At 62.4% G+C, this 55,802-nt stretch carries 53 protein-coding genes (1 of these 53 running past the window's edge); 25 read left to right on the top strand and 28 right to left on the bottom strand.

Features of this window, described 5'->3' with window-relative positions; translation table 11 throughout:
- From NFR87_RS05110 to NFR87_RS05090, 5 genes are all read left to right on the top strand, one after another.
- Positions 1-779 carry the 3' portion of a 2-hydroxyacyl-CoA dehydratase subunit D gene (locus tag NFR87_RS05110; RefSeq protein ID WP_251447270.1) on the top strand. Its footprint begins 358 nt before the window's first position, so 779 of the gene's 1,137 nt are visible here — the last part of the coding sequence; the start codon falls outside the window, past its left edge; it ends in the stop codon at positions 777-779.
- A 24-nt stretch (positions 780-803) separates the two neighbouring features.
- Positions 804-1,577 (top strand): acyl-CoA dehydratase activase, encoded by a 774-nt coding sequence (locus NFR87_RS05105; protein WP_251447268.1) that lies wholly within the window; start codon positions 804-806, stop codon positions 1,575-1,577.
- An 88-nt stretch (positions 1,578-1,665) separates the two neighbouring features.
- Positions 1,666-2,826: an acyl-CoA dehydrogenase family protein gene (locus NFR87_RS05100; RefSeq protein WP_251447266.1), complete on the top strand. Its 1,161-nt coding sequence runs from the start codon at positions 1,666-1,668 to the stop codon at positions 2,824-2,826.
- A 20-nt stretch (positions 2,827-2,846) separates the two neighbouring features.
- Positions 2,847-3,989, top strand: coding sequence for an acyl-CoA dehydrogenase family protein (locus tag NFR87_RS05095; protein WP_251447264.1), 1,143 nt, complete (start codon positions 2,847-2,849; stop codon positions 3,987-3,989).
- A 24-nt stretch (positions 3,990-4,013) separates the two neighbouring features.
- Positions 4,014-4,889 (top strand): enoyl-CoA hydratase-related protein, encoded by an 876-nt coding sequence (locus NFR87_RS05090; RefSeq protein ID WP_251447261.1) that lies wholly within the window; start codon positions 4,014-4,016, stop codon positions 4,887-4,889.
- 87 nt (positions 4,890-4,976) lie between these two features.
- Here the strand turns inward: NFR87_RS05090 and NFR87_RS05085 are convergent, their stop codons facing one another.
- Entirely contained in the window at positions 4,977-6,476 is a 1,500-nt protein-coding gene (locus NFR87_RS05085; protein ID WP_251447311.1) for an oligosaccharide flippase family protein, read from the bottom strand.
- Between the two features lie 137 nt (positions 6,477-6,613).
- On the opposite strand from NFR87_RS05085, the gene NFR87_RS05080 reads away from it, so the two are divergent.
- Both NFR87_RS05080 and NFR87_RS05075 read left to right on the top strand, forming a co-directional pair.
- Positions 6,614-7,321 (top strand): DUF554 domain-containing protein, encoded by a 708-nt coding sequence (locus tag NFR87_RS05080; protein ID WP_251447259.1) that lies wholly within the window; start codon positions 6,614-6,616, stop codon positions 7,319-7,321.
- Between the two features lie 330 nt (positions 7,322-7,651).
- Positions 7,652-7,897 carry a winged helix-turn-helix transcriptional regulator gene (locus NFR87_RS05075; protein ID WP_251447308.1) on the top strand — a complete coding sequence of 82 codons (246 nt, stop codon included), beginning with the start codon at positions 7,652-7,654 and terminating at the stop codon, positions 7,895-7,897.
- 150 nt (positions 7,898-8,047) lie between these two features.
- Here the strand turns inward: NFR87_RS05075 and NFR87_RS05070 are convergent, their stop codons facing one another.
- On the bottom strand, positions 8,048-8,551 hold the full coding sequence (locus NFR87_RS05070; RefSeq protein WP_251447257.1) for a flavodoxin family protein: 504 nt from the start codon (positions 8,549-8,551) through the stop codon (positions 8,048-8,050).
- Between the two features lie 107 nt (positions 8,552-8,658).
- On the bottom strand, positions 8,659-9,735 hold the full coding sequence (locus NFR87_RS05065; protein WP_251447255.1) for a P-loop domain-containing protein: 1,077 nt from the start codon (positions 9,733-9,735) through the stop codon (positions 8,659-8,661).
- A gap of 216 nt (positions 9,736-9,951) precedes the next feature.
- On the opposite strand from NFR87_RS05065, the gene NFR87_RS05060 reads away from it, so the two are divergent.
- A complete protein-coding gene (locus NFR87_RS05060; RefSeq protein ID WP_251447253.1) occupies positions 9,952-11,433 on the top strand; it encodes a monomeric [FeFe] hydrogenase in 1,482 nt (493 codons plus the stop codon).
- A gap of 71 nt (positions 11,434-11,504) precedes the next feature.
- On the opposite strand, the gene NFR87_RS05055 is transcribed toward NFR87_RS05060, so the two are convergent.
- From NFR87_RS05055 to NFR87_RS05045, 3 genes are all read right to left on the bottom strand, one after another.
- A complete protein-coding gene (locus NFR87_RS05055; protein WP_251447251.1) occupies positions 11,505-11,717 on the bottom strand; it encodes a hypothetical protein in 213 nt (70 codons plus the stop codon).
- 32 nt (positions 11,718-11,749) lie between these two features.
- Positions 11,750-12,943: a nucleoside recognition domain-containing protein gene (locus NFR87_RS05050; protein ID WP_251447249.1), complete on the bottom strand. Its 1,194-nt coding sequence runs from the start codon at positions 12,941-12,943 to the stop codon at positions 11,750-11,752.
- Between the two features lie 64 nt (positions 12,944-13,007).
- Entirely contained in the window at positions 13,008-13,598 is a 591-nt protein-coding gene (locus NFR87_RS05045) for a TetR/AcrR family transcriptional regulator (RefSeq protein WP_251447247.1), read from the bottom strand.
- A gap of 120 nt (positions 13,599-13,718) precedes the next feature.
- Here NFR87_RS05045 and NFR87_RS05040 point away from each other — a divergent pair, with 120 nt between their 5' ends.
- The gene (locus NFR87_RS05040) at positions 13,719-14,588 is read left to right on the top strand and encodes a DegV family protein (RefSeq protein WP_251447244.1); all 870 of its coding nucleotides are present in this window, start codon (positions 13,719-13,721) and stop codon (positions 14,586-14,588) included.
- A gap of 126 nt (positions 14,589-14,714) precedes the next feature.
- Here NFR87_RS05040 and NFR87_RS05035 read toward each other — a convergent pair whose 3' ends face one another.
- Together NFR87_RS05035 and NFR87_RS05030 are read right to left on the bottom strand one after the other, a co-directional pair.
- Positions 14,715-16,763, bottom strand: coding sequence for a sensor histidine kinase (locus tag NFR87_RS05035; protein WP_251447242.1), 2,049 nt, complete (start codon positions 16,761-16,763; stop codon positions 14,715-14,717).
- A gap of 2 nt (positions 16,764-16,765) precedes the next feature.
- Positions 16,766-17,470, bottom strand: a complete 705-nt coding sequence (locus tag NFR87_RS05030) for a response regulator transcription factor (RefSeq protein ID WP_251447239.1) — start codon at positions 17,468-17,470, stop codon at positions 16,766-16,768.
- A 156-nt stretch (positions 17,471-17,626) separates the two neighbouring features.
- On the opposite strand from NFR87_RS05030, the gene NFR87_RS05025 reads away from it, so the two are divergent.
- Positions 17,627-18,115, top strand: a complete 489-nt coding sequence (locus tag NFR87_RS05025; RefSeq protein ID WP_251447236.1) for a 4'-phosphopantetheinyl transferase family protein — start codon at positions 17,627-17,629, stop codon at positions 18,113-18,115.
- Positions 18,116-18,277: 162 nt separating this feature from the next.
- Here the strand turns inward: NFR87_RS05025 and spo0A are convergent, their stop codons facing one another.
- The 4 genes from spo0A to NFR87_RS05005 all read right to left on the bottom strand — a co-directional run bounded on the left by spo0A (position 18,278) and on the right by NFR87_RS05005 (position 23,795).
- Positions 18,278-19,033 (bottom strand): sporulation transcription factor Spo0A, encoded by a 756-nt coding sequence (gene spo0A / locus NFR87_RS05020; protein WP_251447234.1) that lies wholly within the window; start codon positions 19,031-19,033, stop codon positions 18,278-18,280.
- Positions 19,034-19,184: 151 nt separating this feature from the next.
- Positions 19,185-20,261: a SpoIVB peptidase gene (gene spoIVB / locus NFR87_RS05015; protein WP_251447232.1), complete on the bottom strand. Its 1,077-nt coding sequence runs from the start codon at positions 20,259-20,261 to the stop codon at positions 19,185-19,187.
- Between the two features lie 265 nt (positions 20,262-20,526).
- Positions 20,527-21,258, bottom strand: coding sequence for a Bax inhibitor-1/YccA family protein (locus NFR87_RS05010; protein WP_251447230.1), 732 nt, complete (start codon positions 21,256-21,258; stop codon positions 20,527-20,529).
- Between the two features lie 95 nt (positions 21,259-21,353).
- Positions 21,354-23,795 carry a cation-translocating P-type ATPase gene (locus tag NFR87_RS05005; protein ID WP_251447228.1) on the bottom strand — a complete coding sequence of 814 codons (2,442 nt, stop codon included), beginning with the start codon at positions 23,793-23,795 and terminating at the stop codon, positions 21,354-21,356.
- 65 nt (positions 23,796-23,860) lie between these two features.
- Between NFR87_RS05005 and NFR87_RS05000 the strand changes: the two genes are divergently transcribed.
- Positions 23,861-24,130: a hypothetical protein gene (locus NFR87_RS05000; protein ID WP_251447226.1), complete on the top strand. Its 270-nt coding sequence runs from the start codon at positions 23,861-23,863 to the stop codon at positions 24,128-24,130.
- Positions 24,131-24,133: 3 nt separating this feature from the next.
- Here the strand turns inward: NFR87_RS05000 and NFR87_RS04995 are convergent, their stop codons facing one another.
- Entirely contained in the window at positions 24,134-25,078 is a 945-nt protein-coding gene (locus NFR87_RS04995; RefSeq protein WP_251447224.1) for an ROK family protein, read from the bottom strand.
- 170 nt (positions 25,079-25,248) lie between these two features.
- Between NFR87_RS04995 and NFR87_RS04990 the strand changes: the two genes are divergently transcribed.
- Positions 25,249-25,491: a TIGR03905 family TSCPD domain-containing protein gene (locus NFR87_RS04990; protein WP_251447222.1), complete on the top strand. Its 243-nt coding sequence runs from the start codon at positions 25,249-25,251 to the stop codon at positions 25,489-25,491.
- A gap of 45 nt (positions 25,492-25,536) precedes the next feature.
- Here the strand turns inward: NFR87_RS04990 and NFR87_RS04985 are convergent, their stop codons facing one another.
- Positions 25,537-26,886: a D-alanyl-D-alanine carboxypeptidase family protein gene (locus NFR87_RS04985; protein WP_251447220.1), complete on the bottom strand. Its 1,350-nt coding sequence runs from the start codon at positions 26,884-26,886 to the stop codon at positions 25,537-25,539.
- Between the two features lie 95 nt (positions 26,887-26,981).
- Here NFR87_RS04985 and NFR87_RS04980 point away from each other — a divergent pair, with 95 nt between their 5' ends.
- Genes NFR87_RS04980 through NFR87_RS04940 form a run of 9 tightly spaced genes read left to right on the top strand, consistent with a single transcriptional unit; the run spans position 26,982 to position 34,944 of the window.
- Complete coding sequence (locus NFR87_RS04980) at positions 26,982-27,362, top strand: ComEA family DNA-binding protein (protein ID WP_251447218.1); 381 nt, start codon at positions 26,982-26,984, stop codon at positions 27,360-27,362.
- Entirely contained in the window at positions 27,359-28,045 is a 687-nt protein-coding gene (locus NFR87_RS04975) for a response regulator transcription factor (RefSeq protein WP_251447216.1), read from the top strand. The genes NFR87_RS04980 and NFR87_RS04975 overlap by 4 nt, the downstream gene beginning before the upstream one ends.
- A gap of 29 nt (positions 28,046-28,074) precedes the next feature.
- Positions 28,075-29,508: a sensor histidine kinase gene (locus NFR87_RS04970; protein ID WP_251447214.1), complete on the top strand. Its 1,434-nt coding sequence runs from the start codon at positions 28,075-28,077 to the stop codon at positions 29,506-29,508.
- Entirely contained in the window at positions 29,505-30,014 is a 510-nt protein-coding gene (locus NFR87_RS04965; protein WP_251447212.1) for a GerMN domain-containing protein, read from the top strand. The genes NFR87_RS04970 and NFR87_RS04965 overlap by 4 nt, the downstream gene beginning before the upstream one ends.
- Entirely contained in the window at positions 30,011-30,805 is a 795-nt protein-coding gene (locus NFR87_RS04960) for an HAD family hydrolase (RefSeq protein ID WP_251447210.1), read from the top strand. Before NFR87_RS04965 ends, NFR87_RS04960 begins: the two co-directional genes overlap by 4 nt.
- Entirely contained in the window at positions 30,802-31,437 is a 636-nt protein-coding gene (gene pgmB, locus NFR87_RS04955; RefSeq protein ID WP_251447208.1) for a beta-phosphoglucomutase, read from the top strand. Before NFR87_RS04960 ends, pgmB begins: the two co-directional genes overlap by 4 nt.
- 50 nt (positions 31,438-31,487) lie before the next feature.
- Entirely contained in the window at positions 31,488-32,498 is a 1,011-nt protein-coding gene (locus tag NFR87_RS04950) for an ABC transporter substrate-binding protein (protein ID WP_251447206.1), read from the top strand.
- Positions 32,495-34,207, top strand: coding sequence for a cache domain-containing sensor histidine kinase (locus NFR87_RS04945; protein WP_251447204.1), 1,713 nt, complete (start codon positions 32,495-32,497; stop codon positions 34,205-34,207). Before NFR87_RS04950 ends, NFR87_RS04945 begins: the two co-directional genes overlap by 4 nt.
- The gene (locus NFR87_RS04940) at positions 34,204-34,944 is read left to right on the top strand and encodes a response regulator (protein ID WP_251447202.1); all 741 of its coding nucleotides are present in this window, start codon (positions 34,204-34,206) and stop codon (positions 34,942-34,944) included. Before NFR87_RS04945 ends, NFR87_RS04940 begins: the two co-directional genes overlap by 4 nt.
- 54 nt (positions 34,945-34,998) lie before the next feature.
- On the opposite strand, the gene NFR87_RS04935 is transcribed toward NFR87_RS04940, so the two are convergent.
- From NFR87_RS04935 to NFR87_RS04890, 10 genes are all read right to left on the bottom strand, one after another.
- Complete coding sequence (locus NFR87_RS04935) at positions 34,999-35,484, bottom strand: GNAT family N-acetyltransferase (protein ID WP_251447200.1); 486 nt, start codon at positions 35,482-35,484, stop codon at positions 34,999-35,001.
- 10 nt (positions 35,485-35,494) lie between these two features.
- Positions 35,495-35,926, bottom strand: coding sequence for a ribose 5-phosphate isomerase B (gene rpiB, locus NFR87_RS04930; RefSeq protein WP_251447198.1), 432 nt, complete (start codon positions 35,924-35,926; stop codon positions 35,495-35,497).
- A 13-nt stretch (positions 35,927-35,939) separates the two neighbouring features.
- Positions 35,940-36,737: a histidinol-phosphatase HisJ family protein gene (locus NFR87_RS04925; protein WP_251447196.1), complete on the bottom strand. Its 798-nt coding sequence runs from the start codon at positions 36,735-36,737 to the stop codon at positions 35,940-35,942.
- Between the two features lie 27 nt (positions 36,738-36,764).
- Positions 36,765-39,152, bottom strand: coding sequence for a phospholipid carrier-dependent glycosyltransferase (locus NFR87_RS04920; protein ID WP_251447194.1), 2,388 nt, complete (start codon positions 39,150-39,152; stop codon positions 36,765-36,767).
- A gap of 56 nt (positions 39,153-39,208) precedes the next feature.
- A complete protein-coding gene (dnaJ, locus tag NFR87_RS04915) occupies positions 39,209-40,351 on the bottom strand; it encodes a molecular chaperone DnaJ (RefSeq protein ID WP_251447193.1) in 1,143 nt (380 codons plus the stop codon).
- Between the two features lie 135 nt (positions 40,352-40,486).
- Entirely contained in the window at positions 40,487-42,340 is a 1,854-nt protein-coding gene (gene dnaK, locus NFR87_RS04910) for a molecular chaperone DnaK (RefSeq protein WP_251447191.1), read from the bottom strand.
- A gap of 43 nt (positions 42,341-42,383) precedes the next feature.
- Entirely contained in the window at positions 42,384-42,944 is a 561-nt protein-coding gene (grpE, locus tag NFR87_RS04905) for a nucleotide exchange factor GrpE (protein ID WP_251447189.1), read from the bottom strand.
- A 28-nt stretch (positions 42,945-42,972) separates the two neighbouring features.
- Positions 42,973-44,034 carry a heat-inducible transcriptional repressor HrcA gene (gene hrcA / locus NFR87_RS04900; protein WP_420910704.1) on the bottom strand — a complete coding sequence of 354 codons (1,062 nt, stop codon included), beginning with the start codon at positions 44,032-44,034 and terminating at the stop codon, positions 42,973-42,975.
- Between the two features lie 195 nt (positions 44,035-44,229).
- Positions 44,230-45,606, bottom strand: coding sequence for an MATE family efflux transporter (locus NFR87_RS04895; RefSeq protein ID WP_251447185.1), 1,377 nt, complete (start codon positions 45,604-45,606; stop codon positions 44,230-44,232).
- Positions 45,607-45,652: 46 nt separating this feature from the next.
- Entirely contained in the window at positions 45,653-46,786 is a 1,134-nt protein-coding gene (locus tag NFR87_RS04890) for a cysteine desulfurase family protein (protein ID WP_251447184.1), read from the bottom strand.
- Positions 46,787-46,935: 149 nt separating this feature from the next.
- Here NFR87_RS04890 and NFR87_RS04885 point away from each other — a divergent pair, with 149 nt between their 5' ends.
- The gene (locus NFR87_RS04885; protein WP_251447182.1) at positions 46,936-48,381 is read left to right on the top strand and encodes an AAA family ATPase; all 1,446 of its coding nucleotides are present in this window, start codon (positions 46,936-46,938) and stop codon (positions 48,379-48,381) included.
- 58 nt (positions 48,382-48,439) lie between these two features.
- Here NFR87_RS04885 and NFR87_RS04880 read toward each other — a convergent pair whose 3' ends face one another.
- Both NFR87_RS04880 and NFR87_RS04875 read right to left on the bottom strand, forming a co-directional pair.
- Positions 48,440-48,835 (bottom strand): cytidine deaminase, encoded by a 396-nt coding sequence (locus tag NFR87_RS04880; RefSeq protein WP_251447180.1) that lies wholly within the window; start codon positions 48,833-48,835, stop codon positions 48,440-48,442.
- Between the two features lie 24 nt (positions 48,836-48,859).
- A complete protein-coding gene (locus NFR87_RS04875; RefSeq protein WP_251447177.1) occupies positions 48,860-50,131 on the bottom strand; it encodes a polysaccharide deacetylase family protein in 1,272 nt (423 codons plus the stop codon).
- 198 nt (positions 50,132-50,329) lie between these two features.
- Here NFR87_RS04875 and NFR87_RS04870 point away from each other — a divergent pair, with 198 nt between their 5' ends.
- Positions 50,330-51,109, top strand: coding sequence for a hypothetical protein (locus NFR87_RS04870; RefSeq protein WP_251447174.1), 780 nt, complete (start codon positions 50,330-50,332; stop codon positions 51,107-51,109).
- A gap of 57 nt (positions 51,110-51,166) precedes the next feature.
- Here NFR87_RS04870 and NFR87_RS04865 read toward each other — a convergent pair whose 3' ends face one another.
- A complete protein-coding gene (locus NFR87_RS04865; protein ID WP_251447171.1) occupies positions 51,167-53,671 on the bottom strand; it encodes an excinuclease ABC subunit UvrA in 2,505 nt (834 codons plus the stop codon).
- A 14-nt stretch (positions 53,672-53,685) separates the two neighbouring features.
- Entirely contained in the window at positions 53,686-53,922 is a 237-nt protein-coding gene (locus NFR87_RS04860; protein ID WP_338147038.1) for a DUF1653 domain-containing protein, read from the bottom strand.
- 164 nt (positions 53,923-54,086) lie between these two features.
- Between NFR87_RS04860 and NFR87_RS04855 the strand changes: the two genes are divergently transcribed.
- Together NFR87_RS04855 and spoVAC are read left to right on the top strand one after the other, a co-directional pair.
- Positions 54,087-54,425, top strand: a complete 339-nt coding sequence (locus NFR87_RS04855; RefSeq protein WP_251447168.1) for a helix-turn-helix domain-containing protein — start codon at positions 54,087-54,089, stop codon at positions 54,423-54,425.
- Positions 54,426-54,556: 131 nt separating this feature from the next.
- Complete coding sequence (gene spoVAC, locus NFR87_RS04850) at positions 54,557-55,000, top strand: stage V sporulation protein AC (RefSeq protein ID WP_251447166.1); 444 nt, start codon at positions 54,557-54,559, stop codon at positions 54,998-55,000.
- Positions 55,001-55,802: the final 802 nt, after the last annotated feature.

Raw genomic sequence — 55,802 nt, 5'->3', positions numbered from 1 at the left:
CCATCTTCATCAAGCATCCCCAGAACTATCGTCTGGAGTGCGCCGTGGAGTACATGGTGCGGGAATTTACCCGGGCGAAGGAGCAGATCGAGGAGCTCACCGGGATGGTCATCACCGAAAAGGCGTTGGAGCAGGCTATCGCGCTGTGCGAGCGGGATCGGGAGGCGACGGCGCGCTTTACAGAGCTCCTGGCGGAAAAGCCGGGCATCCTCACTAACCGGCAGCGGCACGATGTGATTAAGTCCAGACTCTACATGGACAGGCAACGGCACCTGGAGCTGGTGGAGGCGCTGAACCGGGAGCTGGAGGCGGCGCCTGCGCCTGAATTCCGGGGCGTGCGCCTCTATGCCTGCGGCGTTATGCTGGAGCCGGCGGAGATCCTGGACATCCTGGACGAGCAGGGCTTCGCCCTTGTGGGCGACGAACTGGCCCAGGAGACCCGGCAGCTGCGCTACAGGATCCCCGAGGGGACTTCCCAGATCGAGCGGCTGGCCCGGCAGATCCAGCAGATTCGGGGGGAGGCCTTCCTCTACGACCCCAAAAAGGAGCGCTGCGACGTGGTGGTGGAGGCGTGCAGGGCCGCCGGCGCGGAGGCGGTGCTGTTTTCTACCATGAAGTTCTGCGACACGGACGAATACGACTATCCGTGGGTCAAGGCGGCGGCCGAGGCGGCCGGGCTCCCCGTTTTGAACCTGGAGATCGAGCAGGTCATGCAGTCCTTCGGCGGGATACATACCCGGCTGCAGGCCTTCGGAGAAAAGATCCGGGGGAGGCGGTAACACGGTCATAGGAGGAAGAGGAAGATGGAGCACTATGTGGGGATCGACATCGGTTCTACGACGACCAAGTGCGTCGCGGTGGACGGGCAGGGGCGGGTATTGTCCGAAGTCCTCGTGCCCTCCGGCGCCGGAACGCGGGCGGACGTAAAGGCGGTGGAGCGGCTGTATGAAAAGCTGGGCTGCGGAAGGGAGGAGCGCCGTCGCATGGTGGCCACGGGCTACGGCAGATTCCTCTGCGAGGGGGCGGACGAGCAGGTCAGCGAGATCACCTGCCACGCAAAGGGACTGCACAGCTGCCTCCCTCAGGTCAGAACGATCGTGGACGTGGGCGGCCAGGATCTGAAGGTCATCCGTGTGGACGACGGCGGCAGGATCGAGGAGTTCGCCATGAACGACAAGTGCGCGGCGGGCACCGGAAGGTTCCTTGAGGTGATGTGCAGAATCATGAACATCGACCTGTCGGAGCTAGAGGAGTACGACGCCAGGGCGAAGGAGGCCTGTCAGATCAGCAACACCTGCACCGTGTTTGCCGAGTCGGAGGTTATCTCCAAGCTCTCCCAGGGCCACGCCATCGAGGATATGGTGGCGGGGATCCACGACTCAGTGGCCAGAAAGATCTACGGCCTGGCAAAGAGGGTGGGGGTCAGGCCCCAGGTGGCGCTCACCGGTGGCGGCGGGCGCAACCTGGGCCTTGTCAGGGCCATGGAGCGGCACTTCGGACAGCCGGTGTATCTGCCGCAGCGACCCCAGCTCATCGGCGCGCTGGGCGCCGCGCTGCTGGCGGGCGGGCTGGTCTGACCCCGCCGCAAAAAAGGATGGAAGGGCCGGCGGACAAGGGCCGTCCCTCTATGGAGCGGAAAATAATTTGCAGGAAAGGAATGGAAAGATGTTTGAGCTGACAGAACTGCAGGAAGCGGTCAGAAGCACGGCCAGAGAATTTGCCCAGAGCATGCTGGCCCCGAGAGTGAACGAGATCGAGCACGCGGAAAAATTCCCCCAGGATCTGATCGATGCGATGGCGGAGCTGGGCCTGATGGGAGTCCCTTATGGGGAAGAGTACGGGGGCCTGGAGGCGGGACTGCTGGCAGAGGCCATCTGCATCGAGGAGCTGGCGAAGGTGTCCCCCTCCGCGGCAAAGCTGCTGACCGTGTGCTATCTCCCCATGGACGCAATTGCCCTGTTCGGCACGCCGGAGCAAAAGAAAAAGTATCTTCCGGACATGTGCGCGGGAAAGGATATCGGCTCGCTGGCCTTTACCGAGTCGGGAACCGGCTCCGACCCCAAGCAGCTGACCACAACGGCCAAGCGGAGGGATGGCAAGATCTACATCAATGGCGTAAAGCGGTTTATCTCCAACGCGGCCCACGAGGGGACCATCGTTGTGGTGGCCAGAGACGCGGGGGAGGATACCTGCACCGCGTATCTGGTGAAAAAGTTCTGCAAGGGCTACTCCATCTCCACCCCGTGGGAGAAGATCGGCTTCCACGGCTCCCATGTCTACGATGTGTTCCTTGACGACGTGGAGGTGGAGGAGGCGGACATTTTGGGCGGCGAGAAGGAGGGTTTCGGCCTACTCCTTGGCACCACCGCCATTGGAAAGCTGGCCTTCGCCGCCGTCTTCGCCGGCGCTGCCGAGGGCGCCTATGACCTGACGAGAAAGTATATCATGGAGAAGATGCACCGGGGAACGTCCATCTCAAAGTTCCCCACAGTACAGCTCAGAACCTCCGCCATCGCGGCCAACACCCTGTCCATGAAGCTGATGCTCTACCGCGCGGCGGAGGACGCCGAGCGGTTGACGGGGGACATGCGGCGGGTGCAGGCGGCCACCGCCCTGGCGAAGGGTTATATTGCGGATCTGTCCAACCAGACCATCCAAATGTGCGTCAACTCCTTCGGCGCGTATGGTGGCATGGAGGAGTACAACATCGAGCGCTATCTCAGGGATTCTGTTATTTTCCCCAATATCGAAGGAAACGCGGACGTCCAGAGATTGATCTCCGGCGGCTACATCCTCAAAAAAGACGCCAGTCTCATTGAAGACTGAGAATAGGAGGGATCTCTGATATGGCATTTCATCTGTACACAGAGGAAGAGCAGGACATGATCGCACTGGCAAAGCAGTTTGGCGAGCAGTCGATAGATCCGGTCATCGCTGAATTTGACGAGAAGGGCGAGTTTCCGGCGGCGGTGGTGGACACCGGACTGGAGATGGGCCTTCAAAGCCTGAATTTCCCGGAGGAATGGGGCGGCGCGGGCCTGTCCACCAAGGCCGCCTGCGTGGCCTTCGAGGAGCTGGCGAAGCACGATATGGGCGTGGCCTGCGCCTACTCCGTCACCGGAACGGCCATCGCGCCGGTGATGAAATACGGCACCGACGCCCAGCGGGCCGTCGTGCGCCAGAAAATTTTTGAGGAGGGGGGGCTGGCCTCTTTCTGCCTGACGGAGCCCGGCGCGGGCTCCGACTCCGGGGCCGCCAGAACCACAGCGGTAAAAAAGGGAGACGGCTATGTCCTGAACGGCAATAAGGTGTTTATCACCAACGGCGGCTATGCCAAACTGTTTTTGGTCATCGCCTCCACAGACCGCTCCAAGGGCAGCAAGGGCCTGACGGCCTTCCTGGTGGAGAGAGGGACGAAGGGCCTCTCCGTGGGCAAGGAGGAGAATAAGTGCGGCTTCCGTACCTCCAACACCGTGGAGCTGGTCTTTGACAATGTGGAAGTCCCGGCGGAGGCCATCGTCGGCGGCGAGGGCAACGGCTTCAAGATGGCCATGTACGCCCTGGATCATGGTCGGCCCTATATCGGCGCCGAGGCGGTGGGTCTTGCCCAGCGGGCGCTGGCTGAGGCGGTGAAGTACGTCCAGCAGCGGCAGCAGTTCGGAAAGCCCATTGCCGCCAACCAGGGCATTCAGTGGATGCTGGCGGACATGGAGATGCAGGTGGAGGCGGCCAGGTGCCTGACCTACCATGTGGCGGAGCTGATCGACCAGGGCCAGAGCGTCACGGTGAACGGCTCCATCGCCAAGTGCGTGGCCACCGACACGGCCATGAAGGTCTGCACCGACGCGGTGCAGCTTTTTGGCGGCTATGGATACATGAAGGAGTACCCGGTGGAGAAGCTGTTCCGGGACGCGAAGATATTCCAGATCGTGGAGGGCACCAACCAGATCCAGCGGATCGTCGTGGCCAGAAGTCTGCTGGGAAAATAAGCGGAAAGGGGAGTTAGGTCTCGTATGGATTTTGAGCTTATCAAGTATGAGGTGAGGGAGCGCATCGCCACCATCACTCTGAACCGGCCCGACAATATGAATTCCTACAACAACCAGATGTGCGGGGAGATCAACAGAGCGCTGGATCTGGCGGATCTTGACGACGAAGTCCGGGTCGTCATCTTCACCGGGGCCGAGGGCTGTAAAAAGCCCACCTACTGCGCCGGCTTCGACCTCACTATCAAGGATCCCTTCGACTTTTCCAAGGAGGGGCCCTGCAACGCCCGGGACACCGGCGGCACCAACGCGCTGCGCATCTTTGAGATGCGCAAGCCCGTGATTGGCGCCATCAACGGCTCCGCCGTGGGCATCGGCATCACCATGACCCTGCCCATGGATATCCGGATCTTCTCCGACCAGGCCAAGATCGGCTTTGTGTTCGCCCGGCGCGGGTTTATGAACGAGGCCTGCTCCAGCTGGTTTTTGCCGAAGATCGTGGGACTGAGCAAGGCTGTGGAGCTGGTCATGACGGGCAGGATCATCACCGCGCAGGAGGCGCTGTGCATCGGCCTGGCAAGCGAGGTAGTCCCCCAGGAGCAGGTGTACGCGCGGGCCTGGGAGGTGGCCTGTGAGATCCGGGACAATACCGCGCCGGTGTCCATCGCCCTGTGCAGGCAGATGCTCTACCAGTGTGCTGGGGAGCGCCACCCCATGACGGCCCACAAGCTGGAGTCGTCCTGCTTCTACTATGTGGCAAACGCCGCTGACGCCCAGGAGGGGGCGCTGGCCTTCATGGAGAAGCGCTCGCCCCAGTTCACCATGAGCCCCGTTACCGATATGCCGGAGGTATATCCCTGGTTCCCCAAGGTGGAGTTTCCCAAGAATATTCAGCATTGCTGAGGCGCGCGGCGCCGCAGAAAAAGCATAGGGGCGGTCATCTGGCACAGATGACCGCCCCTTTTTATGCTGCGGGCCGAATGGGAGACCTCACAGGGAGGAGAAGGCCCCTTGAGCGGTCATGGCGCAGTAGTAGAGGACGCCCCCGAAGACCAGGCAGACCAGGCAGCCAGTTCCCGGGCCCATGCCGACTCCCTCCAAAATGGGGTAGAGAAGGCGCACGCACAGCGACGAGAGCAGGGCGGACAGCCCCGGAGCCACCAGCCACCGAAACAGCTGGGGGCGAAGGGAGACGGCCCTGGAGAGCGCGCGCCAGTTGAGCCACAGGCCCAGTATCGTGCTGAGAAGGAGGGCCTCCACATAGCCCCGCAGGCCCACCTCCGGTACTCCCATGCGCTGCCAGGTGAGGAAGAGCTGGACGGCTCCGCAGATCAGGCCGTTGCGGGCGGTGACGGTTTGTTTGCCCAGGCCGTTGAGACATACCGCCAGGACGGTCTCGAAGGAGCTCAGTACCACGGCCAGCGCCAGGGGAGCGGCGAAGGCCCCGGCGGTGGATTCCCGGAAGAGAAGGCGGGCCAGGGGCGGGGAGAGCACTGCCAAGAGGGCGCAGGCGGGGAGAATGAGGAAGGCGGTGACGGTGAGGGCCTTGGAGATCCGGCGGCGGAGCAGGACTTGATCGCCTATGGCGGCGGCCTGGGCCAGCTTGGGCAGGAGCACCAGAGCCATGGCGGAGATGAAGGCGGTGGGGAGGTTCAGCAGGGGCAGAGTCATACCGCACAGCACCCCGAAGGCGCTCATGGCGGCGGAGACATTCTGCCCGGAGTGCACCAGCCGCTGGGGGATGAGCACCGCCGTCCAGGCGCCCATCAGATTGCCCAGCAGGGCGGTGCAGCCGATGGGCAGGGCGATGCCCCAGACCCGTCGGCGGAGAATGGCGCGCTTCGCGCCCTTTCCCGCCGGGGCGCGGCCCAGGGCCTTGCGGTAGAGAAGGGTGAGGGTGAGGGCGGAAAAGATCTCACACAGGATCATGCCGCAGACGATGAGTCCCACGGTGCGCTCCGGGTTCTGGGGCAGAAACCGCCACAGAAGGCCCAGCACCGCCCCGGAGCGAATGAGCTGCTCGCAGATCTCCGTAAAGGCCGGCCCCCGGACGGCCCCCGCGCCGTAGAAAAAGTGCTTGTGGATGTTCTCCAATCCTGTTAAAAGCACGCAGGGCAGAAGCAGCAAAAGGCCCAGCCGGGCCCGGGCGTCCCCCAGCAGGTAGACCGAGATGGCGTCGGACAGGGGGGCGGCCAGAGCGGCGACCACCAGAAAGGCCGTCAGAAACCCCAGAACACATTGGCGCACCACCTGTCCCGCCCCCCGGCGGTCGCCGGTGGCCAGGTACCGGGCGGACAGGTTGGAGCAGGCGGCGGTGAAGCCCACGGCGGTGAGGGAGAGCAGCACGGAAAAGGCCGGCATCACCAGCTGGTAGAGGCCCATCACCTCGGAGCCCACCAGCCGGGACAGGAGTACCCGATAGACAAAGCCCACGGCCTGGCTGAAAAAGCTGACGGCGGTGAGCAGGACGGTGCTGGACAATGCGGACATGGCTTTCACGGATGAGCCCCCTTCCTGTGCTACAAGCCTATTCCGCAGGCAAGTCCCACATGCCGCGGACAGGTTTTGACAAAGCGGGGGAAAGCGTGTAAAATAATACCGGTTTAGAAAATTGGGAGATGGTTTGTTTGATCGCCGTTTTTATCAATGTGGTGCTGGTGCTGGCGGGCTCTATTCTGGGCCTGCTGCTGAAAAACCGCTTTTCTCAGCGGCTGGGAGACGCGGTGGTGAAGTGTCTGGCTCTGTGCACGTTCGGCATCGGCGCAAGCTCCCTGCTGGGCACCCAAAACACCCTGTGCGTGATCGTCTGCATGGCCCTGGGCACCCTGCTGGGGGAGTGGATCGACATTGAAAAGCGGCTGGACGGGGCGGGAGAGGCCCTGAAGAAAAGGCTGATAAAGGACGGCAGCAGCGGCTTCGTAGAGGGCTTTGTCACCGCCACCATCCTCTACTGCGTAGGGGCGATGGCCATCAACGGTTCCATCGAGGCGGGACTGAACCACAGCTACGGTGTGCTGATCTCCAAGTCGGTGCTGGACGGGATCAGCTCCATCACTTTCGCTGCGGCCATGGGTGTGGGTGTGACGTTTTCCACCATCCCCATCTTCGTCTACGAGGGGGCGCTGGTGCTTTTGGCCGGCGCGGTGGGCCCCTACCTGGGGGAGGCGGTGGTCACCGAGATGAGCGCCGTCGGCGGCGCCATCATTGTGGGTATCGCCATCAATATGATGGGCCTTTCCGAGAGCAAATTTCGGGTGGGCAATATGCTCCCGGCCATCTTCCTGCCCATCCTCTACCTCCCGCTGTCCCAATGGCTGGGGAGCTTGATGGCTTGAGAAAAGAGAGGCCCCCATCCGTAAAGCAGCTCCCGTAAGAAAGTTAACGCCCGCTGAGAAGCGTTTGCTTTTCAGCGGGCGTGTCACGTTTATTTCTTCAGAGCCAAGCCATCTTTGAATGCCTCTCCAACACGTTCGGTTACTCTATGTAAGTGGCAACCATCAGAACGGGCATCGGGAAAATACCTTCCGTGATATCCAGTTTTGTCCTCATCGTAATTACCTCACTTTGACGATTGAATTGACAGGATCGACGATCCTGTGTATCATTATATCGGCTTGTGTAAATAATTCAAGCACTGTCATTTTAGACAGGTACTATCTGAAAGGATAGTTAACTATGATAAAAAATTTATTGAGAATGCAAATTTTGAGGATACCGGGTTCAGCTACACGATATCCCTCATATCCGACAAGACCCTCAGCACAAACTTAAAAGAGCTGGAATCGAACCGGCTGATCGTAAGAACGGAGTATCCGCAGACCCCGCCAAAGGTGGAATACAGCCTCAGTGATCGGGGGAGGTCCCTGATGACCGTTTTGGATCAATTGTGCCTCTGGGGGGGAAAAGAATAGACCGGTCTGATGGCGGATATTCTATTCCCACGGCATTTGCCCCGGCGGGGCATACAGCATAAAAAGGGCAAGGCAAACCATTGCGGTCTGCCTTGCCCTTCACTTCTTTGCGCCGCTCCACCCCGAGGGGTGGGGGGCTTTTCTGCTTTCTCAGTCAAAGAGCTCCGCCGCTTTTTCCGCCATACGCTGCCCGTAGAGGCGAAAGAGGTCGTCGAAGGCCATGAGAGCCTCTGTATCTCCGGCCCCGGCAATGGCTACAGGGCCCAGGTGGATCACCGGCTTGCCCCTGCTCCCGCCGCCGGAGTAGGTCAGCATCCCCATGGTCAGCATATGGTTCAAAATGGCCTGGATCACCAGCTCTCCGCCGCCGTGAATATACTGGGCGGTAGCGAAGGCTCCGCCCAGCTTTCCGGGCAGGCCCAGCCGTCCCATCTCCTTTTCCATCCACAGGTGCAGCCCGGCGCTGGTGTCGGCCACATAGGTGGGGCAGCCCACCACGATGCACCGGCTCTCCCCGGCGAAGTCCGCGTCCACGGCGTCGATGGAGAAAGCGCGGGCCTCTATGCCGGGAACGGACTTCATCCCTTCAGCGATGACCTGGGCCATCCGGGCGGTGTTGCCGGAGACAGAGTGGTAAATGACAGACAGTTTCATAGCGGTGTGCTCCTTCTTATGTAGTGGGGAGGACAAGGTCCCCGATCTCTGCTTTTAAGCTATCACAGACCGGAGCCATTGTAAAGCCCCAAATGGGGAGCGGCCGGTCAATCCAGCGTCAGCAGCTCTTGGGTGATCTCCTCCGCCTGCTGGTATACCCCCTCAAAGTCCACATGGGGATTGTAGAAGGACTCCAGCTGATCGTGGACGGCCTTGGCCTGGGCCAGGGCGTCGGTGGCCTCGCCAAGGAGGGCGGCGTACACCTTCCGGGAGAACTTCAGCCGGGCCTTGTACTTTTTGAGCAGCTCGGCGTCGGCCATGGCGTCCAGCCGAACCCGGCGGTAGGGCCGGCCGGGATACTCCAGCCCCGGGGCGCTGGTGAGGAAGGCCAGGCTCAGCTCCGGAATGAGCAGATGCTCGGCCCGGTCAGGGAAGAGGGGAGAGGGGCAGAGGATCACATCATAGCCCGCGGACATGGCGCCGGCGGCCAGCGCGGTGAGCATCCCGGCGGCCAGGCCATAGCTGTCCTTGAGCTCGTAGACCTTGCGGCACAGGATATCCGCCGTGTCAAACCGGCAGGAGACCCCCTGGCAGGAGATGGCCCCCAGGAACCGCTGTACCGCCTTGCCCGGGGCGCGGCCGGTCTTCTTCACCTCCCGGGACAGGATGCCCCTGGCCCGCTTTAGGGCCTTGGCCTCCAGGGCGGGAGTGGTGAGAAGGGCGCGGTTGTCCTCAAAGAGCTGGGCCGCCGCGGTGAGACAGCGGTAGGCCCGCTTGTAGTGCTCCTTATAGCCGTCGGTGGCCCCTTCGATCTCGGGGCGCAGAGGGGCCAGGGCGGCGTGGTCGTAGAACCGGCCAAGGTTTACATAACTTTCAACCACGCCGGGCAGATGGGGCTCGATGACGTGGGGGGCGGTGGCGTCCACGATGGCGGCGCCCAGGTCGGGGAAGATGACCGCGTCCAGGGAGTCGGGATCCCCGGAACAGACTATGTACTCCGTCCGACGCCCCGCCTCCTCCAGCTTGGCGGCCACCCGGCGCATGAGGGAGGATTTGCCGCAGCCGGCTCCGCCCTTCAGGAGGAAGACCCGCCGGGCTTTTTCCGGCTCCAGCATCTGATCATATAGGGAATAAAACCCCGAGGGTGTGTTAGCCCCCAGGAAAAAAGTGACCTTCGGTTCCATAAAAGACCCTCCGTTCTAAAGATTGGCTCACTTCAAGCTATGCGAAGGAGGGGGCGGGGGTGAAGGGATGGGCTCTTGTATGACTTTCACAAAAGCAGGCGTGGAAGAAAATAAAAAAACGAGAAATTATTGTCGTTGACACAGGCGGCGGCACATAGTAGAATGAGGTAGTTTGTGAAAAAGGAAACGAGCTTCTTGGAAGAAGGAGAGAAGGATATGCGGGAGTTTGAGACTTCGGTACAGGAATTGAAGGATCAGGTGCTTACCTCGGTGGCCGAGCTGGCCTGGGAGGATCGCCTGGCCACCGGTATTCTGGACGTGCCCGAGCGGATCATCCCCGGCCCCGAGGCCCGGATGCGCTGCTGTATCTATAAGGAGCGGGCGGTGGTGTCCAACCGCCTGAAGCTGGCCATGGGCGGGGACACCGCCAACCCCGCCATGGTGGAGGTCATGGAGGTGGCCTGCGACGAGTGCCCCGTGACCCAGATCGAGGTAGGCCCTGCCTGCCGGGGGTGTATTGCCACCCGGTGTCTCCACGCCTGTCCCAAGGACGCCATCAGCCTGGAGACCCACGGCCATCACCGCAAGGCGGTCATCGACCATACCAAGTGCATCACCTGCGGCAAGTGCGTTGCCGCCTGTCCTTACGGCGCCATCGAAAAGCGCCAGCGCCCCTGTGAGCGGGGCTGTGTGGCCGGTGCCATCACCATGGGGGAGGACAAGAAGGCGGCCATCGACGTGAACAAGTGTGTGGCCTGCGGCGCGTGTACCTATCAGTGTCCCTTTGGCGCCATTATGGATAAATCCTATATCGTGGACGTGGTGCAGATGCTCCGGGGCGCGGCCCGGTGGGACTTCCGGGTCTACGCTGTGCTGGCCCCCTCCATCGCGGGCCAGTTCGCTCCCGCCACCCTGGGCCAGCTGGTGACAGGGCTCAAAATGGTGGGCTTCCACGACGTGGCCGAGGTGGCCCTGGGCGCCGATATGACCGCCGAGGCGGAGAGCGTGGAGCTGCTGGAGAAGGGCAAGCTGCTCTCCTCCTGCTGCCCCGCCTTTGTGGACTACGTGGAGAAGAACTTCCCCGACCTGGCCCCCATGATCTCCCATACCCCGTCTCCCATGGTGATGATCGGCAAGCGCATCAAGGAGCGGGATCCCCGGGCCAGAGTGGTCTTCATCGGCCCCTGCGTGGCCAAGAAGCGGGAGTTCCAGATGGGCAAGACCATGGGCACCATCGACTGCGCCATCACCTTTGAGGAGCTCTATCCCCTGTTCCAGTCCAAGGGCATCGACCCCACCATTTTGGAGGAGACGGCCCTGGACGAGGCCAGCGGCTTTGGCCGCTCCTTCGCCCACTCCGGCGGCGTGGCCGCGGCGGTGGAGCAGGCCATGAAGGAGCACGGGGTCACCGAAAAGCAGTTCAAGCTCAACGCCGTGTCCTGCAGCGGACTTGCCCAGTGCAAGATCGAGCTGCTGAAGATGGCCAAGGGTATCGGGGATGTGAACTTCATCGAGGGCATGGCCTGTGAGGGCGGCTGCGTCCAGGGCCCCGGTATCCTGGTACGGTCTCCCAGGAACCAGGCCGACGTGCAGAAGCACGCCAAGGAGGCGGGAGAGCGCACCATCGCCCAGGCGCTGGCCGGCCCGGAGGAGGAGAAGCCCGAGCCCAAGAAGACCGCCGCCAGGGCGAAGAAGTAAAAAACGCGAAAAAGCCCCGGCAGGGCCTTCCCTGCCGGGGCTTTTTATATCGTTTCTTACGGTGGGAGCCGTCAGTCCAGCCGGAAGTCCTCGTCCTTGAGCTTGCTGGTATCCAGACTGGCGGGCTTGGGCGGCACCCGGCGGAAGGGGTCGTAGCGGAAGGCGCCGCAGCGATCCCCCGGGGAGACCACGCCCTTCTTGGAGCAGAGGATGCGGCCTTCCTCCAGAGTGGCGCCCCTGGCGCAGTACGCGCAGCGGGGCTCGATCTTTTTGTGGAACAGCATGGGCCTCTCCTCCCGGTCGATTACTGTCCCTATCATAACATACTTTTTCGCCGATTGCCACAGGTTTTTCTCCCCTTTTGGATCCCCAGGGCCGCCAGGAGGAAAAAGCCCAAAAACACCAGCCAGGCCGCGGCGGTGGAGATGGCCAGGGCGGTGTGGAAGTCGGTGCCCGCAATGCAGTCCACCTGCTCCGCCAGATAGGCCGACACGCTCTCCTCAAGGGGGAAAAGGCGGAAAAGCAGAGTGGTGAGGGCGGCGGAGAAGAGGCCGTGAAGGAGCTTGCCTCCCAGGTAGGTGCGCACGTTGAGGCCGCTCTCCCCCAGGAAGGAGAGCACCTGGCAGTGGACGGAGACGCCCGCCCAGCCCAGCAGGAAGGCGGCCATGGCCGCCTTCCCCTCCAGGGAGCCGCTGCCGGTGAGGGAGGCCACCCCGGAGGAGAGCTCCAGCGCCCCGGTGAGGAGCCTTCCGGCCCACTCCTGGTGAAAGCCCAGGGGAGCGAAGAGCCGGCCCAGAAGCTCTGCCAGGGCGGGCAGAAGCCCGGAGAGGAAGCACAGGCGGATGATAACGGTGAAGCAGACCACAAAGGCGCAGATGTTGAGGGTGGAGGTCACCGAGCCCTTCACCGCGTCGGTAAAGGCCACGGAGAAGCGGCGGGCGGCAATGGGGGGCGAGGGCCGCTGGCTCCGGCTGTCCTTGTCCTGCCAATGGTAGAAGCGGAAGAGGAACCCCACGCACACCGAGGCGGCGGCGTGGACGAGGCACAAAAGCACCCCCACCCGGCTGTCGGCGAAGATCCCGGCCCCCACCACGCCTAAGATGAAGGCGGGGCCGGAGTTGTTGCAGAAGGAGAGCAGCCGCTCACACTCAGTCTTGGTACACGTTCCGCTTTCGTAGAGGGTAAGGGCCGCCCGGGCGCCCACCGGATACCCCCCCACAAAGCCCAGGGCCAAGGCGGCGGCGCATGCGCCTCCCACATGGAAAAGGGGCCGCATGACAGGCTCCAAAAGCCGGCCCAGGTAGCTTGCCAATCCCAGGGAGATCACCAGAGAGGTGAGGATAAAGAAGGGGAAAAGGGAGGGGATGATGACATTGTAGCAAAGTCCCAGCCCATCCTGGACGGCGGCGCTGATCTCCTTGGGCCAGCAGATCAGGGCGATGGCGCAGCATAGCAGCCCGGCGCCCCAAAGACCGTCCCGAAGGGCCTGTTTTCGCAAAATATGGCTCAAAATAGATCACCCCCGCCGAACAGCATATTCGGCGGGGGTAAAGAGTATGAGAAAAGTGAGGCTCTCAGCTGCCAAAGGCTCCCTCGAACAGCTGGTAGTCCTGCTGGAGCCGGCCCCAGAGGGAGTAGTCTCCCCGGTGGAGGATCCAGTCGATCACCACGCCCCGGAAATGGCGGAAGAAAAAGTCCGCCGTCCACTCCGGGCTGTGGCTGGGGGAGAGGACGCCCTCCCTGGCCAGGGCCTCCAAGCACTCCCCCATGGCCCGAAGGGTATACCGCTGGGGGGACATGGAGGCGGCGGCGGAGTCGGCCAGGCGGCGGCCGTAGTAGAGGGCCAGAGTCTCCCAGCCCAGCTCCTCCATATACTCGGCGTAGAGCCGCAGCAGGGTCTCCAGCCGCTCCAGGGGAGGGCGGCCCTCCATGCTGGCCAGAGCCTCCTCCAAATAGGCGTCCAGAGAGTTGAAGCCCTGGTTCAAAAGCGCCTCCTTGGACTCAAAATGATGGTAGAAGGCCCCAGTGGTGACGCCGGCGGCCTGGCAGATGTCCCGAACGGTGACTCTGGCGAAGCCGACCTGCCGGGAGAGGGCCACGGCGGCGTCCAGAATGGCTCTGCGGGTATGCTGGGCCTGGGCCTGACGGCGGGCTTGATAATCCATGGAAAGTCCCTCCTTGACAGATGGGGAAAAGGTACGTATAATACTCACATAACAATGTTACTTTACGTTGTGTATTATACGGGAGACGGGGCGCGCCTGTCAACCGATGGAGGAATTTTCTTGAGCATAAATCCTGAAAAAATCGCTTTTTTGGTGGATTCCTGCGCCGAGATGGAGCCCCGGCACCGCAAGGGTGTGCCCGTCTATGTGGTGCCTCTGCGCATCGGCTGTGCCGACGGCAGCTTCAACGATGGGGAGGATATTTTTGCCAAGGATATCTATCGGCGCCTGGAGCGGGGAGAGCTGCCCAAGACCTCCCTGCCCGATATGATCCGGGTGGCGGAGACTCTGGACCGCATCAAGGCCGACGGCTACGAGCGGGTCATCGCCCTGCCCCTGTCCTCCGGCCTGTCCGGCACCCACAACATGATCCGCCTTCAGTGCGAGGAGCACAAGGACTTGACCACGGTGGTTTTTGACACCTGCAGCGGAGCCATTCCGTTGGGGGGGATCGTCCTACAGCTCTGGGAGGACATCCAGGAGGGGATGAGCTGGGAGGAGCTGGTGGAGCAGCGCGCGCCCCATCTGCTGAAAAACAACTTCCCCTTCTTCTCGGTGGATACCCTGGAATACCTGCAGAAGGGGGGGCGCATCGGCAAGATCACCGCCCTGGCGGGCACCTTACTCAGCATCAAGCCCATCATTACCTTCGCCCCCGACGGCCAGCTGGTGAACGTGGCCAAGGTGCGGGGCCGCAAGCAGGTGCAGGGAAAGCTCATCGAGTTGGTCAAGGAGCATGTGGGCGATCATCGGGACTTCAATCTTCTGGTGGCCAACGGCGGGGCCGAGGAGGAGATGAAGCAGCTGAAGAAGGATCTGATGGCCGCCATCCCCGGCTGCCGCCACATCTGGGACTCCCACATCGACGCCACCCTGAGCGTGTATATTGGCAGCGGCGTGCTGGGGGCCTGCATCCAGCTGTTGGATTAACAGAATTATGGAAACTAAAAGGAGCCTTCCCACACAGGGAAGGCTCCTTTGCTTTTTAGGGGTTCAGAAGAAATTATCCAAAGGATCCACGGACAGAGAATAGAATTATGTTAACTAAATGTCCCTTCATTTTATCACGGGGAAGCTGACCACCGCTTTGAACAGGTCGCCGTCCACCTCCAGCCGGAACAGGCCCCCCTGAAGCTCGGTGAGGCTCCGGGCGATGGAGAGCCCCAGGCCGCTGCCCTCGGTGGTGCGGCTCTCGTCCCCCCGGACGAACCGCTCCATGAGCTGCTCGGCAGGGACGTTGAGCTGGCTGGCGGAGACATTTTTCAGGGAGAGGATCATGTTGCCGTCCCACTGCTTCAAATCGAGATAGACCCGGGTCCCCGGCATGGCGTACTTGACGCAGTTACCCATGAGATTGTCCAGGATCCGCCAGAAATGACGGCCGTCGGCCCAGACGTAGACCTCCTCCTCGGTGAGGGTGGGGATCACTGTCAACTGGGCGGCGGTGAATTTCTCGCTGTACTCCCCCAGGGCCTGAGTCACCAGCTGGACCACCCCCAGCCGCTCCTTGTTTACCGTCAGGGCTCCCGTGGAGGCCTTGCTGGCCTCCACCAGATCCTCTGTGAGCTTTTTCAGCCGCTGGCTCTTCCGATCCAGCACCTCGATATATTCCCGGGCCTTCTCCTCCTGAATGTCCTCCTTCTTCAGCAGATCCACATAGTTGATGATGGAGGTCAGGGGGGTCTTCAGGTCGTGGGAGACATTGGTGATGAGCTCCGCCTTCATCCGCTCGGAGCGCAGCCGCTCGTCCACGGCGGTGTTGATGGCGCTGCCCAGGTCGTTGAGCTGTCCGGCGTGCTCCTTCAGATCCCTGCAGATATAGCGGTCCATCCCGCTGGTGTCGATGACGGTCTCCGGACTGCCGCCCACAATGGCCTGGGTACCGGCGCGAATGTTCCGCCACTGCTCGCTCCACTTGCAAAGGCCGAAGAGCACCGCACCCTGATAGAAGGGGATGAGCACCACGGTGAGGCTGGTGAGGAGAGTGCCGATGAGATAGAGGAGGAAGCCCACAATGACCCGCTGGGTCAGGTTCCAGTTCCCGAAGGTAGTTCCCCACCAGCGGCCCAGGCCCCGGAAGCCCCGGCCTATCCAGCATAGGCACCTCCAGGTGACGGTGTTGCGCAGCAGGGTGTGGGTCTTGATCCGGGTGGCGGTTGACATAAGTCCAGCCTCGGTGAGGGCGAAGCCCCCTGTCAGGGAGACCACGCCCAGCATCACCATGGCATAGAAGGAGGGGTCGCCGTAGTGGAAGAGATATCCCTCGCCAACCAGGTTGCCACCCAGGGCGAAGCACAGTACCGCCCCCCAGCCTACGGCCAGGAGGTAGAGGCCGTAGGGGATCTTGTCCGTCCAGTTGAGGGTGAAGCTCTCCGCACCCCGCCGCCGTCCCGCGCAGCACAGCAGCAGGACGGTGCCGGCGAGAGCGGTAAGGATCAGGGCGGCAGTCCAGTAGAGGAACCGGATGTCCCCCTTGACCAGGGTGTTTTTCAGCTCCCGGAACTCGTCCGGGGCGGCGTAGCGCTCGTCTATGCCGTACTCCAGCGCGTACTGGAAGGTCTCTCCATCCTGATAGAGATATGTCTCGTTGCCGGGAACCTGGGCCAGAACGGTGCCGTTGTCACTGAAGAAGATGGTAAAGTTCTGCTCCTCGTTATATTCCCGGTAGTTGTAGTAGATCCGGGAGGGGGTCATGGTACGCACATTTCGGTAAAGATTCTCGTAGGGGACATGCTCCAGGCTGTCCTCACCGGAGGAACTGAGGAGGATCTCCCCGGTGGCGTTGTCCCGGATGATATAACGAAAATTGGTCTTGGCGGGGCTGAAGGTGTCCAGCCACTCCTGGTAATACTGCTCCTCCAGGTAGCCCAGGGCCTGGCCCCGCCGCTTGGAGTCATAGTCGTCCAAAATCTCCATCAGGTGGCTGTACCGCGCGTTCATGGCCTGGTTCCAGGCCAAGGAGTAGGTGTAGTCGCCGCCCTCAAAAAAACTGTCCCAGTATAACCCGCAGTAAAGGCACCCGAAAGTGGCCCCCACGGCGCAGGCCACGGTGAGCAGCAGGGCGGCGGCCTTTACCAGGGCGTAGGAGCGAAAATCCTGTTTCATGGTCACACCTTCTCCATCTTATATCCCAGGCCCCAAACCACCTTGATGTACCGGGGGTTGGCCGGGTCGATCTCGATCTTCTCCCGAATGTGGCGGATGTGTACCGCCACCGTGTTCTCCGAGCCGTAGGCCGGGTCGTTCCACACCTGCTCGTAAATTTGGGCGGTGGAAAAGACCTGGCCGGGATGCTGGAGGAGCAGCCGCAGGATGTTGAACTCCAGGGGGGTCAGGCTCACCGGCTCCCCGTCTACGGTGACGGTCTTGGCGGCGTCATCCATGGCGATGCCCCCGTTTTTCAGAAGTCCGTCGTCCCCGGCGCCCACCGAGCCCTCCTTGCCCCCCAGGAGGGTGTAGCGGCGCAGCTGGCTTTTCACCCGGGCCATGACCTCCATGGGGTTGAAGGGCTTGGTCACATAGTCGTCCGCCCCGATGTTCAGCCCCAGCACCTTGTCCGCGTCCTCCGATTTGGCGGTGAGGAGGATGATGGGCACGTTGCACGCCTCCCGCAGCTTGGCGGTAGCCCGGATGCCGTCCAGGTTGGGCATCATCACGTCCATGAGAATGAGATGGACGTCGTTTTCCTCCACCGCCTTCAGAGCCTGCCGGCCGTCATAGGCGGCGATGGTGTGGTAGCCCTCGGCAGTGAGATAGATATCCAGGGCGGAGACAATATCTCTGTCGTCGTCGCAGATCAGAATGTTATACATGGGATCACCTCATGGCACTGAGTATAGGAGAGATTTTTTAAGAGGGGAGGGGGGAAAGTTTTAAGAAGAATTTAAATTCAAAAAAGTGAATTCATTGTACCACAAAAGCGGGCGGATATGGTAGTATATTAAAAAAGATTTGGAGGAGGCGGCGGAATGGTCTGGAAAGTGGGGGAAGGGGACGGGTATGCCCTTTTGGCCGCTCTCTTGGCGGCACATGTGGGAGAGAGCCTGCCGGCCATGGAGCGCAAAGAGGGTGGTAAGCCTTGGTTTCCCAGCCGTCCCGACCTCCATTTCAGCGTCAGCCATTCCGGCACTCTGGCCCTGTGTGCCCTTTCAGACCGGGAGGTGGGGGCGGATGTGGAGCTGATCCGTCCCCGGCGGGAGCGGCTTCCCGCCTATGCCCTGGACGGGGAGGAGCTGGACTGGTACCGGGCCCGGGGCGGCGGCTGGGAGTGGTTCTATACCCTGTGGACACTGAAGGAGGCCAGGGTGAAGTGCACCGGCCAGGGCCTGAGGAGACCTCCCCGTGAGATCTCTGTTCCCCTGCTGGAGCCGGGAGAGACAGGGGACTGGGATGGCTTCCGCTTCACCGCCCTGGCGGGGGAGGTATGGCGGGGCGCCCTCTGCGAGAAGTTGACATAATATTTTTAAAAAATAAAAGCTAAGCCTGACGGAGACGCTCCGTCAGGCTTAGCGGCATGTTGGACAAAGAAGGATGCTGAGTGATGGGAGGCATTGCCGGCCGTCGGACGGCGCACCGCCAAAGGGCCTCGCCAAAGCGGTCATGGCTTGCAGCGCGAGGGCTCAGAGCTCTTTGCGCTGGAGCTGGAGCCGGTCGGCGATCATGGCGATGAATTCCGAATTAGTGGGCTTGCCTTTGGCGTTGGAGACGGTGTAGCCGAAATATTTCTGCAGCGTCTCCAGATCGCCCCGATCCCAGGCGACTTCGATGGCGTGGCGGATGGCCCGCTCCACACGGCTGGCGGTGGTGCCGAAACGCTTTGCCACCTCGGGGTAGAGAACTTTGGTGACCGCGTTGATGACGTCCATATCCTCCACGGCGATCATGATCGCCTCCCGGAGATACTGATAGCCCTTGATGTGGGCGGGCACGCCGATCTCATGGATGATGGCGGTGACAGTGCTCTCCAGGCCACGACCCCGGCGGTCGGTCTCCTCGGCGCTGTGGCTGGGTGTCACCATCTGCCGTACCCGCTCCACCACCGAGGCGGTCTTGCAGGGCTTCATCATGAAATAGTCCGCGCCCCGGGCGGCGGCCAGCTCGGCCACGCTGCCGCCCGCAAAGCTGGAAAGCACCAGCACCCGGGGCTTTTCGGGCAGCTCGGCCAGGGCGGAGAGTACCTCCACACCGTCCAGCTTGGCCAGGATCATGTCCATGACCACCACGTTAGGCTGGCGCTGGCGGCACAGCTCCACCACCGCCTCACCGTCGGCAGTGTCCGCCACAACGGTCAGGTCACTCTCTGCGTTTAGGGTCTCCACCAGCAGACGGCGAAATTCTTCCCCTGCGTCCGCCACCAGGATCGTTTTCTTTTCCAAATCCGTTTCCTTCTTCCAAGATCGATCGATCACGAGATTACCGGTTGCTCATAATTTACCATAAAGAGACAGCGAACGCAATACTCTTTTGGTAAATTTTGGATGAGAAAAAATCGACTTTATACGACCGCATCATGCATATTCAACGAATTTAGACGTTTTTCAGACAGCTTTCGGCAGTCTCCAGCATCCTTTGCGCCAGGATGCCATAGCCCTGAGTGGGGTCGCCCACCAGCACATGGGTCACCGCGCCCACCAGACGGCCGTTCTGAAGGATGGGGCTGCCGCTCATCCCCTGGACGATGCCGCCGGTGGCGGCCAGGAGCTCCGGGTCGGTGACCCTGATGGTCATATCCCGGCCGTCGTCGGCGTGGGGGTAGAGCTTGACGATCTCCACGTCATAGGCGCGCACCTCGTCTCCGGCGATATTGGCGTAGATGGTGGCGGGGCCGGCCTCCACCTGGGACTTGTCCGCCACAGGTACCGGCTCCAGCTGGCACAGGCCGCTGTCCTCCAGGGTGCCGAAGATGCCGCTGGAGGTGTTGGCCCACAGCTCGCCGATATCCGTCTGTGTGTCAAAGCTGCCGTGGAGCTCGCCCGGCTCTCCCCGCTGGCCCTTCTTCACGTCGCTCACTGTGGCGGAGATGACCCCGCCGCTTTGCAGCGGCATGAGCTGGGCGGTGTCCACGTCGTTGACGGCGTGGCCCAGGGCGCCGAACTCCCCGGTGGCGGGGTCGTAATAGGTCACAGTGCCGATGCCGGCCATGGAGTCCCGCAGCCAGGCGCCCAGACGGTAGACCCCGTCGGTGGAGCACTGGACGGCCTTGGCCGTCACCTGCACCTGCTTTCCGTCCCGGATGGCCCGAATGGACATCTCATCTCCGCCGATGGCAGACAGCTGCTCCTGGACGGCCTCGATGGTGTCCACCTCTGTGGCGTTGATATGGGTGATCACGTCACCCTCTTTCAGACCGCAGGACTTGGCGGGCGTCAGGTTTCCCTCCGCCGCCGGGATCTGGGAAAAACCCACCACCATCACACCGTCGGAGAAAAGCTTGATCCCCACCGCCCGTCCTACGGGCACCACTGTGCGCACCTGCTCCGTTCCGGTCATGGCCGGAGCCTCCCATGCCATGGCGGGAGCGCCCCCCAGCACGCCCGCCACTGCCAAGGCCACCGCCGCCATTCGAAAAGGCGTGGGCCCCGACCGCTCTCTTTCCTCTTTCAATTGACCACCCCCATAAAATCGATGCGGCGCCTCCGGCTGAAGGCGCCGCTTTTAATATGAGCGAAAGAGGGGGTGGGAAGTCTGGAAATGAACAGGGGCTTTGGCTTGGAGGAAAGTGGAAAGCCCTCCAAACCGGGCGGGGGGATCTTTATGCTGGGAATGATCGGCGGAAAAGGGGGGACTTTTCTTTGGTTTACATAAAAATAATGACAAGAAAAAGGGAAGGCTGTCTTCTGTGAAGACAGCCTTCCCTTTTTGACGCAAATCAATTCCTTCTCTTGCCGAAAATACGAAGCAGGTAGACAAAGAGGTTCACGAAGTCGAGATAGAGCTGGAGCGCGGAGAAAACGGAAGCTTTTTTCAGCATAGCCGCGTCCCCCTGATAGGCCTGGTAAAAGGCCCGGATCTTCTGGACGTCGTAAGCGGTGTAGGCCAGGAAGATGACCACGCCGATGGTGCAGATCACCTGGTCGACCATCTCCAGGCCGGGAATGAACATCATGAGCAAATTGGCCAGGATGAGGAAGATAAGCCCGCCCAGCAGGATGGCGCGCATCCGGCTCAGGTCAATGTTGGTAAAATAGCCAAACAGAGCCATGCCACCGAAGTAAAGGGCGGTGGCGGCGAAGACCAGGATCAGGCTGGGCAGCTCGAAGACGATGAAATAAAAGGTGAAGGTGACGCCCGTCAGGGCGGAGTAGAGGAAGAAGAAAACCGTGGCCGTGGCGGGGGTGATCTTGTGGATGGCGGCGGTCATGCCGATGGCGACCGCCAGCTGGGCGATGAGCAGGATCAGGTGAAAGGCGGGAATATAGGTCACCGCGTTGTAGAAGGTCATCAGGCCCGCCCGGGTGGTGCTGAAGAAAACGGCCACGCCGAAGGTCACCAGCAGGCCCAGGAACATGAGAAGAAAGGTCTTGGAGGTGTAACGGCCCAGACTCTCGCCCGTCAGGCCCTGCTCCAAATGTTTCTCCTGCTCGTAAAAGTTTTCCGGCATAAAAAACACCTCGTTTTTGTTTGGGTTCCGGCGGCGGTTCCCGCCGCCTTGGCAAGGATATTTTACCACGAAGAAAGGGCGCTTACAAGGGGAAATTATCCGCGCCGCCGGCCACTGCGTTTGCGCTTCAGCCCCAGCACCAGCCGCCGGCTGCGCTCGAAGAGGGTGAGAATGGAGCGCATCACCGGCCAGCTCAGGGCCAGGAACACCGCCAGCACCAGCGTCTCCTGAAGGGTCAGGGCGCTCAGGGAGAAGAACTCCCTGGCCCAGGGCAGGGTGACGCCCAGGGCCAGAGCCGCCGCCACCCCGCCCCAGAGCACCCGGCGCTTCAGGTCGAAGGGCTTACAGACCTGGTAGAGCACCAGCAGCCCCACAAAGGCCACGCACAGGGCGGAGAGAGTGGACAGAGACTGGGTGGGGAAGGCAAAGGCGAAGGCAAAAGCCTGGATGCCCAGAATAATGATGAGGTTGGTCAGACCGCCGGGGAAGGCGTCCCGGAGGACATTTGTCATAAATTTTCCGCTGACCCGGCTCTTGTTGGGCTCCAGGGCCAGCACGAAGGAGGGAAAGCCGATGGTGAGGGCGGAGATGAGGGAGAGCTGGATGGGCACCAGGGGGTAGGGCATGTCCACAAAAATGGTGAGCAGAGACAGGCAGAAGGAGAAGATGTTCTTCACCAGGAACAGGGAGGCGGAGCGCTGGATGTTGTTGATGACCCGCCTTCCCTCCGCCACCACCTGGGGCAGGCAGGCGAAGTTGGAATTCAGCAGCACCAGCTGGGCGGCGTGGCAGGCCGCCTCGGCTCCCGAGGCCATGGCAATGCCGCAGTCGGCGTCCTTCAGGGCCAGCACATCATTGACGCCGTCGCCGGTCATGGCCACGGTGTGGCCCTGTTTTTGCAGGGCCTTCACCAGCTTCCGCTTCTGGCCCGGAGTCACCCGGCCGAAGACGGTGTACTTCCCGGCAGCGGCATAGATGTCCTGGTCGGAGCGCAGGGTGGCGGCGTCCACCCAAAGCTCGGCGTTCTCCACCCCCGCCTTTCGGGCCACCTCGGCCACGGTGAGGGGGTTGTCGCCGGAGATGACCTTCACCGCCACGCCCTGGGCGGCAAAAAAGGCGAAGGTCTCCGGGGCCTCGGGGCGGATGGGGTTGGCCAGCAGGGCCAGGGCCATGGGTCTGACCTTTCGCCCGTCCAGAGGACTTTTGCCGTCCGGCACGCCGTCGTAGCCGGCGATGAGCAAGACCCGGTAACCCTTGGCGGAATAGGGCTCCACCATTTCCTTCAGCTCCTGGTACCAGGGGCCCATGACAAATTCCGGGGCGCCGGCCACAATGGCGCCGTGACCGGGAAAGACGGCGGCGGAATACTTGTTGGCGGAGGTGAAGGGGATCACGGCGGAGGGGCTCCAGCCGGGATCGGCGTCAAACCGCTCCAGCATGGCCCGGCCGGTGTCATTGTCTGCCCCCAGGGTGTGGTACAGGGCGCTGACGGCCTGCTCCACCGCCTCGATGGAGTACCGCTCCTCATCCAGAGGCACCAGCTCCCGAACGGTCATGCCCGGCTCGGTGATGGTGCCCGTCTTGTCCACGCACAGTACGTCCACCCGGGCCAGGGTCTCGATGCAGTTCATGTCCTGGGCCAGGGTCTTTTTCTGGGCCAGGCGGATCATGCTCACCGCCAGGGCCACGCTGGTGAGGAGGTAGAGCCCCTCGGGGATCATGCCGATAAGGGCGGCCACCGTGGCGGTCACCGCCTGGCGAAGGCCCAGCTCCAGCACAAAATACTGCTTCCAGAAGAGGATGGCCCCCATGGGGATGAGGGCGATGCCGATGAAGCGGATGAGCCGGGAGAGTGAGGCCATCATCTCCGACTGTCCGGTCTTCACGTCCTTTTTGGCCTCCAGAGTGAGCCGGGCGGCGTAGCAGTCCGCGCCCACCCGGGTGAGCTGGGCCCGGCAGGAGCCGGAGACGATAAAGGAGCCGGAGCGCAGAGCGTCTCCCGGTTTTTTCTCCAGGGGGTCTGCCTCGCCGGTGATGAGGGCCTCGTTGACCTGCACGGTTCCGGAGCGCACCACTGCGTCCGCCGAGATCTGATCTCCGGCGGAGAAGACGGCGATATCGTCCCGCACCATGTGGTCGGTGGGCACGCTCATCTCCTCTCCCTCCCGGACGACGACGCCCCTGGGGGAGGAGAGCAGCTTGAGCTTGTCAATGGTGCGCTTGGAGCGCAGCTCCTGAAAAATGCCGATGACAGTGTTGGCGATGGCGATGAGCAGGAAGGTGGCGTCCTTGTAAGCGCCCACCGCCACCAGAGCGGCGGCCAGCACAAAGAAGATGAGATTGAAAAAAGTAAAGACGTGACCCCGGACGATCTCCTTTTCCGTCTTGGTGGGCGATTTGACGGGCAGGTTGGCCCAGCCGCCCTTTTGACGCGCCGAGACCTGCTCCCGGTTCAGACCCTGGGCAGGGTCGACCTCCGCCACGGGGATATCCTGGCGGACAGGGACGGTATCCGGTTGTGTGGAAGAGTGCTTCATGCTGCGATCCGTCCTTCTATATGGCCCCGCTTCCCGCTATACTGATAGGGAAGGAGGCGGTCTCTATGGAGCTTAAGCAGGCAGGAGGCGACCAGATGACCCGGTTGGCAGTGTGCGTGGTGGTGGCAATAGCGGCGGTGTACGCCGCGGAAAAGCTCTGTGAAGGGCGGGGCTATCCCCTGTGGGAAAAGTACGGCCCCTGGCTCAAGGACAACAAGGTACAGGCCATCGCTGTCGCGGCGGCGGTGCTCTATGGGGCGTCGCTGGCGCTCTGGCCCCAGGAGGGGCGGCCGGAAAAGGCCCCTCTGGAGGAGGAGTTTACCCCCTGTGAATAGAGTTTAACGGTATACGGGCACCAAAGCGGCGCCGATGATTCCCGCCTCGCTGCGGAGCTTTGCCACGCAAAGCCGGGTGCGCCGGGGACTGTCCCGGGTGAACTCCTCCCGGTCGAGCACCTCCCGCAGGGGGCGCAGGAGCTTTTCGCCCTGGCGGGAGATGCCGCCGCCGATGCACAATACCTCAGGCTGGAGGATGTTGATGAGGTTGACGATGCCGCAGGCCAGATCGCCCAGGTAGTCGTCCAGCACGGCCTGGGCCGCCGGATCCCCGGCCTCCGCCGCGTCGAAAACCGTCTTGCCGTTTACCGCCTCCAGAGTGGGGGCGAAACGCCACAGGGCGCTGTCGGGGTGGTGCTCCATGGCCTCCCGGACAGAGCGGATCAGGCCGGTGGCGGAGGCGTAGGCCTCCCAGCAGCCACGGCGGCCGCAGGTGCACTCCCGGCCGCCCCGGTGGATGACCATGTGGCCGGCCTCCATGCCGGCGTAATTGAAGCCGGTGAAGAGCTTGCTGTCCAACACCGCGCCGCAGCCCACACCGGTGCCCAGGGTCACCGCCGCCAGAGAGCGGTAGCCCCGGCCCGCCCCGGCCACGAACTCACCCAGGGCGGCGGCATTGGCGTCGTTTTCCAGCAGGGTGGGCATCTCCAGCCGCTCGGAGACCATGCGGGAGAGGGGGACGTGATCCAGTCCCAGGTTCCAGGCGTGGAGCACCATGCCGTTTTCCGGGTCGATGGAGCCGGCGGAGGCCAGACCCGCGGAGCGGACGTCGGACAAAGCCACCCCCGCCTGGTCGGCGGAGAGCCGGGCGGCCTGGGTGATGGCGTCGGCCACCGCGTCGGCCCCCTTGGGGGTGGGGATGTTGACCTGGCCCAGCAGCTCGCCCTTCTCATTGACCAGTCCGGCGTGTACGTTGGTGCCGCCCAGGTCGATGCCGATGTAATACATATTGAACCCTCCCCATTTTATGTATTTTCATTATAATCCAAAACGGAGCCGGTGAATAGGGAAAGGGAGAAAATTTTCGAAAAGATTTAGAATGGAAGGGGCAGACCCTTCTTGCCTTTTTCCGCAGGCGGTGCTACAATGGGGCAAACCAAAGAAAAGGGGAGAGCTCCATGACCATAGATTATCAGCCTAAGGGCGTCTGCGCCCGGCAGATGCGCATTGAGGTGGAGGACGGCGTCGTCAAGTCCCTGGAGGTGCAGGGCGGCTGCCACGGCAACCTCCAGGGCATCAGCAAGCTGGTGGAGGGAATGAAGGTGGAGGATGTGATCGCCCGGCTGGACGGCATCCACTGCGGCTTCAAGCCCACCTCCTGCCCGGATCAGCTGGCCCAGGCATTGAAGGAGAATCTCTGAAGAAAGGCCCGGAGCCGCGCTGGCTCCGGGCCTTTTGCTATGTAATTACCGCTTTCTGCCCCGGTAGCTGGCGCTGTATGTCTTGGGGGCATTGTAGCGCTTGCGGCGGCTGGGGCCGAAGACCATGCGCCGCAGCACCAGCAGGAGAAGGAGAAGGATGGCGGCCAGCAGGAGGAGCTTCACCCACAGAAGGCTGAACAGCGCCTGGATGTGATCCAGGATGAACACCAGCTGGGAGCGCTCCAGAGCGGTAGTGGCGATGAGGTCGGCGCTGCCGTAGTCCTTGCCCGCATAGGAGATGGAGATGGAGCCCAGCACCTGCCCTTTCTCAATGGGGGCCTCCAAGGATTCCGGCAGCTCCACCTGGCGCAGGAAGAGGGTGGGATCCAGGTCGTTGGGCAGGGTGGCCTCCAGACCGAGGCTGGCCTGAACGGTGACATAGTCCTGTTGGGCGCAGTATTTCACCGGCACAGTGGCGATGGGGTCGATGGGGCTCAGAAGCTCCTTGCGGGAGAATTCGTTGAAGCCGTATTCCAAAAGGCGTTTGCTCTCGGAGAAATAGTTGGCCTCCGCCTTGCGGTAGTCCTGTCCGCCCAAGAGGACGGCGATCATGAGCCGGTCGTTCTTCTCCGCCGCCGAGGCCAGGCAGAAGCCCGCCTCCGGAGTGGAGCCGGTCTTGATGCCTACGGCGTAGCGGTAGAGAAGGTCGCTGCGCCCGGTGCGGAAATTGGAGACCAGGGCGTTGGTGTCATGAAGCTCCCGGGCGGCGTGGAGGTTGGTCGCGGGCACATCGTAGCGCACCGAGGAGACGATCTCCCGGAAGTCGGGGTGCTTCATGGCCTCGGCACACATCTTGGCGATGTCCCGGGCGGTGGTGTAGTGGGCGTCGTCATGGTAGCCGTGGGTGTTGACGAAGTGGGTGTTTGTCATGCCCAGAGCCGCCGCCCGCTGGTTCATCAGCTCCACAAAGGCGGGGATGCTCCCGGCCACGGCGGAGGCCAAGGCGTTGCAGGCTTCGTTGGCGGAGGGGAGGAGGGCGCAGTAGAGCAAGTCCTGCACCGTTAGGATCTCCCCGCTCTTCAGTCCCTGGGTGGAGCCCCCCTCGCCGATGCCGGTGTAGAGGTCGTCGCCCAGGGTCACGACGGTGTCCATGGACAGCTCTCCCCGGTCAATGGCCTCCACAGTGAGAAGGCCGGTCATCACCTTGGTGATGGAGGCGGGGTAGCGGCGCTCGTCGGCGGCCTGCTCGTAGAGCACCTCGTTATAGTCGGCGTCCAATAGGATGGCGGCGGTGGCCTCTACCGAAAAGGGCTCGGCGGCAGCCGCCGGGGCGGCCAGAGCCGCCGTCAGCGCCAGAAGAAGAAAAAAGATGGAGAAGGAACGATATTTTTTCATAGGAAACTCCCGCTATATATGTTATAATGTCTCTGAATAAAACCATTATATCAGACCTTCGGTACAGACGCAACAGAGGAGGCGGTTACAAAATAATGACGATTTCCAAATGGGAAGCCGCCGCCCTGGCTTTGGCGGGGCTGTTTCTGGCCTTTACCGCCGGGTGGTTCCTCCGGGGGAACACTGCCGCCGCGCCCATTCGGGTGGAGACGCAGCGCACTTTGGAGGATACGGTCATTGCGCTGCCCGCGCCCACCGTGATCCCGGAGCAGGAAAAAGTCAATATCAATACCGCCGACGCTGAGGCGCTCATGACCCTGCCCGGCATCGGAGAGAAACGGGCGGCGGATATTATTGCCGACCGGGAGACTAACGGCCCCTATCGCTTTCCTGAGGACATCACCCGGGTCAAGGGCATCGGGGAGGAGACCCTGGCGGAGCTGATAGACGATATCACTGTGGAGGACGCGAAATGAAAATACTGGTAGTGGACGACGAGCGGGTGCTGGTCAAGGGCATCAAATTCAATCTGGAGAGCGAGGGCTACCAGGTGGAGGTGGGCTATGACGGCCAGGCCGCCGTGGCTCTGGCCCGGGGCGGGGCCTTCGACCTGATCATCCTCGATCTGATGATGCCCAAGCTGGACGGGCTTCAGGCCTGTATGCGCATCCGGGAATTTTCCAACGTGCCCATTATCCTCCTCACGGCCAAAAGCGAGGACGCCGACAAGCTGGTGGGCTTTGAGTGCGGTGCCGACGACTACATCACCAAGCCCTTCAATATCCTGGAGCTGAAGGCCCGCATCCGGGCTCTTCTCCGCCGGGCGGGCATGGCCCAGCAGAGCTCGGGGGGCGGACAGCTCACCGTGGGCCACATCCTTCTGGACGCCGACCAGCGCTCGGCCTGGAAGGAGGGACAGAGCGTGGAGCTTACCGCCAAGGAGTTTGACCTGATGGAGCTTCTGATGCGGAACCCCGGCCGGGTCTACTCCCGGGAGAATCTTCTGAACGTGGTGTGGGGCTATGAGTACGCCGGGGATTACCGCACCGTGGACGTCCACGTCCGCCGCCTGCGGGAGAAGCTGGAGCTGGATCCCGCCAATCCGGAGTACATCCTTACCAAGTGGGGCGTGGGCTATTATCTGAAAAGCGGACAGTAAACGGCCGCTGAAGGAGAGGAGGGAACGCCATGGAGACCGCCCGGCAGTCGAAGAAAGTGCCTCTTTGGCGCTCTCTTCAAACCAAATATGCCATGACTTACCTGGTGGTCATTGCCGCGGTGCTGGTGCTGCTCAACACCTACCCGGTGCTGGCCTCCCAGGAGATGGTCTTCCAGTCCAAGCAGACCTCCCTGCAGAGTCAGGCCGCGGTAATGGCCTCCGCTCTGGCGGGGCCGGACAGCCTCAGCGAGGAGGGGGTGGCCCGGGTCATGGAGGTGCTGGGCGATACCGGCCTGAGCCGGGTGCTGGTCACCGGCCCTTCCGGTCTGGTGCTCTATGACAGCGCCGGACAGGCGGCGGGCCAGTATGCCCTTCTGCGGGAGGTGGCCGCCGCCCTGCGCTGGGAGGACAACATCCGCTCCGACTTTGAAAACGGGGCCTTCCACAGCCGGGCCGCCACCCCCATCGTGTACCGGGGCATGACCCTGGGAGCTGTGTATGTGGACGAATATGACACCTTCGCGGGGGAGTTCCTGGTGAGCGTCCAGCAGACCCTTCGCAGCATCTCTCTGGTCATCGCGCTGGCCGCCCTGCTTTTCAGCGTCGTGTTCTCCAAGGCCATTACCCGCCGGCTGGGGCAGCTTTTGGGGGCCATCCGCACCGTCCGGGAGGGAGAGTACAGCCACCGGGTGAAGCTCTCCGGTAAGGACGAGCTGACCCAGCTGGCCGGGGAGTTCAATGACCTGACCGGCCGCCTTCAGACCACGGAGGAGGTGCGCCGCCGTTTTGTCTCCGACGCCTCCCACGAGCTGAAGACCCCCCTGGCCTCCATCCGCCTGCTCACCGACTCCATTTTGCAGACCGGGGACATGGATCCGGAGACCGTCCGGGACTTTGTGGGGGACATCGGCAGCGAGGCCGAGCGGCTCCAGCGCATTACCGAGCATCTGCTGGCCCTCACCCGGCTGGACGCGGGAGCTCCGGTGGTCACCGAGCCGGTGGAGGTGGCCGCGGTGGCCCGCCGGGCGGAGCACATGCTGGAGCCCCTGGCCCGGGCGGTGGACGTATCCCTTACCATGGAGCTGGATGAGGACGTGTGGGTGCGCTGCACCAGGGACGACCTGTACCAGATCCTGTTCAATCTTATGGAAAACGGCGTGAAGTATAACCTGCCCGGCGGCAAGCTCTGGGTGCGGCTGAGGGCGGTGGAAGACCGGGCGGAGATCGTTGTGGAGGATACCGGTGTGGGCGTCCCCGCGGAGGATGTGGATAAGATCTTCGACCGGTTCTACCGGGTGGATAAGGCCCGCTCCCGCGCCGCCGGCGGCACGGGCCTGGGCCTATCCATCGTCCAGGACACCGCCAAGCGTCACGGCGGCGTGGTGACCGCGCAGCGGCGGGAGCCGGAGGGTACCCGCTTCACCGTCACCTTCCCCCTGTGTGAAAGGGGGGAGCGGGCATGAAAAAGCGTCTCGCCGCCGCCCTGCTGGCACTGAGCCTGCTCTGCGCCGCCTGTTCCCACCGGCCCGGCCGGGATGAGGAGCCCCCGGAAGGGCAGTATGCGTTCTACTTTATCACCGCCTCCGGCCGGAGGGACGACGCCGCACTGGATCGGGAGTTCCGGGAGCCCTCGTCAGGGGGCACGGTAGAGGGGCTTATGACCCTTCTGCTCTCCGGGCCGGAGAGCGACAGTCTGGCCTCGCCCTTCCCCAGCGGCACCGCCCTGCGGGGGTGGTCGATCAGCGACGGGGTGGCCGCGGTGGATCTCTCCGAGGCCTACGAGGGCCTGTCCGGAGCGGAGCTGACCCTGGCCGACGGCTGTATTGTGCTCACCCTGTGCCAGCTGGAGGGCGTGGAGGCGGTATATCTGACGGTGGAGGGCCATCCCAGGCCCTTCCGGGATCAGGTTCTGGAGCCGTCAGATTTTCTGCTGCGTAATACGTTACAGGGAGAGGAGGAGATCACGTGATCAAACTCATCGCCAGCGATATCGACGGCACCCTCATCCCCTATGGAGACAGCGAGCTGCCTGAGATGCTTTTTCCCCTCATTCGCCGTCTGCGTGCCGCGGGGGTGCACTTCTGTCCCGCCTCGGGCCGGCAGTTTCACTCCCTGCGCCGTCTCTTCGCCCCGGTCTCGGAAGAGATCTGCTGCCTGTGTGAAAACGGCGCCATCCTCTACGGCCCCGGCGGAGAGGACACCGCCCCGGTACTTTCCAAGACCGTTATGCCCCGAAAGGAGGCTCTGGCGCTGTCCCGGGCCATTTTGGAGCTGCCCGGATGCCAGATCCTGATCTCGGGCGCCAATACCACATATATCTGTAACGGTACGCCGGAATACGTCCAATATATGCGGGGGCCGAAGGGGAACCATGTGGCGGAGGTGTCCGCCCCGGAGGCGATCGGGGAGGACGTCATCAAGGTCTCTGTCTACTGCCCCCAGGGCACGGCGGAGCCCATGGCCATTCTGGGCCCCCGGTGGGGAGAGAGCCTCCACATGGCCGCCGCGGGGCCTGACTGGGTGGACTTCGGCCTGGCGGACAAGGGCGTGGGATTGAAGGGATTGTGCGCAGGGCTGGGCGTTTCCCTGGCGGATACCGTGGCCTTTGGGGACAACTGGAACGACACGGCCATGCTGGACATCGCCGGCACAGCCTACCTGATGGAGGGGGCCGACCCTGTACTGAAGGCGCGGTATCCCCGCCGCTGCAGCAGTGTATTGACCGTTCTGGAAGACATCCTAAAGGAGCTGGGAGCATGAAAAAAGCGGTGATCTTTGATTTGGACGGCGTGCTGGTGCACACCGACCGCTATCACTATAACGCCTGGCGTATCCTCACCGACAAGCTGGGCATCGATTTTCCCCAGGAACGCTACGACGGCATCCGGGGCCTTTCCCGAATGGACAGCCTGGAGCGCATTTTGGCCTTTTCCCCCCGGCAGTTTACCCGGGAGGAGAAGGAGGCCCTGGCCGCCGAAAAGAACGAGGCCTACTTACAGCGGGTGGAGCAGATGGGCCCTGAAGAGGTGGACGGTGACGTCCGGGCCGCTCTCAGGGGCCTGCGGGAGAAAGGGCTCCTTCTGGCGGTGGGCAGCAGCAGCAAAAACGCAAAGCGCATCCTGGCGCGCACAGAGCTGACGGCCTGCTTTGACGCCATTGCTGACGGCAGTATGGTGACGAGGGCCAAGCCCGATCCGGAGGTTTTTTTGAAGGCGGCGGAGCTTCTGCGCGTGGCGCCGGCGCAGGCTCTGGTGGTGGAGGACGCGGCGGCGGGCCTTCGGGCGGCCAAGGCCGGGGGCTTCCAGGCGGTGGCCTTTGGCGGGGACGCCGCGGGCAACCCCCTGGCGGACTATGAGGTGACGCGCCTGACAGCGCTTTTGGAGCTGGTATAAGGGCGTTTTCGCGAGCCGATCAAGAAAGAGCAGAGAAAGAGGTGGAGAGGATGAAAAGGCGTTGCTTTGGGCTCCTGTGCGCCCTCTTTTTGTGCCTTTCCGCCTGCGCTCCGCACCAGAACGACCCCCCGGCCCCGGCGGCGGAGGATCGGCTGGTGGTCTACACCTCCCACAAGGAGGAGGTCTACGGGCCCATTGTCAAGGAGTTTCAGGAGCGCACAGGCATCTGGGTAGAGGTGGTCACCGGGGGCACCAACGAGCTTTTGGAGCGCATCGCCGCCCAGGCCGAGGCGCCGGAGTGCGACGTGATGTTTGGCGGCGGCGTGGAGAGCCTGTCGGCCTACGCCGATCTCTTTGCGCCGTATACCTGTTCCGGCGCGGAGCTTTTGAAGCCGGGCCTCCGGGGGGAGGGGGATCTGTGGACGCCCTTTTCCGCCCTGCCGGTGGTGCTCATCTATAACACAAAGCTGGTGGATGAGGCGGAGCTGACCGGCTGGGAGGATCTTTTGGATAGCCGCTGGAAGGGGAGGATCGCCTTTGCGGATCCCGCCGTGTCCGGCTCCAGCTATACCGCCGCCGTCACCATGCTCTCCTGCCTGCCGGGGGAGACCTGGGAGCTGGTGCGGGCCTTCGCGGAGAATCTGGAGGGGGCTCTGGGGGACTCCGGCGATGTGGTCTCCGCCGTGTCCGGAGGCAGAAAGAGCATCGGCGTCACACTGGAGGAGACCGCCCTGAAGGGGATCGCCCAGGGGGAGAACATCGGTGTGGTCTACCCTGCCGAGGGTACCAGCGCGGTGCCTGACGGCAGCGCCCTTATCTTGGGGGCGCCCCACCCGGACAATGCCAAGGCTTTTTTGGAGTTTGTCCAGAGCGCCGACGTACAGTCCCTGGTGGTCAGCGCCTTCTCCCGCCGCTCGGTGCGCCAGGATGTGGCCGACCGGGAGGAGCTGCCCACCGAGGAGGAGATGGGGGTCTTTGACTATCCCATGGTCTGGGCTTCCGCGCTGAAGGAGGAGTTTTTGATCCACTGGGCGGACTTTACCGGGGAGGAGACGCCATGAGGGGGCTGGGCTTGCGCGCCTCCTTCCAGAAGAAGCTACTGGGCTCCTTCCTGGCGGTGGGTCTGGTGCCTCTGGTGGTGTGCGTGGGACTTATTTTAGGGATCTTTCAAACCGTTCTGCTGCGTAATTCCAGGGAGAGCGCCCAGAACCAGCTCGACGCGCTCTCCTCCGATTTTGAAACGCTGCTGACCGATTGCGGCGGGGTGCTGGAAAGCCTGCAGAAGGAGACGCTTATCGTCGACGCCATGACCGGCAGGAGACGGTTCAACGGCACCCAGGTCTATAACGCGCTCTATTCCGCGGCCCTGCCCCTCTTGCGGGAGGCGGATTTCTCCCTCTATGACGCGCAGGGGGAGCTGCTGTATGCCACCTCCAACGCCGCGCCCAGGAGCCTGCCCACCAACTGGGGGGCGCTGGCCGCGGCCGGGGAGGCGATGGAGACGGTCTACCGCCAGATATCCCCGCTGGATTCTACCGGGGGGTGCATGCGCATGGCCCGGGCCGTTCCCGGCCGGGACGGGGCGGCGGGCTACGTGGTGGCGGAGCTGCGGGAGGAGCATTTCCAGCGTCTGTTTCAGGGCGGCTACGGCACAGGAAGCGACGTGCTGGTTCTGGATCCCTTCTGGGATCAGGTCTATGCCACGCCGACTCTTCAGGACAGTGCGCTGGCCGCCCGGCTGCGGCTCTGCCTGCTGGATGGGCAGAGCCTTGGTGAGGCGGGGGCGGACTATACCTACCACGTCTTCCGGGAGAAGAGCAGCGGATTCTCTGTGCTTTTGCGCCAGCCGAAGCCTTTGACGGACGGAACCATGCGGCTTTTCTGCCTGGTGGCCGCCCTGTCCATCCTTTTGTGCGCGGGCGTGTGTATGCGGGTGGCGCTGGGCTTCAGCCGCCAGCTCTTTGAGCCTATCCGCACCCTCAACAGCGCTATGGCGGCGGTGGAGGAGGGCGACCTGGACGCCAGGGTGGAGGTGACAGGCACCGATGAGATCAGCCAGCTCTCTGGCCGGTTCAACCGGATGACTCAGCGGCTGAAAGCCAATCTGGCCCAGTCCATCCACCAGCAGCAGGAGTTGGGGGACGCCCAGATCCGCATGATGCAGGCCCAGCTCAACCCCCATTTTCTCTATAACACCCTGGACACCCTGAAATGGCTGGGGAAGATCAACGGCTCCCAGGAGATCTCCACCATCTCCGCCGACCTGGCGGACATCCTGCGCCGGAGCATCTCCGCCGAGGAGTTCGTGGAGCTGCGGGAGGAGCTGGAGGTACTGGAGCGGTATGTGGAGATCCAGGCCATCCGCTTTCCCGGCAAGTTTGAATTTGCCCTGCGGGTGGAGCCAGCCTTGATGGACGCCCTGGTGCCCAAGCTCATGCTCCAGCCTCTGGTGGAAAACGCCATTATCCACGGTTTTGAAGACGGCAGCAGCGGCCACATCTCGGTGGAGGCTGTCCAAAGCGGGGAGACCATGCTCCTCACCGTGCGGGACGACGGCTGCGGCATGTCGGAGGAGAGCATGGCGCGGTTCCTGCGGCGCTCCGGCCCGCAGGAAGGGGGCCATCTGGGCCTTTACAATGTGGACGCCATCCTGCGTCTCCACTACGGCCCGGACAGCGGCCTGCAGTTCCTGCCCCCTGCCGGGGGACGGGGCACCTGTATCCGGGTGGCGCTGCCCATCGCCCATGGAAAGGGGGGAGAGGAAACATGATGAAGGTAGTGGTGGTAGAGGACGAGGCTCTGGTGCGCCGGGGCATCGTTTTGGCGGTGGACTGGGCGGCGGTGGACTGCGCCGTGGTGGGAGAGGCCGCCGACGGCCAGGAGGGCCTGGAGCTGATCCGCCAATGCAAACCGGAGCTGATCGTCACCGACATCAAAATGCCCCGGATGGACGGCATTGAGATGGTGCGCCGGCTCCGGGCCGAGGGCAATGGAGCCCATGTGATCATCCTCACCGCCTACAGCGATTTTTCCTATGCCCAGTCGGCGGTAAAGCTGGGGGCGGTGGACTACCTGCTCAAGCCCTTTCACGACGGGGAGCTGGAGGAGGCAGTGACCCGGCTCCAGAGCCGGGTGGGCCGGGACGCCGCCCCGGCCCAGGGGCCTGATGTGGCCGTCGAGGGCAAGAGCAAGTACGTGAAGGAGGCCCTGCGCTACATTGCGGAGCACTACAATGAACCTGATATCAGCGTCAGCTCGGTGGCCCGCTCTCTGGGTATCAGCGAGGGCCACCTGAGCCACGAGTTCAAGAAGGAGACCTCCCGTACCCTGGGCAGCTACCTCACCGATTACCGCATCCATGCGGCCATGGAGCTGCTGCGGGACTGCCGCAACAAGGTCTACGAGGTGGCCGAGCAGGTGGGATACCGGGACATTACCTATTTCAGCTCCACCTTCAAAAAGGCGGTGGGCATGACCCCCTCAGAGTACCAGCGCCAGAGCCAATGAGACAGAGAAAAGCCCCTGACCGGAAGGTCAGGGGCTTTTGTGTGGAAAGAGGACTCACAGTGCCAGCCGCATCTGGTACCAGGTCACGTCCCCGTGGGTGGAGCCGGAGACGCCCTCGCTGACAAAGCCGAACCTGGAGTAGAAGGGGAGCAGCCGCTCCTTGCAGGTGAGGACGATATCCTCCCGCCCCTGCGCCCTCATATCCCGGATGACCCGCTCCATCAGTTGGCTGGCGCAGCCCCTGCCCCGGAACCGAGGATCGGTGACCACGGAGAAGATCATGAGCCGGCGGCCCGTCTCGTCGTGGAGCTCCGGATGGTCGTACATGTCGTCGGTGAGGTCGGGTTTGTCTGTGAGCATACCGTTGATGAAGGCGATGACGCCGCCTCTGTCGTCCTCAAGGAGCCAGAAGCAGTTGGGAAAGTGCTCCAGCCGACCCCGGAGACTTTCCCTGGAGGCGCCCTCCGCCTTGGGATAGGAGGCGGCCTCGATCGCCGCCAGGACGTCAAGATCCCCCATGACCGCGTGCCTGATATTCATAGCCGTGACCTCACTCCAGATCTCTGAGCTTATCTACCCGCCGCTGGTGGCGGCCGCCCTCGAACTCGGTGTTCAGGAAGACCTCCACGATCCGCACGGCCAGATTGGGCCCCACCATGCCGCCGCCCAGGGCCAGCATATTGGCGTCATTGTGCCGCCGGGTCATCTCGGCGGAGAGGGGATCATGGCACAGGGCGCAGCGGATGCCCCTGACCTTGTTGGCGGCGATGGAGATGCCGATGCCGGTGGTGCAGATGACGATGCCCCTGTCGCACTCTCCTGAGGCCACCGCCCGGGCGGCGGCGGCGCCGAAGTCGGGGTAGTCGCAGGAGTCGGCGGTGTCACAGCCGAAGTCCCTGTAGGGGATGTGGTTTTCCTCCAGATAGGCGATGATGCGGCGCTTCAAATCCAGGCCGCCGTGGTCAGAGCCGAGAGCGAGCATAACAGATTCCTCCTTACAATTTGATAAAATGGGGCTGGCGTTTTTCAAAGACCGCCAGGTCGAAGCCGTATTCCTTCAAAAGGGCCGCCGCCTGGGCGATGCCCTTGCCCACGTCCCGGGGCTCGTGGGCGTCGCTGCCCAGGGTGATGATGCGCCCGCCGCAGTCCCGGTAAAGGGCGAGGGTCTGCCGCCAGTCCTCCACGGTCTGGCCCCGGCAGGTGTTGACCTCAATACCCTTATCATGGGCGATGAGATTGTGGAAAATGCGCTCCAGCTGGGGGAGATAGGCGTCCAGGGTCACGTGGTTGCCATCCCGTATGTTCATGTAGCGCAGGGGATAGATCACATGGCCCACCACGTCGAAGCAGTCCAATTGGGACAGCGCCTCCATGCAGCCGAAGTAGGAGCGCAGGACTTTGTGGCAGATCTCCTCGCAGTCGTAGTTTACATAATAAAAGTCCAGCCCCCCGTCCTCCCGGCTCAGGTTATGGACAGAGCCGATGACAAAGTCCAGCTCGGGGTGGGAGGTGATGCGCTGGGAGAGCGCTGGATCCTCCCAGGCCTCGCCCAGCTCCACACCCATGCGGATGGGGAGAGCCCCGGCGAACTGCGGCCGGGCCAGGGAGAGCTGCTCCTCGATGGGTTTCCAGCGGAAAGAGCTGTCGGGCTGGCCGTGGACGTCCAGCAGGTCGCAATGGTCGGTGACGCAGATGGCGGACATGCCGGCCTTGAGGGCGGCGGCGGCCATATCTGCCAGGGGGGCGCAGCCGTCAGGGGAGCAGAGGGTGTGCATGTGGCAATCGGTTAACATAATTTCACATCCTTGATGCGCTTTTCGTTAAAAGGGCCAGGATTCGATCCACTTGACCAAAGGCTCGTACCAGGTGGGGATGGTCAAGCCGATGAGCACGGGATAAAAGAGTAGATAGAGGGCGGCGGCCAGGGCGGTGAGGCCGTAGACCGGCACCCGCCAGCCCCGGTCTGCCTCCATAAGCCCGTTGAAGAGATAGGTCAGGGCGAAGACCAGGAACAGGATGGAGGGGAAGTAGTGGTACTCAAAGGTGGTGCGGCCAATGAGCCACCAGGGGGCCAGCTGGGAGAGGTAGGCCACGAAAATGAAGGCCGCCTTGCCGTCATACCCCGGGGCGTGGAGGAGCAGGAAGGCGCGCAGGGCCAGATAGAGGAGCAGACAGGCGATGAGAATGATCCAGTTGCGATTGAGCACCTGCCCGGCCTGCTCCGGCCAGAAAGCGTTGTTTTTCTCCAGCTCCGAGTGATAGATGAAAAACAGGGCGGCGAGGCCCAGGGCCGTTAGAAAGGCGGCTTTGCTCCACAGTCTCCGGAAGGAATGGCAGGCGCAGATGAGGATGGCCCCAAGGCCGCCCCAGCAGACCACGGGATTAGCAAAGGCGGCGAAACGGGTGGTGAAGCCGGACACCTCGTTGTCCATATAGTAGAGGATGGGCCGGGCGTTCACGATCCATTGGAACCACCGGGAGGAATAGGGGTGGAAGTCCCCCACGCCCTGGTGGTAGGTGAGCATATCCCACTGGTTTTTGGCCATGATGCCGGCCAGACTGTCGTTGGGGATGGCCGCAGCCCGATAGCCCTCCAGCTTGGAGACCTCCGGGACAAAGAACCGCTCCCACAGGTTTTGGAAGAGTACCGGCAGGCTCCGCCCCGCCCCGGACAGGGTGTTGCCCAGGGACAGATCCACACCCAAAGCCTGGGCGTAGGGGAGGTAGGAGGCGGTATAGATGCAAAGGGGCATTAAAATGAAGCAGAACACGGAGAAGAGAAGGGTCTGGGCCACCCAGAGGCCCCGCTTGACTTCGCTCTCCTCCGGCCAGTCCCGCATTTTCTGGTAGAAGCCCATGAAGTAGACCACCGCCAGGCCCAAAGCGCCGTAGATCACCGTCCACTTGGAGGCCATACCCAGGCCCCACATGAGTCCGGACAGGAACAGGGGCAGGGCACCCCTGGAGAAGGGCGTTCCCGCCGGGAGGGTGAGGTAACGGTACATGAAAAAGTACATGGCGAGGATGAAGAATACGGCATAGGTGTCGATGGTGGCGATCCTCGTCTGGGTCAGGTGCATGAACTCACAGGCGAAAAGGATGGTGCCGCAGGCGGCGGTCGGGGTCTTGCCGAACATGTTTTTCAGGAACACATAGAGGATGGGGAGCATCCCCACTCCAAAGAGCGCGCCCATGAACCGCCAGCCGAAGGGGGTCATGCCGAACAGGCGGATGCCCACGCTCAGGATGAGCTTGCCCAGAGGGGGATGAGTCCACTCGTAGGGATAGACCCCGTTGATGTTTTCCTTGGCGGTGCGGGCGTGATAGATCTCGTCAAAATAGGTGGAGTTGTGCCAGGAGGATCGCTCCGGCACCAGCTCGTCCACGGAGAACAGCTCCGTCAGCGCCTCGGGGATGGGGGAGCCGTCGGCCATGGCCCAGTGGAAGGGGATGGGCTCTCCCGCTTCGTCCAGCAGACACAGCCGGCCCAGCTCCAGGAGGTAGCGGGGCTCGGAGCGGACACTGTCCGGCCCGGAGCGCACCTCCAGATATTTCACCTGGGCGTTGCCGGTGATCCGAAGATAACGTACCTGCGCGGGGGCGTCGGTCTTGACCTCCAGCCACTTAAACAGCTGGTTGTACTTCTGGGTCAGGGCAAAGCTGGGGGAAAAGTCCGCCGCGTCGGCCCAGTAATACCCGGTGACCTTGCTGGCGTCCTCGGGATCTTCCTTCTTTTGCCAGAGCGTATACCAGTTCTCCCCGTCGGCGGAGACCTCCACGTTGTAGGCCCGGCCGTCCTCGCCGGAGACGCGGCCCCCCACGCCCAGGCCGGTGTAGTAGCGGATGCCCTGGACATTGAGAGGCTCGCCGGAGAGGGCGATGGTGACCTGACCTCTCTCCCCGAAGTCGTAGAAATTCTGGGGAGCCCTTGTGTCTCCCAGCTGGAAAAAGGCGGTGACGGCGTAGACCAGGGTGATGAGGAGCGCCGCGATCCGATCTCTCCGCTCCATGGGGTGCAGCTTCCCGGCGAAGGAGAGCCGCTGCTGCGTGGCGGGGATGGAGACGGGCCGGGCCCCCAGCTGGGACAGGAGGCTGTCATGGGCCAGGGGAGAGGCCCCGCCCCGGGCGGCGCAATACCACCACAGGAAGAGGAGCACACAGCCCAGGGTGACCAGGGCGAACAAGATGGAGGGAGTGACGTATCTCATGGAGCGACCTCCGGAGAGTAGAAAATAGTGGGGCAGAGAAATTCTGCCCCACTATTTTACCTTTTCTTCCTGTGCTTGTCAAAAAATCCTTTCGGCTCGGGCGCGTCCTCCCCCATGGCCTTGGCGTAGGCCAGCAGAGCCTCCCGCTGCTCGCCGGTGAGAGAGGTGGGCACCGATACCCGGATGGTGACGAACTGGTCGCCCCGGCCCCGGCCGCTCACCGAGGGGATGCCCTTGCCCCGCAGGCGGAACACCGTCCCCGGCTGGGTGCCGGCAGGCATGTCATACTCCACATTGCCGTCGATGGTGGGAAGGGTGAGCTTTGTCCCCAGCGCCGCCTGGGCGAAGGTGACGGTGTGCTCCATGTAAACCGCCGTCCCATCCCGCCGGAACCTGTCGCTGGGCCGGACGGTGACGGAGATCAGCAGATCCCCTGCGGGGCCGCCGTTGACTCCGGCCCCGCCCTGTCCCCGGAGGGAAATGGCCTGGCCGTTGTCGATGCCGGCGGGGATGGACACGGTGATCTTCCGCTGCTTGCGCACCTGGCCGGAGCCGTGACAGTGGTCGCAGGGCGTGTGGATGATCTTGCCTGTGCCATGGCATCGGGTGCAGGGAGCGGTGGTGGCAAAGGTAAAGGCCCCGCCGCCCCGCTGGATGCGGATGGTGCCCGTGCCGTGGCAGGTGGGACAGGTCTCCGGCGTGGTGCCGCTGGCGCAGCCGCTGCCCTTGCACGCGTCGCAGGTCTCCGCCCGGGAGAGGTTCAGCTCCTTTTCACAGCCGAAGGCCGCCTCCTCAAAGGAGATGGTGACGCTGGCGCGGAGGGTCTCCCCCTTCCGGGGGCCGTTGGGATTGGCCCGCTGCGAACCGCCGAAGCCCCCGCCGAAGAAGGAGCCGAAAATGTCGCCCAGGTCGATGTCCCCCATGTCGAAGCCGCCGAAGCCGCCCCCGGGGCCGCCGCCGAAGGAGGGATCCACTCCGGCGTGACCGTACTGGTCGTAACGGGCGCGCTTTTGTTTGTCAGAGAGAACTTCGTAGGCCTCGTTGACCTCCTTGAATTTGGCCTCGGCCTCCTTGTCGCCGGGGTGGAGGTCGGGGTGGTACTGCTTGGCCATCTTCCGGTAGGCCTTTTTCAGCTCATCATCCGAGGCGCCCCGGGACACCCCCAGGACTTCATAATAATCTCGTTTTTGCTCGGGCATATGTTTGTGCTCACCTCTTCTTACAGCAGGAATGCGGCGGAGCTTTTCCGCCGCTTCCTGTTAGAAAGTCATGTCACGTTGCGCAAGGGTCTGGGCGCTCGGTCGCTTTCCTCGCAGGCCCTTGCTCCACGCTTCTTATTCGTCGTCCACTACCGTGTAGTCCGCGTCCACCACGCCGTCATCGCCGCCGGGGCCGGGCTGCTGAGCGCCGAAGCCGGCGCCGCCCATGTCGGGGCCGGGCTGGCCGGCCTGGGGGTTTGCCTGCTGGTAGAGCTTCTCGGTGATGGGATAGAAGGCCTGGCTCAGCGCCTCGGTGGCGGCCTTGATGGCGGCGCAGTCGCTGCCCTTCAGGGCCTCCTTCAGCTTATTGAGAGCCGCGTCCAGGGTGGACTTGTCGCCGGCTTCCAGCTTGTCGCCCAGCTCCTCGATGGTCTTCTCGGCCTGGTAGACCATCTGCTCGCCCTGGTTGCGCACCTCTACCTCTTCCTTCTTCTTGGCGTCCTCGGCGGCGAACTGCTGGGCCTCCTTCACGGCCTTGTCGATGTCGTCCTTAGACATGTTGGTGGAGGAGGTGATGGTGATGTGCTGCTCCTTGCCGGTGCCCAGATCCTTGGCGGAGACGTTGACGATGCCGTTGGCGTCGATGTCGAAGGTGACCTCGATCTGAGGCACGCCTCTCCGGGCCGGGGCGATGCCGTCCAGATTGAACCGGCCCAGGGTCTTGTTGTACTGGGCCATCTCACGCTCGCCCTGGAGCACGTGGACTTCCACGCTGGTCTGGTTGTCGGCGGGGGTGGTGAAGATCTGGCTCTTCTTGGCGGGGATGGTGGTGTTGCGCTCGATGAGCTTAGTGAACACGCCGCCCATGGTCTCCACGCCTAGGCTGAGGGGGGTGACGTCCAGAAGCAGCAGGCCCTTGGTGTCACCGGTGAACACGCCGCCCTGAAGCGCCGCGCCCATGGCCACACACTCGTCGGGGTTGATGCCCTTGAAGCCCTCTTTCCCGGTGAGCTTCTTTACCATGTCCTGCACGGCGGGGATCCGGCTGGAGCCGCCCACCATCAGGACTTTAGAGATGTCGTTGCCGGAAAGGCCCGCGTCGCTCATGGCCTGGCGTACAGGGCCGGAGGTGGCGTCTACCAGATGGGCGGTGAGTTGGTCGAACTTGGCCCGGGTCAGGGTCAGATCCAGATGCTTGGGGCCGGTGGCGTCGGCGGTGATATAAGGAAGGTTGATGTTGGAGCTGGTGACGCCGGAGAGCTCGATCTTGGCCTTCTCGGCGGCCTCCTTCAGCCGCTGCATAGCCACCTTGTCGCCGCTGAGGTCGATGCCCGTGTCCTTCTTGAATTCAGCAACCATCCAGTCCATGACGCACTTGTCGAAGTCGTCGCCGCCCAGGCGGTTGTTGCCGGCGGTGGCCAACACTTCGATGACGCCGTCGCCGATCTCCAGGATGCTGACGTCGAAAGTGCCGCCGCCCAGGTCATAGACCATGACCTTCTGATCGGACTCCTTATCGATGCCATAGGCCAGGGCCGCGGCGGTGGGCTCGTTGATGATGCGTTTGACGTCCAGGCCCGCGATGCGGCCGGCGTCCTTGGTGGCCTGGCGCTGGGCGTCGGTAAAGTAGGCGGGCACGGTGATGACCGCCTCGGTGACGCTCTCGCCCAAATAGGACTCAGCGTCGCTCTTGAGCTTCTGCAGGATCATGGCGGAGATCTCCTGCGGGGTGTAGGCTTTGCCGTCGATGGTGACCTTGTAGTCGCTGCCCATCTCCCGCTTAATGGAGGCCACGGTGCGGTCAGGGTTGGTCACTGCCTGCCGCTTGGCCACCTGGCCCACCATCCGCTCGCCCTCCTTGGAGAAGGCCACCACGGAAGGGGTGGTGCGGTTGCCCTCGGCGTTGGCGATGACGGCGGCCTCGCCGCCCTCCATCACCGCCACGCAGGAATTGGTCGTACCCAGGTCGATCCCGATGATCTTAGACATAATAGATTCCTCCAGTGTATCGTAAATTTTCTTTTCAACGATGTTAATTTGCTACCTGTACCATAGCGAAGCGGATGACCTTGTCACCCAGCTTGAACCCCGCCTGGAAGACCTGGGAGACCACGTTCTCTTCCAGAGTCTCGTCCTCAATGTGCATCACCGCGTTGTGGATGTTGGGGTCAAAGCTCTGGCCGGCGGCGTCGATCTCGGTGACGCCCAGGCTTTCAAAGGCCTTGCGCAGTCCCGCCATGGTCATCTCCACGCCCTTTTTGTAGGCCTCGTCGGTGGTCTCCTGCTGGAGGGCCCGCTCCAGGTTGTCAAAGACGGGGAGCAGGGCCTTCACCGCGTCGGCGGTGGCGTCGGCGTAGAGCGCATCCTTCTCCTGCTTGGAGCGGCGGCGGAAGTTGTCATACTCGGCGCACAGGCGCAGGAATTTGTCCTCCTGGTCGGCGATCTGCGCGCGCAGAGCCTCCGTCTCGTCGGGGACGGCAGGGGCCTCGGCCTCCTCCGGCTGGACTTGGGCCTCGGGCTGAACATCCTCGGTGGGGACGACGGTCTGCTCCTCGGCCTCGGGAGCCGCGGTCTTTTTCTCTTTTTTGCTCATGGGCAAACGAGCCTCCTAAGTGTTGGTTTTATTTGGGATCCTCTGTTCCCGGCGGAAGCCCTCCCTGGCTGACGATCCAGGAAAGGCCCTTGGCGAAATAGGAAAGCCGGGCGGAGATCTTGGCGTAATCCATTCGGGTGGGGCCCACCACACCGATGAGGCCCCGCATCCCGTCGCCCAGGTCGTAGCTTGCCATGACCACGCTGGAGTCCTTCAGTGCCTCGGCCACGTTCTCCGGGCCGATGACGATGTCGGCACCCACGCCGCTCTGCTCACCCAGGGAGAAGGGACGGAACTCCTCCTCGGAGAGGAAGCTCATGAGGGGCTGAGCCTTTTCCAGGCTCTGATACTCCGGATGATCCAGCAGATTGGCGATGCCCGCGGTGTGGACACTGCGCCGGGTCAGCTCCTCCAGCACCTCGCCGGCAAAGCTCACCACCAGCTCGATGAGGTCGTAGGCCTCCTGGGCGGCGTGCTGTGCCACCCGCAGCAGCTCCGGGGAGAGCTGAGCCAGAGTCAGGCCGGTGAAGCCGGTGTTCAGAAGGGTTCCCAGCATTTGCAGCTGGGCCTGGCTGAACTCCCGGTCCAGACGGAAGAGCTTGTTTCGCACCACGTTGGTGTCAGTCATCACCACGGCGATGAAGGCGTTTTGCTCCACCAGAAGAAGATCGAACCGGCGGATGGTCACCTGCTCCGGCGCGGCGGCCAGGGCGAAGGCGGGGTATTGGGTCAGCTTGGCCACCACCCGGCCCGCCTCGTCGATGACCTTATCCAGCGCCTTCATGCGCATGTGAAGAGCGGCGTTGATCCGATCGGTCTCCTGCATGGAGAGCTTGTACTCGTCCATCAGCTCGTTGACGTAGAGCCGGTAGCCCTTGGGGGAGGGGATGCGCCCCGCGGAGGTGTGGGGCTGCTCCAGATAGCCCTGCTCCTCCAGATCCGCCATGTCGTTGCGGATAGTGGCGGAGGAGACGTTGAGCCCCGCCAGGTCGGCCACCGCCTTGGAGCCGATGGGCTCGGCGGTCTGGACGTAGCTTTCGATGACGGCCCGGAGTATTTTCTTTTTTCTCTCGCTCAGATCCAAGACCATCACCTCAGTGTCGTTTTAGCACTCGCAACTCCTGAGTGCTAATATAATGTACCACCGGCAGGGAATAAAGTCAATAGCTGGGGTTGTAAATAAAATATGAATTCTGCAATGAAATTGCGAAAAAAAGACGGCGGACGCCTCTGCGTGGAGAGACGTCCGCCGTTAGCGGAGAGGGGGTGGGATTGCCAAAAGGACTTAACTGACGGTCACATCCCGGATCCAGACCCCGGAGCGCAGCCGGGCCACGCCGAAGAAGAACTTGATAACGTTGTCCAGGGAGATGCACAGGCAAACCGCCAGGATACCCCACTGAAACACCAGGCCAGACAGGGCGGCCAGGGGGATGGACACCAGCCACAGGGAGCTTAGGTCGATAAGGGAGGCAGCCCGCACATCGCCGCCTCCCCGGAGCACGCCCACCACGTTAGTGGTGTTGAAGGAGCGTACCGACAGGAAGGAGAAGGTGACTACGCTCATCATGGCCGCGATGTCGGCGGCCTGGTCGGAGAGGTGGAAGAAGGGGTAGACCACCGGCCGGAAGAAGAGGAAGGTGAGGCCGATCATCGTCAGTCCCGCGATAAGTCCGGTCAGAAAGGCCAGGGTATTCAGGGCCAGGCCCACGTCGTAGACCGTTTCCCGCCGCCCTGCGCCGATCTCGTTGCCGATGATGATGGCGGTGGTGCCGCCCACGGCGAAGACCAGAGAGGTGGCCAGTTTTTCAATGTTGCCGGAGATGCCGTAGGCAGCCAGAATGGCCTGAGAACCGGCCATGTGGCCCATAATGGTGGGGTAGAGGGCGGTGCCCAGACCCCAGAAGGTCTCGTTGAAGAGCACCGGGGTGGCGTAGTGGATGTACCGGCGAAGCATGGCCCTGCTGGGGCGCAGGAGTTGGGCGGGCTTGAGACGGAAGCGCTTATTCAAGAGAATGTGGAGCAGGGCGATGAGGAACTGGAGGATTCGGGCCATCAACGTGGCCAGGGCGGCGCCCTCCACTCCCATGGCGGGGGCGCCCAGCTTGCCGAAGATGAACACCCAGTTAAAGAAGGTATTGCTCAGCACCGACACCGCCAGGATATAGAGGCCAAGCTTGGGGTTGGCCATGGAGCGGTGGGCGGCGATGTACACCTCAGACAGGCCGCCGAAGAAGATGGAGAAGGCCACGATACGGATGTATTGGGCGGCCGTGCCCACGACAACGGCATCATTGCCGAACAGCCCCATAAACTCCAGGGGGAAGAAGCACATGATACAGCCGAAGAGCAGAGTCAGCCCCCCGGAGATGTAGAAGGCAATGCCCAGCACCTGGTTGATGGAGTCCTCGTCATTTTTGCCGTAGAACTGGCTGATGAGCACCGACGAGCCGCTCTGGAAGCCGAAGATCATCAGCTGCTCAACAAAGATGGGGATGTTGGCCATAGTGACGGCGGCCAGGGGGGTCTCACCCAGCATGCCGACCATGAAGGTGTCCAGCAGACCCATGGAGGTGGTGATAAGGTTTTGCAGGACGATGGGGATGGCCAGGGACAGGACAGTCCGGTAAAAGTCCCTGCCCCGCTTCATATAGGAAAACAAAAAATCACCTCATTTAAGGAAAGGCCGTCCGCAAAAGGCCGAAGGATCATTCAAAAAGAAGCGTCCGCTTCTCGCACATATGCCCCACCAGCGCTGCCAGCTCGTCCACCTCTTCCCTGGTGCTCTCCGGGCCGAAGGAGAGGCGCAGCGCCCCCAGGCGCACCTTGGGAGGAAGGGGCATGGCGGCGAAGACATGGCTGGGCTTGCCCCGGTGGCAGGCGGAGCCGGAGGAGATGCAGACACCCTGGCCGCCAAGGGCCTCCACCACCGACTGGCCGGAGAAGTCGGGCAGGGACAGGGCCAGAATGTGGGGGGCGTCTCCCCGGCTGATGAGCGTCACGCCGGGGATGGGGGCGAGGGTCTCGGCGGCGTAGTCCCGCACGGAGCGGATATGGGCAGAGAAGCCCGGCTCCCAGGCCGCCACTGCGGCGGCAAAGGCGGCGATCTGGGCGGTGGGCTCGGTGCCGGGGCGCAGGCCGCCCTCCTGGCCGCCGCCCAGCATCAGGGGCGGCAGTTTGGAGATGAGCTCCTTTCTGATATAAAGGGCTCCAATACCCTTGGGGGCCCGGATCTTATGACCGCAGACGGTCACCAGGTCGGCCCCCAGCTCCTTGGGGGTGAAGGGCACCTTCAGGAAGCCCTGCACCGCGTCGGTGTGCAGAAGGGCGGGAGAGCCCGCGGCCTTGATGGCCCCGGCGGCGGCCTGTATGGGGAGGATGGCCCCAGTCTCGTTGTTCACCAGCATCATGGACACCAGGATGGTGTCGGGGCGGATGGCGGCGCAGACCGCCTGGGGGTCGATATGACCCTCTCTGTCCGGGGAGAGGAAGGTGACCTCAAAGCCTTGACGCTGAAGGGCCTTCATGGGCTGGAGCACCGCGTCGTGCTCAATGGCGGTGGTGACGATATGGTTCCCCTTTTTCCGGTTCAGTTCCACGGCGGCGGAGATGGCCCAGTTGTCCCCCTCGGTGCCGCAGGAGGTGAAGAAAAGCTCTTGGGGCAGGCACCCCAAGGCCTTGGCGATGACGGCCCGGTCAGCCTCCCGCCGCTGGGCGGCCTCCTTGCCGATAGGGTACAGGGAGGAGGGGTTGCCGAAGCCCGCCGTCATGGCTTCCGCCGCGGCCTGGACGGCCTCGGGACAGACGGGGGTGGTGGCGGCGTGATCGAAATAGATGGACATGGCGTTTCCTCCTTCCAAGAACAGTAATTGCCATTGTAATGCGGAAAGTGGGGAAAGTCAAGAGCAGGAGAAATCCCCCTGCTTCTTTGTTGCAAAATGGGGATGCAGGGGCTATAATGAAGAACAATAGGAAGTTGAGGTGACCGGCTATGAAAACACCGCTTTCGCCGGCGGAGGTACACAAGCAGTATGAGGAGGGGGTAGGGGCCTTCATCCGCTCCGTCCCCGACGCCGCCCTCCGGGTGCGGCTGAAGGGGGAGGTGGACGATTTCTTCCGCTCCGCCGCCCTGGGCGTGTGGAAGGCGGACGGCGGCCCGGTGACCCCCGGCTACGTGGAGTACTATAACGCCCTCTATCTCCGGGGCAACCCCGCCCCGTCCATCCTTTTCTGGGAGCTGGGCACCAGTGTGGCCAACAGCCCGAGCTTCCAGAGTCCCGACTTCTTCCACCGGATGCGGGCGGTGGATAAGGTCTCCAAAAGTCAGCTCTCCCGCCGGTTCATCGACCTCTATACCCTCATGGCCCTGCTCTTTGCCTCGGTGGACGGAGTGGTGAGCGATCCGGAGGCAGGTTATGTAAACCAATGCGCCGACGCCCTCACCCGCCTGTGCGACAAAGATGGGCTGGAGGGGGGCAAGACTCCCCTGGACGCCAGGGATTTCGTCACCGCCAAGCCAATGGCGGGGGCTGACGGATCCCCGGCGGCCGCCTCCGCGCCCGGAGGGGAAGAGGCGGCACAGCAGGCCCCGGCGGAGCCGGAGGAGACCCTGGAGGAGCTGATGGCGGAGCTGGACGGCCTGTGTGGGCTTGACAAGGTGAAGGCCGACGTGAAAAGCCTGGTGAACCTGGTGAAGGTGCGCAAGCTCCGGGAGAAGGAGGGGCTTCCCGTGCCGCCCCTGTCCCTCCACCTGGTATTCATGGGCAACCCCGGCACGGGCAAGACCACAGTGGCCCGGCTGCTCAGCAAGCTCTACCACGCCATCGGGGTGCTCTCCAAGGGCCAGCTGGTAGAGGTAGACCGCTCCGGCTTGGTGGCGGGGTTCGTAGGGCAGACTGCGCTCAAGACCCAGGAGGTCGTCGCCAAAGCGCTGGGGGGCGTGCTTTTTATCGACGAGGCCTACGCCCTCACCAGCCATACCGGCCAGAACGATTTTGGCCAGGAGGCGGTGGAGGTGCTGCTTAAAAGTATGGAGGATCACCGGGACGATCTGGTGGTCATCGTGGCGGGATACACCGATTTGATGGCCGACTTCATCCACTCCAATCCCGGACTGGAGAGCCGGTTCAACAAGTATTTTTATTTTGAGGACTATACCGGCCAGGAGCTGTTCCAGATCTTCCAGTCCATGTGCGAGAAGAACGGCTACGCCTTGGACGGGGAGGCCCAAACCTACGCCAAGCAGGTCTTGACGGAGATGTACGAAGACCGGGACGAGAACTTCGGCAATGCCAGGGACGCCCGGAATTTCTTCGAGCGCAGTGTGGCCTGCCAGTCCGACCGGGTGGCGGCGCTGGAGGCGGTGGACAAGGACGCCCTCATGGCGCTCACGGCCGCCGACCTGAAAAAGGCGGCGGGAGACAAGGTGGAGAGCTGAATGGAATAAAAAAAGGACGCCACCTCCAGGCGGAGGGGGCGTCCTTTTTACATATCGCTCAGTTCAGGCTCTTGGGGCCGAAGCCATGGGGGAGCAGCTCCGCAAAGGAGAGCTTGACGAAGCTGCGATCGGCTTTGCCCACCAGGAACTCCAGGTCGGGAGCAAACTCATAGAGCATCTGGCGGCAGGAGCCGCAGGGCCAGCAGTAGTTCTCCGACTCACCCACCACGGCGATGCGGACGAGATCGTCCCGGTGGCCCTCGCTCACCGCCTTGACCAAGGCGGTGCGTTCGGCGCAGATGGTGGAGCCGTAGGCGGCGTTTTCGATGTTGCAGCCGGTGAACACCGTGCCGTCGGCGCAGAGGATAGCGGCCCCCACAGGGAACTTAGAGTAGGGGACATAGGAACGCTTCAGCATGTCATAGGCCAGGTCGGCCAGTTCGCGGTCAGTCATGGAAAAGCTCCTTTCAATAGAAATTTACCAACTCCAGGTAACGCCCAGGTTGGGACGCACGTCCAGGTCAATGATCTCCCGGCAGTCGTAGAACTGGATATACTGTTGGAGGGTCTTGCCGCTCCTGCCGCCCCGGAGAGTGGTGCCGTCGGGATGGAGCCGGTCGCAGATCACAGCGGAGATGGTGGTCTTCACCTGGGAATAGGAACTGATGCCCACGCTGGCGAAGATGCGGAAGCCGAAGCTCTGGAGCCATTTGAACTGCTCGCCGTAGCTCTCGCCCTGGTCGTGGTCGCCGTCAGGCCGGGCGCCGTGGGGATAGAAGAGAATGTTGGTGGGGCCCACCAGACTGCCCACTTCCTCCTCCCAGCGTTTGGTGTCCCGCTGGATGCGCTCCATAGAGCTGTTGGCCAAATTGATATGGCCCCAGGTGTGGGAACCGAAGTACCAGCCGGTCTCCTTCAGTCGCTGGATAATGGGCTTCACCGCATCCCGCTCCTTCTCCCGGTTGGCGTCGAAGTCGGGGCGGGCAGGGTCATCCGCCTTAATGTCGATGTCGTTCTGGGTGCGGTAGCCCAGGATGCCCTGGTAGCCGGTGAGGGAGAGGCAGCCCTTGACGCCGTTGAGAGAAAAGTCGGGATGCTCCCGGACAAATTTGTCCAAAATAGTGATGGCGTCCAAGTCCTGAGTCAGGAAGGTCTCTCCGGTATAGGGGTCGGTGCACTCGGCCCAGATCTCCCCGTCGGAGCCAAGCACCAGCTTGGAGGTGAAGCCCTCCTCCAGCATATAGTCATAATAGTTGGTGTCGTCAAAGGATATGATAAGGGGCTTTTTCCCCTCAGGGATCATAAGTGTGTTGCGCTGCATCCGGGCCACACCGTTTTCATCGGTGACCTCGCTCCACACATCGTTCATGCTCACCATGATATAGCCTTTGTCGTAGACGCTTTGCAGGATCTTATTGTACTCGTCCACCGTGACCATCCAGTCGTCCAGGCCCTCCTTCTGGGACTGGGAGGAGGGACAGTCGTGGAAGGCCCACTGGGGATAGGCGATGACCGGATGGAAGAAGAGATGCTCCACCACCTGGTCGGGGCCCCAGGGCACCAGAGGCACAGGAGGCGTGGTGGGCTGGACGCTGTCCTCCGGGACGGGCTCCTCTGTGGCGGTGGGCACAGGTTCGGGAGAGGGAGAGGCGGAAGCGGCGGCGTTGGGGTCGCCTCCGCCACAGGCGCCAAGGGTAAACACGAGGGAGAGGGCCAACAAAAGCGCCGTTCCCTTTCTGGAGTGAAGCATTGGGTCACATTCCTTTCTCTTTGTTCGTACTGTACCCATTATAGCTGGATATAAGGAAAAAACAACAACAAAACGCTTACAATTTTATGAAGACGGAGCCCTCGGTTTTTTCTGTTGCAAAAATGGTTATTTTCTGTTAAAATAGGCAAGAATGAACTCACCCGCCCTTTTGGCCGGGGATTCACAGGAGATGTGCAAATGGATAAAAACGTGAAGCAAGCGAAGCTGGCCAAGGCGAAAGCTGAGGAGGCCGCACTTAACCGCATCCTGTGCTGGATGGTGGGGGGCGTGGTGCTGGAATTCTTCCTGCTCCTGCTCAATCGTTATGTTATATACAGTAAGGTGTCCGAGTACGCCATCCACACGGCGGTGTGCACCGCTATGAAGATCCTGGCGGTAGCCGCACTGGTGTGTGCGGCGGCGGCGGGGTACTGGTGGAAAAACGTCAGGAGCGCAGGCAAGAAGAGCACGCTGCCCGGTGGGCTGTGCCTGTTCCTCATCGGGCTTTCCCTGTGCTGCTTTGGGGTGTGGTTTTTCTACAACATGAGCAACTTCCGGGGCGTGGAGCTGCTGCTCTACGTGGTGCCTGTGGTGGTCGTTCTGGCGCTCGTCTACTATCTCTATCAGCGGGAATTCTTCTTTATCGCCTGCGGCGGCGTGTTGGCGCTGCTGGGCGTTTGGGGCGCGGGACACTCCACCATCTTCTACGCCTATGTGGCGCTGTCTGTGGTGCTGGTGCTTCTGGGCGCGCTGCTGACCAGGAAGGCCCAGAGCGGCCAGGGCCTGGTGGAGTGGCAGGGCAAGAGCCTGCGGATCTTTGGTAAGGACGCCAACTACGCCTTGCTCTACACCGGCGCGGCGGTGGCGCTTGGGGTGCTCATCGTCAGCCTGTTCAGCGTGCCCTCTGTGGTGCTGTACGGAGCGGTGGCGGCCTGGCTTCTGATCATGGCGGTCTACTACACCGTGAAGCTGATGTGACAGCCGGCGAAAATGAGAGAATAAAAAAGAGCGCTTCCCGGCAGGGAAGCGCTCTTTTCATATCTCCCGCAGATATCTGCCTGTGACGCTCTCCTGATCTTGAGCCAGAAGCGCGGGTGGCGCGGCGGCCACGATCCGGCCTCCCGCCTCGCCGCCGCCCGGGCCCATGTCGATGACGTAGTCGGCGCTGCGGATCACGTCCAGGTCGTGCTCGATGACTACCACGGTGGCCCCCTGCGCCATGAGGGTGCGGAACACCTCCAGCAGGGTCTCCACATCCAGAGGATGGAGGCCGATGGTGGGCTCGTCGAAGACGAAGAGGGAGTCGCCCTGGGCCCTGCCCATTTCACTGGCCAGCTTCAGCCGCTGGGCCTCGCCGCCGGAGAGGCTGGGGGTGGCCTCCCCCAGGGTCAGGTAGCCCAGACCCAGGTCGTGCAAGACCTGCAGCCGTTGAGCCACCAGCTTTATCTCCTTGCAGGCGATCAGGGCGGCGTCCACGTCCATGGCCATGAGCTGGGGCAGCGACCAGCTTTCCCCTGCCCTGGTGGGATAGGTCACGTTTTCAGCCTGTCTGGCATACCGGGAACCATGGCAATCGGGACAGGGGATATCCACGTCGGGGAGGAACTGTACATCCAGGCTGATGACCCCGGTGCCGTCGCACACCGGACAGCGCAGGGCGCCGGTGTTGTAGGAAAAGTCCCCTGCCTTGAGCCCCAGAGCCTTGGCCTGGCTCTGGCGGGCAAAGAACTTGCGCAACTCGTCGTGGATGTTGGCATATGTGGCCACAGTGGAGCGGACGTTGACGCCGATGGGGGTGGCGTCGATGAGTTTCACCTGCCGGATCCCGCCGCAGTCTACCTCGCGGACATGCGGGGGAAGCGTCGACCCGGCGGCGGCGCGCGCCAGGCCGGGGACAAGACTGTCCAAAATAAGGGTGGTCTTACCGGAGCCGGAGACTCCGGTGACCACGGTGAGTCTGCCCTTGGGGATGTCCGCCTCCAGGGGCTTTACCGTATGGATGGCTTCGGTGGACAGGTGGATCCGTCCAGTGGAAAAGAGCTCCGGGGAGGATAGCGGCGGTTTTATTACGGCGCCCCGCCGCCCGGAGAGGAAGGGGCCGATCATGGAGGCGGGGTCAGCCGCCAGGGCCGCCGTCGTCCCCTGGGCGATGATCCGTCCGCCGCCGGAGCCGGCCTGGGGGCCCAGCTCCACGATCCAATCGGCGTGGGAGAGGATCTGGATGTCGTGATCCACCAGCAAAACGGAGTTGCCGTCGGCCACCAGGTCGTCCATGACGGCGGTGAGGCCCGCCATATTGGCGGGGTGGAGGCCGATGGAGGGCTCGTCCAGCACGTAGAGAACGCCGGTGGTGCGGTTGCGCACGGCCCGGGCCAGCTGCATCCTCTGCCGCTCCCCGGTGGAGAGGGTGGCGGAGGCGCGGTCTAAGGTGAGGTAGCCCAGGCCCAGATCCATGAGCCGTTTGGCGGAGAGGTGAAAAGAGTCGCAGATGCTCCGGGCCATGGGGCCCATCTCCGGCGGCAGGGAGGCCGGAACGCCCTCCACCCAAGCCGTCAGCTGCTCCAGGGTCATCTGGCAGGCCTCGTCCAGTGAGATGCCCCGGAGCCTGGGAGCCCTGGCGGCCTCGGAGAGGCGAGTGCCCCCGCAGTGGGGGCAGAGCTCCTGCTTTAAGAATTTCTCCACCCGTTTCATGCCCTTTTCGTCCTTGACCTTACGCAGGGCGTTTTCCACGGTGTAGACGGCGTTATAGTAGGTGAAGTCCAGCTCCGCGGCGTCGTTGGAGTCCTTCGGCTTATAGAAGATGTGCTTTTTTTCGGCTGGGCCGTTGAAGACGATGTCCCGCTCCGCCTGGGTCAGCTCCCGGAAGGGCACGTCGGTGCGCACCCCCATGGCCCGGCACACGTCGGTCATCAACGACCACATGAGGGTGCGCCAGGGGAGCACGGCCCCCTCGTCGATAGAGAGAGACTCGTCAGGCACCAGGGCGGCGCGATCCACGCTTTGGATCACACCGGTGCCGCCGCAGGCGCGGCAGGCGCCCTGACTGTTGAAGGACAGCTCCTCTGCGCTGGGGGCGAAGAACGTTTCTCCACATTCCGGGCAGGTGAGCGCCTGGCCCGCCGCCACCGCCAGGGTGGGCGGCAGAGCATGGCCCTTGGGGCAGCGGTGGCTGGCCAGCCGGGAGAACATGAGCCGCAGAGAGTTCAAAAGCTCTGTGCCTGTGCCGAAGGTGCTGCGGATACCGGGGACACCCGGCCGCTGGTGGAGGGCCAGGGAGGCGGGGATGTAGAGCACGTCGTCCACTTGGGCCTTGGCGGCCTGGGACATCCGCCTTCTCGTATATGCGGAAAGAGAGTCCAGATAGCGGCGGGAGCCCTCGGCGTAGAGCACCCCCAGGGCCAGAGAGGATTTTCCCGAGCCGGAGACCCCGGCCACCCCGACGATCTGGTTCAGGGGGATATCCACGTCGATGTTTTTCAAATTGTGCACCCGCGCGCCCCGGACTTGGATAAACTGGGGCGCGGCTGTTTTTTCGCCCATGGCGGCCTCCTGCATTAAAAGCCTTCCGTTTCCAGCTGAAAGCGGTATTTCTGCCCCGCCTGGGGATACTTTTCGTGATCCACCTCAGACAGAAACATATCCAGCGGCCGGACATAATAGCCAAAGTCTCCGTAGAGGGCCTGGTAGACCACCATAGGCTCCTGGGTCTCCGAGTGGAGGGCGGTAAAGAGGGCTTTGTACTTGTTTCCCTTAAAGTGGGTGTAGATAGCGCCGGGCTTCAGCTCCCGCATGAGATCATCTCCTTTTTGATTGCTCCTATCATAGCACAGGGGGAGAAAAAAGGGAAGAAAAAGGGCGCGCAACCGGAGGGCAACCAATTTTTTCGGCATAGTTGGTGGAACCGGGTGGTTTTTATGCTATACTGAAAACAGTTGAAAAAAGGAGGAATGTTCCAATGCGCTTCAATCTTATCGTATTTCCCATCATTCTGATGATATACGGGGTATTTTTCTATGTGGTCTACCTGGTCATCAAGGCCCTGCGAAAGTACATCAGCGACGGCGGCAGCCGGCCGGAGACCGCCGCCGTGCGCAAAAGCCTGGGGGAGACAATCAAGACCCATCGGCTGGAGCGAAACATGACCCAGGAATTTGTGGCGGAGCGGCTGGGAGTCTCCCGCCAGGCGGTGAGCAAGTGGGAGAGCGGAGCTTCGGAGCCCAGCACCTCCAACCTGCTGGCCCTGGCGAAGCTCTTTGAGATCTCCGCGGAGGAGCTGCTCCGGGGCGTGGAGTGAAAAAATTTCAGAGGAACTCTATCTCCGGGAAACCGATCCGGAAAGAGCCTGCGCCCTCTCTTAGCCTGGGCAAAAAATGAATAAAACGGACAAAGCGCGCCAAACTATTTCCAAAAGGGAGGCGTGTGAGTATGGATATGACCAACACCGATTACGGCAAATATGTCAACAGTAAATCCAAGTCCTCGCCCAGCGGGAAAAACTGCGTCTGGGCCTTCTGTGTAGGCGGGCTTATCTGTGTGCTGGGCCAGGGACTGATGAATTTGTTCAAGTCCTGCGGCCTGGGCCCGGACGAGGCGGGGGCGGCCACCTCTATTTCCCTCATCTTCCTGGCGGCGGTGCTGACAGGGCTGGGGCTGTTTGACAAGATCGCAAAGCACGCCGGGGCGGGAACGCTGGTGCCCATCACCGGCTTTGCCAACGCGGTGGTCTCGCCGGCCCTGGAATTTAAAAGCGAGGGCCTGGTGATGGGCGTGGCGGCCAAGATGTTCGTCATCGCCGGGCCGGTGCTGGTCTTCGGGATCAGCGCCAGCGTGATCTACGGCGTTTTACTGGTATTGCTGGGCTTGGGATGAGCGCGGGGCGGCCTTGAGGCCGCCCTTTTTTCTTATGGAAAAATTTTTTATAAAAAATCCATAAAAACATATTGACAAACTCGTGAGTTTCCTGTACAATGTAGCCAGAACGAAAGAGGTGAATCCAATGGGCTAAGAAGTCCAGCCAGAAAAACCCTTTCTGGAAGGGGCGGCCAACAGCGTCCCGGCGAAGCGAGATCCGAACCGGCGATTTCCCAGCGAGAACAGACCCACCCCATCTCACGTGTGTGAGCGAAGCACCGGCAAGACCATCTGAAGCGAAGTATCGTTGAAGAAGGAAGACCGAAGTGCACCAAGAGGGAAACGGCAGCTGTGAAGTGAGAAATGCGTCCAGTTCCAAAGTCTCAGCCAAGCGAACATCCTGCAGAAAGCGAGGTAAAGTAAATTGATCGAACCCAACCAGTGGTAACCCCCCGGTCACATTGGATGGCCGGGGGGTAAATGTTTTCTGGGGGTTTAAGAGGTATATTTATATAAGGTAGGAGACATAAAAAGGTTGACATAATTTGAAAGCGAAAAAAAGTGGGAAATAAGCTGGAAAAAAGTGTTGACTTTTAATTTGAGGTCTGGTATATTATCCGAGCGTCTGTCGAAAAGTCAAGGGTTTTCAAGGACTTCGAAAAAAATTCGAAAAATTGAAAAAAGTGCTTGACAAAAGCTGCGCTCTGTGGTAGAGTAATCAAGTTCGCAGCGAAAACGACTGCGCGGCGTGCACCTTGTAAATTAAACAACGTGAAGACAAGACAACACCAGAAGAGGACGGAAGTCCTTTTCACAAGTG

It is taken from the genome of Vermiculatibacterium agrestimuris, assembly GCF_943193085.1.
Classification (GTDB): domain Bacteria; phylum Bacillota; class Clostridia; order Oscillospirales; family Oscillospiraceae; genus Vermiculatibacterium; species Vermiculatibacterium agrestimuris.
Note: the sequence above shows the minus strand (reverse complement) of the source record. Positions and strands in the feature narration are given on the sequence as shown.

What these genes read in the sequence shown, in the direction of transcription:
- NFR87_RS05105 (WP_251447268.1), top strand. Translation starts at nt 804, where the DNA reads ATGGAGCACTATGTGGGGATCGACATCGGTTCTACGACGACCAAGTGC.
- NFR87_RS05100 (WP_251447266.1), top strand. Translation starts at nt 1,666, where the DNA reads ATGTTTGAGCTGACAGAACTGCAGGAAGCGGTCAGAAGCACGGCCAGA.
- NFR87_RS05095 (WP_251447264.1), top strand. Translation starts at nt 2,847, where the DNA reads ATGGCATTTCATCTGTACACAGAGGAAGAGCAGGACATGATCGCACTG.
- NFR87_RS05090 (WP_251447261.1), top strand. Translation starts at nt 4,014, where the DNA reads ATGGATTTTGAGCTTATCAAGTATGAGGTGAGGGAGCGCATCGCCACC.
- NFR87_RS05085 (WP_251447311.1), bottom strand. Translation starts at nt 6,476, where the DNA reads ATGTCCGCATTGTCCAGCACCGTCCTGCTCACCGCCGTCAGCTTTTTC.
- NFR87_RS05070 (WP_251447257.1), bottom strand. Translation starts at nt 8,551, where the DNA reads ATGAAACTGTCTGTCATTTACCACTCTGTCTCCGGCAACACCGCCCGG.
- NFR87_RS05065 (WP_251447255.1), bottom strand. Translation starts at nt 9,735, where the DNA reads ATGGAACCGAAGGTCACTTTTTTCCTGGGGGCTAACACACCCTCGGGG.
- NFR87_RS05060 (WP_251447253.1), top strand. Translation starts at nt 9,952, where the DNA reads ATGCGGGAGTTTGAGACTTCGGTACAGGAATTGAAGGATCAGGTGCTT.
- NFR87_RS05055 (WP_251447251.1), bottom strand. Translation starts at nt 11,717, where the DNA reads ATGCTGTTCCACAAAAAGATCGAGCCCCGCTGCGCGTACTGCGCCAGG.
- NFR87_RS05045 (WP_251447247.1), bottom strand. Translation starts at nt 13,598, where the DNA reads ATGGATTATCAAGCCCGCCGTCAGGCCCAGGCCCAGCATACCCGCAGA.
- NFR87_RS05035 (WP_251447242.1), bottom strand. Translation starts at nt 16,763, where the DNA reads ATGAAACAGGATTTTCGCTCCTACGCCCTGGTAAAGGCCGCCGCCCTG.
- NFR87_RS05030 (WP_251447239.1), bottom strand. Translation starts at nt 17,470, where the DNA reads ATGTATAACATTCTGATCTGCGACGACGACAGAGATATTGTCTCCGCC.
- NFR87_RS05025 (WP_251447236.1), top strand. Translation starts at nt 17,627, where the DNA reads ATGGTCTGGAAAGTGGGGGAAGGGGACGGGTATGCCCTTTTGGCCGCT.
- NFR87_RS05010 (WP_251447230.1), bottom strand. Translation starts at nt 21,258, where the DNA reads ATGCCGGAAAACTTTTACGAGCAGGAGAAACATTTGGAGCAGGGCCTG.
- NFR87_RS05005 (WP_251447228.1), bottom strand. Translation starts at nt 23,795, where the DNA reads ATGAAGCACTCTTCCACACAACCGGATACCGTCCCTGTCCGCCAGGAT.
- NFR87_RS05000 (WP_251447226.1), top strand. Translation starts at nt 23,861, where the DNA reads ATGGAGCTTAAGCAGGCAGGAGGCGACCAGATGACCCGGTTGGCAGTG.
- NFR87_RS04995 (WP_251447224.1), bottom strand. Translation starts at nt 25,078, where the DNA reads ATGTATTACATCGGCATCGACCTGGGCGGCACCAACGTACACGCCGGA.
- NFR87_RS04990 (WP_251447222.1), top strand. Translation starts at nt 25,249, where the DNA reads ATGACCATAGATTATCAGCCTAAGGGCGTCTGCGCCCGGCAGATGCGC.
- NFR87_RS04985 (WP_251447220.1), bottom strand. Translation starts at nt 26,886, where the DNA reads ATGAAAAAATATCGTTCCTTCTCCATCTTTTTTCTTCTTCTGGCGCTG.
- NFR87_RS04980 (WP_251447218.1), top strand. Translation starts at nt 26,982, where the DNA reads ATGACGATTTCCAAATGGGAAGCCGCCGCCCTGGCTTTGGCGGGGCTG.
- NFR87_RS04975 (WP_251447216.1), top strand. Translation starts at nt 27,359, where the DNA reads ATGAAAATACTGGTAGTGGACGACGAGCGGGTGCTGGTCAAGGGCATC.
- NFR87_RS04970 (WP_251447214.1), top strand. Translation starts at nt 28,075, where the DNA reads ATGGAGACCGCCCGGCAGTCGAAGAAAGTGCCTCTTTGGCGCTCTCTT.
- NFR87_RS04965 (WP_251447212.1), top strand. Translation starts at nt 29,505, where the DNA reads ATGAAAAAGCGTCTCGCCGCCGCCCTGCTGGCACTGAGCCTGCTCTGC.
- pgmB (WP_251447208.1), top strand. Translation starts at nt 30,802, where the DNA reads ATGAAAAAAGCGGTGATCTTTGATTTGGACGGCGTGCTGGTGCACACC.
- NFR87_RS04950 (WP_251447206.1), top strand. Translation starts at nt 31,488, where the DNA reads ATGAAAAGGCGTTGCTTTGGGCTCCTGTGCGCCCTCTTTTTGTGCCTT.
- NFR87_RS04945 (WP_251447204.1), top strand. Translation starts at nt 32,495, where the DNA reads ATGAGGGGGCTGGGCTTGCGCGCCTCCTTCCAGAAGAAGCTACTGGGC.
- NFR87_RS04940 (WP_251447202.1), top strand. Translation starts at nt 34,204, where the DNA reads ATGATGAAGGTAGTGGTGGTAGAGGACGAGGCTCTGGTGCGCCGGGGC.
- NFR87_RS04935 (WP_251447200.1), bottom strand. Translation starts at nt 35,484, where the DNA reads ATGAATATCAGGCACGCGGTCATGGGGGATCTTGACGTCCTGGCGGCG.
- rpiB (WP_251447198.1), bottom strand. Translation starts at nt 35,926, where the DNA reads ATGCTCGCTCTCGGCTCTGACCACGGCGGCCTGGATTTGAAGCGCCGC.
- NFR87_RS04925 (WP_251447196.1), bottom strand. Translation starts at nt 36,737, where the DNA reads ATGTTAACCGATTGCCACATGCACACCCTCTGCTCCCCTGACGGCTGC.
- NFR87_RS04920 (WP_251447194.1), bottom strand. Translation starts at nt 39,152, where the DNA reads ATGAGATACGTCACTCCCTCCATCTTGTTCGCCCTGGTCACCCTGGGC.
- dnaJ (WP_251447193.1), bottom strand. Translation starts at nt 40,351, where the DNA reads ATGCCCGAGCAAAAACGAGATTATTATGAAGTCCTGGGGGTGTCCCGG.
- dnaK (WP_251447191.1), bottom strand. Translation starts at nt 42,340, where the DNA reads ATGTCTAAGATCATCGGGATCGACCTGGGTACGACCAATTCCTGCGTG.
- grpE (WP_251447189.1), bottom strand. Translation starts at nt 42,944, where the DNA reads ATGAGCAAAAAAGAGAAAAAGACCGCGGCTCCCGAGGCCGAGGAGCAG.
- hrcA (WP_420910704.1), bottom strand. Translation starts at nt 44,034, where the DNA reads ATGGTCTTGGATCTGAGCGAGAGAAAAAAGAAAATACTCCGGGCCGTC.
- NFR87_RS04890 (WP_251447184.1), bottom strand. Translation starts at nt 46,786, where the DNA reads ATGTCCATCTATTTCGATCACGCCGCCACCACCCCCGTCTGTCCCGAG.
- NFR87_RS04885 (WP_251447182.1), top strand. Translation starts at nt 46,936, where the DNA reads ATGAAAACACCGCTTTCGCCGGCGGAGGTACACAAGCAGTATGAGGAG.
- NFR87_RS04880 (WP_251447180.1), bottom strand. Translation starts at nt 48,835, where the DNA reads ATGACTGACCGCGAACTGGCCGACCTGGCCTATGACATGCTGAAGCGT.
- NFR87_RS04875 (WP_251447177.1), bottom strand. Translation starts at nt 50,131, where the DNA reads ATGCTTCACTCCAGAAAGGGAACGGCGCTTTTGTTGGCCCTCTCCCTC.
- NFR87_RS04870 (WP_251447174.1), top strand. Translation starts at nt 50,330, where the DNA reads ATGGATAAAAACGTGAAGCAAGCGAAGCTGGCCAAGGCGAAAGCTGAG.
- NFR87_RS04865 (WP_251447171.1), bottom strand. Translation starts at nt 53,671, where the DNA reads ATGGGCGAAAAAACAGCCGCGCCCCAGTTTATCCAAGTCCGGGGCGCG.
- NFR87_RS04860 (WP_338147038.1), bottom strand. Translation starts at nt 53,922, where the DNA reads ATGCGGGAGCTGAAGCCCGGCGCTATCTACACCCACTTTAAGGGAAAC.
- NFR87_RS04855 (WP_251447168.1), top strand. Translation starts at nt 54,087, where the DNA reads ATGCGCTTCAATCTTATCGTATTTCCCATCATTCTGATGATATACGGG.
- spoVAC (WP_251447166.1), top strand. Translation starts at nt 54,557, where the DNA reads ATGGATATGACCAACACCGATTACGGCAAATATGTCAACAGTAAATCC.